Annotated in this window: 54 protein-coding genes and 4 pseudogenes (2 of these 58 only partly in view); 28 read left to right on the top strand and 30 right to left on the bottom strand. The window is 69.5% G+C overall.

What is annotated here, in order from left to right:
• A protein-coding gene (locus ACIBHX_RS13605; RefSeq protein WP_397067256.1) for a sensor histidine kinase crosses the window boundary here: on the bottom strand, positions 1 to 968 show its 5' portion. 292 nt of this gene lie to the left of the window's left edge; only the first 968 of its 1,260 coding nucleotides appear in the window; the start codon lies at positions 966 to 968; its stop codon lies beyond the left edge, outside the window.
• A 188-nt stretch (positions 969 to 1,156) separates the two neighbouring features.
• On the opposite strand from ACIBHX_RS13605, the gene ACIBHX_RS13600 reads away from it, so the two are divergent.
• The 5 genes from ACIBHX_RS13600 (at position 1,157) to ACIBHX_RS13580 (ending at position 5,460) form a co-directional block, all read left to right on the top strand.
• Entirely contained in the window at positions 1,157 to 1,588 is a 432-nt protein-coding gene (locus ACIBHX_RS13600; RefSeq protein WP_397067254.1) for a hypothetical protein, read from the top strand.
• A 55-nt stretch (positions 1,589 to 1,643) separates the two neighbouring features.
• Positions 1,644 to 2,237 (top strand): TetR/AcrR family transcriptional regulator, encoded by a 594-nt coding sequence (locus ACIBHX_RS13595; RefSeq protein ID WP_397067252.1) that lies wholly within the window; start codon positions 1,644 to 1,646, stop codon positions 2,235 to 2,237.
• Between the two features lie 67 nt (positions 2,238 to 2,304).
• Positions 2,305 to 3,492 (top strand): SRPBCC family protein, encoded by a 1,188-nt coding sequence (locus ACIBHX_RS13590; RefSeq protein ID WP_397067250.1) that lies wholly within the window; start codon positions 2,305 to 2,307, stop codon positions 3,490 to 3,492.
• Between the two features lie 26 nt (positions 3,493 to 3,518).
• Positions 3,519 to 4,271, top strand: a complete 753-nt coding sequence (locus ACIBHX_RS13585; RefSeq protein WP_397067248.1) for a 3-keto-5-aminohexanoate cleavage protein — start codon at positions 3,519 to 3,521, stop codon at positions 4,269 to 4,271.
• Between the two features lie 277 nt (positions 4,272 to 4,548).
• Positions 4,549 to 5,460 carry a hypothetical protein gene (locus ACIBHX_RS13580; protein WP_397067246.1) on the top strand — a complete coding sequence of 304 codons (912 nt, stop codon included), beginning with the start codon at positions 4,549 to 4,551 and terminating at the stop codon, positions 5,458 to 5,460.
• Between the two features lie 97 nt (positions 5,461 to 5,557).
• On the opposite strand, the gene ACIBHX_RS13575 is transcribed toward ACIBHX_RS13580, so the two are convergent.
• A complete protein-coding gene (locus tag ACIBHX_RS13575) occupies positions 5,558 to 6,799 on the bottom strand; it encodes an MFS transporter (RefSeq protein WP_397067245.1) in 1,242 nt (413 codons plus the stop codon).
• Between the two features lie 86 nt (positions 6,800 to 6,885).
• On the opposite strand from ACIBHX_RS13575, the gene ACIBHX_RS13570 reads away from it, so the two are divergent.
• Entirely contained in the window at positions 6,886 to 7,338 is a 453-nt protein-coding gene (locus ACIBHX_RS13570; protein WP_397067244.1) for a winged helix-turn-helix transcriptional regulator, read from the top strand.
• 34 nt (positions 7,339 to 7,372) lie between these two features.
• Here the strand turns inward: ACIBHX_RS13570 and ACIBHX_RS13565 are convergent, their stop codons facing one another.
• Positions 7,373 to 7,810 (bottom strand): MerR family transcriptional regulator, encoded by a 438-nt coding sequence (locus tag ACIBHX_RS13565; protein ID WP_397067242.1) that lies wholly within the window; start codon positions 7,808 to 7,810, stop codon positions 7,373 to 7,375.
• A gap of 71 nt (positions 7,811 to 7,881) precedes the next feature.
• Between ACIBHX_RS13565 and ACIBHX_RS13560 the strand changes: the two genes are divergently transcribed.
• Both ACIBHX_RS13560 and ACIBHX_RS13555 read left to right on the top strand, forming a co-directional pair.
• Positions 7,882 to 8,502, top strand: a complete 621-nt coding sequence (locus ACIBHX_RS13560; RefSeq protein WP_397067241.1) for a class I SAM-dependent methyltransferase — start codon at positions 7,882 to 7,884, stop codon at positions 8,500 to 8,502.
• Between the two features lie 907 nt (positions 8,503 to 9,409).
• Complete coding sequence (locus tag ACIBHX_RS13555; protein ID WP_397067239.1) at positions 9,410 to 9,625, top strand: hypothetical protein; 216 nt, start codon at positions 9,410 to 9,412, stop codon at positions 9,623 to 9,625.
• A 45-nt stretch (positions 9,626 to 9,670) separates the two neighbouring features.
• Here the strand turns inward: ACIBHX_RS13555 and ACIBHX_RS13550 are convergent, their stop codons facing one another.
• Positions 9,671 to 10,183 (bottom strand): GNAT family N-acetyltransferase, encoded by a 513-nt coding sequence (locus tag ACIBHX_RS13550; RefSeq protein ID WP_397067238.1) that lies wholly within the window; start codon positions 10,181 to 10,183, stop codon positions 9,671 to 9,673.
• Between the two features lie 314 nt (positions 10,184 to 10,497).
• Here ACIBHX_RS13550 and ACIBHX_RS13545 point away from each other — a divergent pair.
• Positions 10,498 to 11,040: pseudogene (locus ACIBHX_RS13545) on the top strand (Tn3 family transposase); the annotation flags it as partial.
• A 21-nt stretch (positions 11,041 to 11,061) separates the two neighbouring features.
• Here ACIBHX_RS13545 and ACIBHX_RS13540 read toward each other — a convergent pair.
• From ACIBHX_RS13540 to ACIBHX_RS13525, 4 genes are all read right to left on the bottom strand, one after another.
• The gene (locus ACIBHX_RS13540) at positions 11,062 to 11,868 is read right to left on the bottom strand and encodes a helix-turn-helix domain-containing protein (RefSeq protein WP_397067236.1); all 807 of its coding nucleotides are present in this window, start codon (positions 11,866 to 11,868) and stop codon (positions 11,062 to 11,064) included.
• 169 nt (positions 11,869 to 12,037) lie between these two features.
• Entirely contained in the window at positions 12,038 to 13,951 is a 1,914-nt protein-coding gene (locus tag ACIBHX_RS13535) for a Tn3 family transposase (protein ID WP_397067235.1), read from the bottom strand.
• Between the two features lie 82 nt (positions 13,952 to 14,033).
• The gene (locus ACIBHX_RS13530) at positions 14,034 to 15,062 is read right to left on the bottom strand and encodes a DUF4158 domain-containing protein (protein ID WP_397067234.1); all 1,029 of its coding nucleotides are present in this window, start codon (positions 15,060 to 15,062) and stop codon (positions 14,034 to 14,036) included.
• Positions 15,063 to 15,253: 191 nt separating this feature from the next.
• Positions 15,254 to 15,991, bottom strand: coding sequence for a helix-turn-helix domain-containing protein (locus ACIBHX_RS13525; protein WP_397067233.1), 738 nt, complete (start codon positions 15,989 to 15,991; stop codon positions 15,254 to 15,256).
• Positions 15,992 to 16,347: 356 nt separating this feature from the next.
• Between ACIBHX_RS13525 and ACIBHX_RS13520 the strand changes: the two genes are divergently transcribed.
• Positions 16,348 to 17,589, top strand: coding sequence for a serine hydrolase domain-containing protein (locus tag ACIBHX_RS13520; protein WP_397067231.1), 1,242 nt, complete (start codon positions 16,348 to 16,350; stop codon positions 17,587 to 17,589).
• 204 nt (positions 17,590 to 17,793) lie between these two features.
• Here the strand turns inward: ACIBHX_RS13520 and ACIBHX_RS13515 are convergent, their stop codons facing one another.
• Complete coding sequence (locus ACIBHX_RS13515; protein WP_397067229.1) at positions 17,794 to 18,411, bottom strand: TetR/AcrR family transcriptional regulator; 618 nt, start codon at positions 18,409 to 18,411, stop codon at positions 17,794 to 17,796.
• A 162-nt stretch (positions 18,412 to 18,573) separates the two neighbouring features.
• On the opposite strand from ACIBHX_RS13515, the gene ACIBHX_RS13510 reads away from it, so the two are divergent.
• Positions 18,574 to 19,533, top strand: a complete 960-nt coding sequence (locus ACIBHX_RS13510) for an alpha/beta hydrolase family protein (protein WP_397067227.1) — start codon at positions 18,574 to 18,576, stop codon at positions 19,531 to 19,533.
• A 12-nt stretch (positions 19,534 to 19,545) separates the two neighbouring features.
• Here the strand turns inward: ACIBHX_RS13510 and ACIBHX_RS13505 are convergent, their stop codons facing one another.
• Positions 19,546 to 19,752: a Tn3 family transposase gene (locus tag ACIBHX_RS13505; RefSeq protein ID WP_397067816.1), complete on the bottom strand. Its 207-nt coding sequence runs from the start codon at positions 19,750 to 19,752 to the stop codon at positions 19,546 to 19,548.
• A gap of 122 nt (positions 19,753 to 19,874) precedes the next feature.
• On the opposite strand from ACIBHX_RS13505, the gene ACIBHX_RS13500 reads away from it, so the two are divergent.
• From ACIBHX_RS13500 to ACIBHX_RS13490, 3 genes are all read left to right on the top strand, one after another.
• Positions 19,875 to 20,105, top strand: a complete 231-nt coding sequence (locus tag ACIBHX_RS13500; protein WP_397067226.1) for a DUF6289 family protein — start codon at positions 19,875 to 19,877, stop codon at positions 20,103 to 20,105.
• 400 nt (positions 20,106 to 20,505) lie between these two features.
• Complete coding sequence (locus ACIBHX_RS13495; RefSeq protein ID WP_397067224.1) at positions 20,506 to 20,892, top strand: YciI family protein; 387 nt, start codon at positions 20,506 to 20,508, stop codon at positions 20,890 to 20,892.
• Positions 20,892 to 22,118, top strand: a complete 1,227-nt coding sequence (locus ACIBHX_RS13490; protein WP_397067222.1) for an RNA polymerase sigma factor — start codon at positions 20,892 to 20,894, stop codon at positions 22,116 to 22,118. Before ACIBHX_RS13495 ends, ACIBHX_RS13490 begins: the two co-directional genes overlap by 1 nt.
• A 92-nt stretch (positions 22,119 to 22,210) precedes the next feature.
• On the opposite strand, the pseudogene ACIBHX_RS13485 reads toward ACIBHX_RS13490, so the two are convergent.
• Positions 22,211 to 22,561: pseudogene (locus ACIBHX_RS13485) on the bottom strand (SDR family NAD(P)-dependent oxidoreductase); the annotation flags it as partial.
• A 118-nt stretch (positions 22,562 to 22,679) separates the two neighbouring features.
• On the opposite strand from ACIBHX_RS13485, the gene ACIBHX_RS13480 reads away from it, so the two are divergent.
• The 4 genes and pseudogenes from ACIBHX_RS13480 (at position 22,680) to ACIBHX_RS13465 (ending at position 26,597) form a co-directional block, all read left to right on the top strand.
• Positions 22,680 to 23,447: a DUF4158 domain-containing protein gene (locus ACIBHX_RS13480; RefSeq protein WP_397067221.1), complete on the top strand. Its 768-nt coding sequence runs from the start codon at positions 22,680 to 22,682 to the stop codon at positions 23,445 to 23,447.
• 12 nt (positions 23,448 to 23,459) lie between these two features.
• Positions 23,460 to 23,912, top strand: coding sequence for a hypothetical protein (locus tag ACIBHX_RS13475; RefSeq protein WP_397067219.1), 453 nt, complete (start codon positions 23,460 to 23,462; stop codon positions 23,910 to 23,912).
• Between the two features lie 17 nt (positions 23,913 to 23,929).
• Positions 23,930 to 25,785, top strand: a pseudogene (locus tag ACIBHX_RS13470) (transposase).
• 242 nt (positions 25,786 to 26,027) lie between these two features.
• Positions 26,028 to 26,597 carry a nucleotidyltransferase domain-containing protein gene (locus tag ACIBHX_RS13465; protein ID WP_397067217.1) on the top strand — a complete coding sequence of 190 codons (570 nt, stop codon included), beginning with the start codon at positions 26,028 to 26,030 and terminating at the stop codon, positions 26,595 to 26,597.
• Between the two features lie 609 nt (positions 26,598 to 27,206).
• On the opposite strand, the gene ACIBHX_RS13460 is transcribed toward ACIBHX_RS13465, so the two are convergent.
• Both ACIBHX_RS13460 and ACIBHX_RS13455 read right to left on the bottom strand, forming a co-directional pair.
• Entirely contained in the window at positions 27,207 to 27,833 is a 627-nt protein-coding gene (locus tag ACIBHX_RS13460) for a hypothetical protein (protein WP_397067216.1), read from the bottom strand.
• 53 nt (positions 27,834 to 27,886) lie between these two features.
• Complete coding sequence (locus ACIBHX_RS13455) at positions 27,887 to 29,449, bottom strand: FAD-dependent oxidoreductase (RefSeq protein ID WP_397067215.1); 1,563 nt, start codon at positions 29,447 to 29,449, stop codon at positions 27,887 to 27,889.
• Between the two features lie 132 nt (positions 29,450 to 29,581).
• On the opposite strand from ACIBHX_RS13455, the gene ACIBHX_RS13450 reads away from it, so the two are divergent.
• Positions 29,582 to 30,085, top strand: coding sequence for a MarR family winged helix-turn-helix transcriptional regulator (locus tag ACIBHX_RS13450; protein WP_397067214.1), 504 nt, complete (start codon positions 29,582 to 29,584; stop codon positions 30,083 to 30,085).
• Positions 30,086 to 30,759: 674 nt separating this feature from the next.
• On the opposite strand, the gene ACIBHX_RS13445 is transcribed toward ACIBHX_RS13450, so the two are convergent.
• Complete coding sequence (locus ACIBHX_RS13445; protein WP_397067213.1) at positions 30,760 to 31,317, bottom strand: TetR/AcrR family transcriptional regulator; 558 nt, start codon at positions 31,315 to 31,317, stop codon at positions 30,760 to 30,762.
• Positions 31,318 to 31,557: 240 nt separating this feature from the next.
• Between ACIBHX_RS13445 and ACIBHX_RS13440 the strand changes: the two genes are divergently transcribed.
• A complete protein-coding gene (locus ACIBHX_RS13440) occupies positions 31,558 to 32,739 on the top strand; it encodes a 4-hydroxybenzoate 3-monooxygenase (RefSeq protein ID WP_397067212.1) in 1,182 nt (393 codons plus the stop codon).
• Between the two features lie 213 nt (positions 32,740 to 32,952).
• Here ACIBHX_RS13440 and ACIBHX_RS13435 read toward each other — a convergent pair whose 3' ends face one another.
• Both ACIBHX_RS13435 and ACIBHX_RS13430 read right to left on the bottom strand, forming a co-directional pair.
• Positions 32,953 to 33,231, bottom strand: a complete 279-nt coding sequence (locus tag ACIBHX_RS13435; RefSeq protein WP_397067815.1) for a hypothetical protein — start codon at positions 33,229 to 33,231, stop codon at positions 32,953 to 32,955.
• 207 nt (positions 33,232 to 33,438) lie between these two features.
• Positions 33,439 to 33,760: pseudogene (locus tag ACIBHX_RS13430) on the bottom strand (FAD-dependent monooxygenase); the annotation flags it as partial.
• Positions 33,761 to 34,144: 384 nt separating this feature from the next.
• Between ACIBHX_RS13430 and ACIBHX_RS13425 the strand changes: the two are divergent.
• Positions 34,145 to 34,849, top strand: a complete 705-nt coding sequence (locus ACIBHX_RS13425; protein WP_397067210.1) for a dihydrofolate reductase family protein — start codon at positions 34,145 to 34,147, stop codon at positions 34,847 to 34,849.
• 452 nt (positions 34,850 to 35,301) lie between these two features.
• Positions 35,302 to 35,955, top strand: coding sequence for an RICIN domain-containing protein (locus ACIBHX_RS13420; protein WP_397067208.1), 654 nt, complete (start codon positions 35,302 to 35,304; stop codon positions 35,953 to 35,955).
• Positions 35,956 to 36,290: 335 nt separating this feature from the next.
• Here the strand turns inward: ACIBHX_RS13420 and ACIBHX_RS13415 are convergent, their stop codons facing one another.
• Positions 36,291 to 37,145, bottom strand: coding sequence for a LysR family transcriptional regulator (locus tag ACIBHX_RS13415; RefSeq protein WP_397067206.1), 855 nt, complete (start codon positions 37,143 to 37,145; stop codon positions 36,291 to 36,293).
• Between the two features lie 71 nt (positions 37,146 to 37,216).
• Here ACIBHX_RS13415 and ACIBHX_RS13410 point away from each other — a divergent pair, with 71 nt between their 5' ends.
• Together ACIBHX_RS13410 and ACIBHX_RS13405 are read left to right on the top strand one after the other, a co-directional pair.
• The gene (locus ACIBHX_RS13410; RefSeq protein WP_397067204.1) at positions 37,217 to 37,936 is read left to right on the top strand and encodes a hypothetical protein; all 720 of its coding nucleotides are present in this window, start codon (positions 37,217 to 37,219) and stop codon (positions 37,934 to 37,936) included.
• Positions 37,937 to 37,988: 52 nt separating this feature from the next.
• Positions 37,989 to 39,464: an MFS transporter gene (locus tag ACIBHX_RS13405; protein ID WP_397067203.1), complete on the top strand. Its 1,476-nt coding sequence runs from the start codon at positions 37,989 to 37,991 to the stop codon at positions 39,462 to 39,464.
• Here ACIBHX_RS13405 and ACIBHX_RS13400 read toward each other — a convergent pair.
• The 3 genes from ACIBHX_RS13400 to ACIBHX_RS13390 all read right to left on the bottom strand — a co-directional run bounded on the left by ACIBHX_RS13400 (position 39,436) and on the right by ACIBHX_RS13390 (position 42,188).
• Positions 39,436 to 40,515: a sensor histidine kinase gene (locus ACIBHX_RS13400; RefSeq protein ID WP_397067201.1), complete on the bottom strand. Its 1,080-nt coding sequence runs from the start codon at positions 40,513 to 40,515 to the stop codon at positions 39,436 to 39,438. The two genes, ACIBHX_RS13405 and ACIBHX_RS13400, sit on opposite strands and share 29 nt — an antisense overlap.
• A 194-nt stretch (positions 40,516 to 40,709) precedes the next feature.
• Positions 40,710 to 41,129 carry an SRPBCC family protein gene (locus ACIBHX_RS13395; protein ID WP_397067199.1) on the bottom strand — a complete coding sequence of 140 codons (420 nt, stop codon included), beginning with the start codon at positions 41,127 to 41,129 and terminating at the stop codon, positions 40,710 to 40,712.
• Positions 41,130 to 42,188 carry a winged helix DNA-binding domain-containing protein gene (locus ACIBHX_RS13390; RefSeq protein WP_397067197.1) on the bottom strand — a complete coding sequence of 353 codons (1,059 nt, stop codon included), beginning with the start codon at positions 42,186 to 42,188 and terminating at the stop codon, positions 41,130 to 41,132.
• Between the two features lie 24 nt (positions 42,189 to 42,212).
• Here ACIBHX_RS13390 and ACIBHX_RS13385 point away from each other — a divergent pair, with 24 nt between their 5' ends.
• The 3 genes from ACIBHX_RS13385 to ACIBHX_RS13375 are packed head-to-tail and all read left to right on the top strand — an operon-like array spanning position 42,213 to position 44,540.
• On the top strand, positions 42,213 to 42,548 hold the full coding sequence (locus ACIBHX_RS13385; protein ID WP_397067196.1) for a YciI family protein: 336 nt from the start codon (positions 42,213 to 42,215) through the stop codon (positions 42,546 to 42,548).
• On the top strand, positions 42,545 to 43,726 hold the full coding sequence (locus ACIBHX_RS13380; RefSeq protein ID WP_397067194.1) for an RNA polymerase sigma factor: 1,182 nt from the start codon (positions 42,545 to 42,547) through the stop codon (positions 43,724 to 43,726). The genes ACIBHX_RS13385 and ACIBHX_RS13380 overlap by 4 nt, the downstream gene beginning before the upstream one ends.
• A 40-nt stretch (positions 43,727 to 43,766) precedes the next feature.
• Positions 43,767 to 44,540 carry an alpha/beta fold hydrolase gene (locus ACIBHX_RS13375; protein WP_397067192.1) on the top strand — a complete coding sequence of 258 codons (774 nt, stop codon included), beginning with the start codon at positions 43,767 to 43,769 and terminating at the stop codon, positions 44,538 to 44,540.
• Here ACIBHX_RS13375 and ACIBHX_RS13370 read toward each other — a convergent pair.
• From ACIBHX_RS13370 to ACIBHX_RS13330, 9 genes are all read right to left on the bottom strand, one after another.
• Positions 44,537 to 44,923, bottom strand: coding sequence for a hypothetical protein (locus tag ACIBHX_RS13370; protein ID WP_397067191.1), 387 nt, complete (start codon positions 44,921 to 44,923; stop codon positions 44,537 to 44,539). The two genes, ACIBHX_RS13375 and ACIBHX_RS13370, sit on opposite strands and share 4 nt — an antisense overlap.
• Before the next feature lie 2 nt (positions 44,924 to 44,925).
• On the bottom strand, positions 44,926 to 45,441 hold the full coding sequence (locus ACIBHX_RS13365; protein ID WP_397067189.1) for a dihydrofolate reductase family protein: 516 nt from the start codon (positions 45,439 to 45,441) through the stop codon (positions 44,926 to 44,928).
• Positions 45,442 to 45,496: 55 nt separating this feature from the next.
• Positions 45,497 to 46,141: a response regulator gene (locus tag ACIBHX_RS13360; RefSeq protein WP_397067187.1), complete on the bottom strand. Its 645-nt coding sequence runs from the start codon at positions 46,139 to 46,141 to the stop codon at positions 45,497 to 45,499.
• Entirely contained in the window at positions 46,138 to 47,220 is a 1,083-nt protein-coding gene (locus ACIBHX_RS13355) for a sensor histidine kinase (RefSeq protein ID WP_397067185.1), read from the bottom strand. Before ACIBHX_RS13355 ends, ACIBHX_RS13360 begins: the two co-directional genes overlap by 4 nt.
• A gap of 11 nt (positions 47,221 to 47,231) precedes the next feature.
• Positions 47,232 to 47,840: a DedA family protein gene (locus ACIBHX_RS13350; protein ID WP_397067184.1), complete on the bottom strand. Its 609-nt coding sequence runs from the start codon at positions 47,838 to 47,840 to the stop codon at positions 47,232 to 47,234.
• An 80-nt stretch (positions 47,841 to 47,920) separates the two neighbouring features.
• On the bottom strand, positions 47,921 to 49,012 hold the full coding sequence (locus tag ACIBHX_RS13345) for an SWIM zinc finger family protein (protein WP_397067182.1): 1,092 nt from the start codon (positions 49,010 to 49,012) through the stop codon (positions 47,921 to 47,923).
• The gene (locus tag ACIBHX_RS13340) at positions 49,009 to 51,654 is read right to left on the bottom strand and encodes a DEAD/DEAH box helicase (protein ID WP_397067180.1); all 2,646 of its coding nucleotides are present in this window, start codon (positions 51,652 to 51,654) and stop codon (positions 49,009 to 49,011) included. The genes ACIBHX_RS13345 and ACIBHX_RS13340 overlap by 4 nt, the downstream gene beginning before the upstream one ends.
• A gap of 33 nt (positions 51,655 to 51,687) precedes the next feature.
• Positions 51,688 to 52,530, bottom strand: coding sequence for an alpha/beta fold hydrolase (locus tag ACIBHX_RS13335; protein WP_397067179.1), 843 nt, complete (start codon positions 52,528 to 52,530; stop codon positions 51,688 to 51,690).
• 40 nt (positions 52,531 to 52,570) lie between these two features.
• Positions 52,571 to 53,650, bottom strand: coding sequence for a winged helix-turn-helix transcriptional regulator (locus ACIBHX_RS13330; protein WP_397067177.1), 1,080 nt, complete (start codon positions 53,648 to 53,650; stop codon positions 52,571 to 52,573).
• A 55-nt stretch (positions 53,651 to 53,705) separates the two neighbouring features.
• On the opposite strand from ACIBHX_RS13330, the gene ACIBHX_RS13325 reads away from it, so the two are divergent.
• The gene (locus tag ACIBHX_RS13325) at positions 53,706 to 54,869 is read left to right on the top strand and encodes a thiolase family protein (RefSeq protein ID WP_397067175.1); all 1,164 of its coding nucleotides are present in this window, start codon (positions 53,706 to 53,708) and stop codon (positions 54,867 to 54,869) included.
• On the opposite strand, the gene ACIBHX_RS13320 is transcribed toward ACIBHX_RS13325, so the two are convergent.
• A protein-coding gene (locus ACIBHX_RS13320; RefSeq protein ID WP_397067174.1) for a sensor histidine kinase crosses the window boundary here: on the bottom strand, positions 54,847 to 55,492 show its 3' portion. 500 nt of this gene lie beyond the right edge of the window; the window shows 646 of its 1,146 coding nt (coding positions 501-1,146); its start codon lies beyond the right edge, outside the window; its stop codon occupies positions 54,847 to 54,849. The two genes, ACIBHX_RS13325 and ACIBHX_RS13320, sit on opposite strands and share 23 nt — an antisense overlap.

Here is a 55,492-nt window from a genome sequence, read left to right as displayed (position 1 = left end):
AGCTGGACGTCGGCGCTGACATCCGCTTCGAGCGGGCTGTCCATGGCGAGAGCGCGAACGGCATCGACGAGCCCTCGCTCGTTCAGCACCGGCGGACTGATGCCTCTGACCAGGTCGCGCAGCTCGGTCAGCGACGTGGCGGCGCCGACCCGCGCGTCCCGCATCAGCGCCTTGGCCTGGGCCGGGTTGGTTTCCATGAGCTTCTCCGCGGTCGCCAGCGAGAGCCCCAGCGCGACCAGGCGTGCCTGCGCTCCGTCGTGCAGGTCCCGCTCGATCCGGCGGATCTCGGCGGCCTGCGCGACCGTGGTATCCGCACGCTGGGCCGTCAGCTCATCCACCCGCTCCGCCAGCGCCATCGCGGATGACGCGCCCAGGAAGCGGACGGCTACCGGCTCGACGGACCGCCAGCAATACGGGGCGCTGGCGATCGCCACCACCAGGCCGAGCACTCCGGCAAGGCGCCCGGGCAGCGCTGACTGGCTGAACTCGAGGACCGCCGCCGCAACTCCGGCCGGCGGGATCGCGCAGATCACTCCCGCGGTGATCGGTGCGATCGCCGTGAACCGCAGGTCACGCCAGATGGCGGGATCGCGCCACCGGGTTCGCAACCGCTGGTCCATGAGGGCGTCCCGACGGCTGCGCTCGTAGGAGTAGCCGTTCCACCAGTACCCGGTCGCCATCTGTGTCACCGGCGGGGCCTGCCGATATCCGGCGGGGATGACGGTGCCCGTCCACTTCGCGACGAGGGCGCGGACCATCCAGCACACCGGGCGGGTCAGGGCGAACGTGCCGATACACGCCCACACCAACGGCGCTATCCCCGCCCACGGGTTTCCTCCCCACCACCAGATCCACAGCCCCGCCGCGGCGGCCCACACGGCCGGGACCAGCATGCTGACGACCAGCACAACGCACGCTCGCACGAACCCCACGCAGGCACTCGCCACCCACGACACCAGCTGTCGCATGGTCCTTCCTTCTCTCCTCGACCCGTCGTCCGGCGTTCCCACTGTGCACCGCACGGAGCCCGATACCTCCCGGATCGGCTCCGAAGTGGGTCCAGCCCCACCCACCCGTACGGCCAGGCCCATACCGCACCCCTCAGGCGCTCCCTAACGTCGACACCACGCCAGACGACCCAAGGGGAGAAACACCTATGAAAACCACCAAGTCCGGGGCCGCTCACACCGACCACCCCGGCACGCAACGAGCCTTCGCCAGGGCAAAGACCCTAGTCGCGGCTTACGGGGCGCTCAGCGCCGGGGTCCTCATCACGGTCGTCATCCTCGCCGTCACCGACCACACGGTGACCCCGTTCATGTGGGGCCGATCAGGCGGAGTGCTCGCGAGCGCCGCGGTGACCTACTGGCTGACCGTGCTCGCCTCACGGGGAGCACGTTGGGCCTACCTGCGCGTGCGCATCATCTCGATCATCATGCCGTTCGCGATCATCGCCATCGACGTGATCCCCGGCACCCTTCCCGTGTGGTTCATCATGTTGCAGGCCGCCTGCGCCCTCGCCATCGCCGCAGCCGCTTTCGTCGCCAACGGATCCCAGCTGCGCGCCGCCTTCCCCAAATCCCGCTGACCACCTCCAGGGCGGCCGCTCGCATGACCCTCTCGCCGTCACTAAGGTTGTGGATGTGAGTGCGAGGTCCGTGCGCGCGGTGAACGCCGATGAGAAGGTTGACCGGCAGGCGCGGATCCTGGAGGCGGCGCTTCGGCTCCTGTCCCTGCAGGGCATCTCCGGGGTCAGCATGCGGGCCGTCGCGCGCGAGGCCGGGGTCTCGCTGGGGCTGGTGAACTACTACTACGAGGACAAGACCAGCCTGATCCGCGCGGCCCTGCACCGCATCGAGGAGCAGGACATCGCGATCGTCGAGCCGGACCTCACCCTGGAACCGGAGGAACGGCTGCGCGCGGCGCTCAAGCGGGTGGCCGACCCGAAGTTCCTGACGACGGAGTACCTGTCCCTGCGGCTCCAGCTCTGGGCGCTGGCCCAGGCCCACGAGGACTTCGAGCGCATCAACACGGGGGCCCAGAAACGCTACCGCGCCGGGCTCGCCGCCCTCATCAGCGCGGCCCGCCCCGGGCTGTCGAGCGACGAGTGCGGTGAGCGGGCCGCCGACATCGACGTCGTCCAGAACGGCTTGTGGCTCACCGCCCTGCTGGGGCTCGACCACGCCTCGATCAGCAGGAGCGTCGCCCGCTGCGAGGAGATCGCGCTCGCAGACTGACCGACGACTTTGAACGAACGTCCAGAAAAGTATTGAACGATCGTTCAAACCTTCGTACGCTCTCCTCATGGCACCAGTCACGGCGGCCGACGTGCGCCGCGTCGGCGCCGGGTTCCACGAGCACCCCCAACGATCGATGTCGCTGCGGTCGGAGGCGTACACCGACCCCCAGTGGCTCGAGGTCGACCTCCGGGCGATCTTCGCCCGCACCTGGCAGTGGATCTGCCACGTGGAGAAGCTCGAGTCGCCGGGCAGCTACGTGTCGGCCACCGTGGCCGGCATGCCGATCGCGATCGTCCGAGATCGCGGCGGAGCGCTGCGCGCCTTCTACAACGTCTGCAAGCACCGCGCCCATGTGCTGCTCACGGGCTCCGGCACCACACGCAACATCGTCTGCCCCTACCACGCGTGGACCTACGGCCTGGACGGGCAGCTGAAGGCGGCCCGCCGCGCCGACAGGATGGCGACCTTCGACAAGAGCGAGATCTGTCTGGACCAGGTGCAGGTGGAGGAGTTCGGCGGGTTCGTCTACGTGAACCTGGACCCGGGCGCCACCCCCCTGGGCGAGCAGGCCGGCGATCTGGCGGCCGACATCGCCAGATGGGCCCCCGACGTCGCCCGGCTGACCCACGCCAAGAGGCTGACGTACGACGTCACCACCAACTGGAAGAACGTCATCGACAACTTCCTGGAGTGCTACCACTGCCACATCGCCCACAAGGAGTTCGTCGACCTCGTCGACATGGACACCTACGAGGTGAAGACCCACGGCATCTGGTCGAGCCACTTCGCCGAGGCCGGCAAGCACGAGAACGCCGCGTACGACGTCTCGGGCGCGTCGGTCACGCAGCACGCGGTGTGGTGGCTGTGGCCCAACACCTGCCTGCTGCGCTATCCTGGTCGCGGCAACTTCATGGTCTTCCAGGTCGTTCCGGCCGGTCCCGACCGGACCCTGGAGACCTGGGACTTCTACTTCGAGACGGCCGAGCTCCAGGACGCCGAGGTGCAGTCGGTGCGGTACGTCGACGAGGTGCTGCAGCAGCAGGACATCGCGCTGGTGGAGAGCGTCCAGCGTGGCATGAGCACCCCTGCCTTCGACCAGGGCCGCATCGTCTACGACCCGTCCGGCTCAGGACTGTCCGAGCACGGCGTGCATCACTTCCACGGCCTCGTCCTGGACGCCTACCGGTCGTGGGTGGAAGGCGCCGCCGCCGAACGCGATCACGGGGACGCCATCCCCACTCTCACCGCCTGAACGTCTCGACCGGCGGAGGCCTCGGCATGACCCGCGAGGAGCGGCTCCGGGCCGCCGTCGCGGCCTCTCCGGAAATGGCCTCACTGAACGTCGGCTCGATGAACTTCGGGATCTTCCCGATGCTGCAGAAGTACTCGCAGTGGAAGCACGACTGGGAGCCGGCCTTCCTGGAGATGACGCGCGACTTCATCTTCAAGAACACCTTCGCCGACCTGGAGTACGTCGTGAAGGAACTCGGACACGGCCACGGGACCAGGTTCGAGTTCGAGTGCTACGGCCTCGGCCACCTCTACAACCTGGCCTGGCTCATCGACCAGGGCTGGCTCGAGCCGCCCTTCTTCGTGCAGATGGTCTTCGGTGTGCTCGGCGGTGTCGGTGCCGACCTCGACAACCTCCAGCACATGCACACGGTGGCGGACAGGCTGTTCGGCGACAGCTACGAGTGGTCGGTGCCGGCCGCCGGACGCCACCAGATGCCGTTCGCGACGCAGGCCGCCATGCTCGGCGGCAACCTGCGGGTGGGCATGGAGGACAGCCTGTTCATCGGGCCTGGCGAGCTCACGACGTCGAACGCCGGCCAGGTACGCAAGATCCGCGCCATCGTGGAGGCGCTCGGGCATGAGGTCGCCACCCCGGCACAGGCCCGGGAGCGGCTCGGCCTCAAGGGAGCCGACCATGTCACCCAGCTGTACGCCGAGATCGAACCCGCCCTCGCCGAGGGCGCCGTGGTGGCGTCGTCGGCCTCCGGCCTGACCCTCACCAAGCTGCAGGCCGGTTGAGACCGTCCGGACCGGTTCGTCCTCGGTCAACCGCTCTGGTGTCGGACTCATCCCCGAACGCCCGGACCGAAACCCGTACTCCAGCGAGGCCTGCGTCACCCGCTGTGGCCTGCGAAAACGTGCGAACCTGAGCGGAGGGCCCCGCCCGCAAGAGGGGTCTGTGTCGCCCAGGTCCTGGCGGTTACCGCCCCGACCCATTCCCTCTACTTAGTGCGCAAATCTTTACAAGCTCGGTCAAAGGGTTGTTGGCGTTATCCGGTCATGAGTCAATCCGATCGTGACCGCTGCAGGGACAGAGGACTCGGCCGCCACCCAGAACTTCCGGCAGGCCAGAGCTCTTGGAGCGCTCCAAGTACACGTCGAGCAACTGGAGCAGCAGCTCGCGTTGCGCGGCCGGGAGATCGACGCGCTCCAGGTGGAGGCCGCCCGCAGGGCCAAGCCCTGGTGGCGCGAGCCCGCCACGATCATCGCGCTGGTCGCCCTCGCGGTGTCGGCCGTGTTCTCGGTGCTGTCGCGCCTGGACCTGTCTCAGGCCGACGACCAGGCCAAGCGGGAGAAGCTCACCACGCTGGTGCAGCGGCTCACCGCGATCCAGCGCGAGATGCTGGCCACCGTACGCGACAGCGCCAAGGCCACAGGCACCGAATCCGTCGACTACTACGCCAACATGGCGAGCAGCCTGAACACCGACCGGGTCATGCTCGCGCGCCAGGCCGCCGACCTGGCCGAGACGATCCCCCGCCTGGTCACCTCCGTGGAGTTCTACGCCGTGGCCCAGGAGCTGTGGCAGTCGGGCGAGACCACCAGGGCGCTGCGGATGACCGCGCACGCCGAGGAGAACGCCAGGAACGTCCAGGAGTACACCGCGGCCGTCAGGCAGCGCGCCCTGATCCTCTTCGGCCTCCAGCAGTATCCCGAAGGGCGTGCCCAGATGCAGCGCGCCCTGGACGTCTTCACCGCCAGGCCCGACTTCAACCGGGAGAACGCGCCGGTCCAGCACACCGGCATCCTCATCGACACCCAGCTCAAATGGGGCCAGCTCGAGCTCCAGGTCGCTGGCTGCGAGGAGGTCGCCCACCTCGACGCCGCGGAAAAGCTCATCCAGACCTGGCGGCTGCCGCCCACCGCCCCCTTCGCCAAACAGCTCAGCACGCTACGCAAGCTGGTCCCGGCTAACTGCGCCTCCTAGGCCACAGCCGCCGGGCCGGCGTAGCTGAGGTTGTACGTGCGGGCCTGCTCCGCCGTGAAGATGCGGTCGCGTTCGTCGGGTACGTCCACTTGAGTCGCTACGTGCCGGACTTGGAAGGTGACCGATCGCTACCTGTGCGGCTCGCCGGAGCTGTAGGAGTCCCGGGCCGATGTCGCGCCCGCGGTAGGGCGGCGAAACGTCGGGTTGAGGTGGCGACGAGGAGTCCGAGCGCGGCGTAGGCCGCGCCGAGCAGGCTGGCGGCCGACCAGCCCGCGGCGCTGTAGGCCCAGGTGGTGGTGATCGCACCGAGCGCGGAGCCGAGGGAGTAGAAGGCCATGTAGGCGCCGATGACGCTGCTGTTCTGGTCGGGGCGGGCGGTGGTGAGCAGGTGCTGGCTGCTGACGTGAACGGCTTGCACAGCGAAGTCCAGGACGATGACGCCGATGATCAACAGCCACAGCGATGACCCCGCTTGAGCGATCAGCAGCCACGAGGCTGTGAGCAGGGCCAGCGACCAGCCGGTGACCGAGGGGGCCAGGCCCCGATCGGCCCATCGGCCGGCCCGGGCCGCGCCCAGCGTCCCGGTGAGACCGGCGAGTCCGAACAATCCGATCTCGGTAGTGCCGAAGTGCCACGGCGCGTCGCCGAGCGGGAGCGCCAGTCCGCTCCACAGCGTGCCGAAGGAGGCGAACAGGAAGAACGCGACCAGTCCCCGGCTGAGGAAGAGCCGGTCGCCGACGACCAAACGACCCAGCGATGACAGCAGCTGGCCGTACCGGACTCTGGGGCGGCGGATGTCGGCCTCGAGAGTGAATCGGGCGGCGAGCGCGAGCATCGCGCAAATCCCGGCGATGACGAGGTAGACCATACGCCAGTCGGTCAGCTCGCCCAGTGCGCCCGCGACCACCCGCACTGCGAGGATCCCGATGACCACGCCCGAGGTGACCGCTCCGATGTTACGGCCGCGCTCGCCGGCCGGTGAGACGGCGGCGACGTAGGCCACCGTGATCTGGACGACCACGGCGAACAGTCCGGCCAGGGCCAGACCCGTGATCGCGATGCCACCGCTGGGTGCGGCGGCGGCCACCCCCGCACCGACTGCGGTGAGCAGCAAGTGCACGGTGATGAGTCTGCGGCGGTCGAACAGGTCACCGAGCGGGACCAGCAGCACCAGACCCGCGAGATAGCCGATCTGACCGGCGGCGACCAGCCACCCCAGCGCTCCTCGCCTCAGCCCGAGGTCCTCGCCCGCGGCCTCGAGGACCGGCTGGATGCCGTAGATGGTCGACACCGCCACTGCACACACCAGCGCGAGCACGGCCCGCTGCCTCCTGGTCATACCACCCTCCGATAAGTTTCAAAATGCAACTCATTCGAAGCTAGGGCATACTGGTTGCAGATTGCAACTCATCACGGAGGGGGCCAGTGGACGTCACACTCGCTGCAGGAAGCGCTTGGACCGACCCGGCCTGCCCGGTCGCACGGACCGTCGACCTGATAGGCGACCGGTGGAGCCTGCTGATCATCCGCGACGCGATGGACGGGGCGACGAGCTTCACCGAGTTTCATCAGCGGCTGGGGATCGCCCGCAACATCCTCACCGACCGGCTCCGCAAACTCGTCGAGCACGGCATCCTTGACAAGAACGCCGCCACCGACGGCAGGCGACACACGTACCGGCTCACCGAAGCCGGGCAGGACCTCTTCACGGCCGTCGTCGCCCTGCGCCAATGGGGCGAGCGCCACGCCTTCGCCCCAGACGAGCCGCACTCCATTCTCGTCGACGACCAAGGACGGGAGCTTCCCGAACTCCACCCGCTCGGCCAAGACGGCGCGCCGCTCTCCGCCGAGGCGTCGCACGTCCGGAAAACGGCCTGAGCCGGCAGTAAGGCTGCCTAACTCGACGGCAAGGTCAGTGCGAATGAGCCTCTTCGTGAGCCTCTTCGAGTGAACGTCCCGCCAGGAGCGCCGCGATCCCGCTGGCGAAGTTGGAGCACTCGAAGATGTCCTTGTGCGGGCAGGCCAAGCCATGGGCGACGGCGGTGCGTGCCACCTGAGCCTGGGCAATCCGTTGATCCAGCTCGGTGAGCTTGCGTTGGCACAGCTCCCGCCAACCGTCGCCGGCCGGCGAACGAGACGCGATGAACGCTTTGACCTCCCGCAACGTGAAACCGACATCTCGCAGCAACACCACCACACCGACCAGCCCGACCGCCGATGGCGGATAACGCCGTTGGCCTGAGACCCGGGCCGGCACCGGTAGCAGGCCGAGCTCCTCCCAGTAGCGCAGAGCGGAGGTGGCGACACCGGTGCGGCTCGCCAGCTCGCCGATCGTCAACAGCTCACTCATTTGACTTCAAGCGTACTTGAAGCCGTTGACTGGCGATCATGCAGACAGCAGGCAAATCTCTCAAGCAACGCGTGATCAGATACTTGGTGCGCCAGGCCCATCACCCCCGGGGCATCGTCGGGTGGGCGAACGGCTGGATGTTCGCTCATCGCCCCTCCAACCGGAAGCGCAACATCTGGGCGGTGTCGTTGCTGGACGTGCAGCCCACCGACCGGGTGCTCGAGATCGGCTTCGGTCCTGGCATCGCCATCGCCGAGTTCGCCGGCCGCGCCACCCGGGGCCACGTCTTCGGCATCGACCACTCGCATGCCATGGTCCGGCGGGCCGCCCGTCGCAACGCCGCCGCCGTCCGCGCCCACCGCGTACACCTCACGCACGCCTCCGTGGAGCGGTTGCCGAGCTTCGGCGATCCGCTCGATGCCATCCTCGCCGTCAACTCCGTGGGGTTCTGGCTCGACCCGGTGGAGCGGCTTCGCGAGCTGCGCCGCCTGCTCCGCCCCGCAGGACGCATTGCGCTCGTCAGCCAGCCCCGCTGCCCCGGTGCCACCCGGGACACCACGGCCCAAGCCGCCCAAGAGCTCCAGAACATGCTCACCCAGGCCGGCTTCACCCATCTCCGGGTCGAGACCCTCGAGCTCGACCCGCCCGTTGCCTGTGTGCTTGCCAACAATCCGACCGGCATCCCCTCATGACCGCAAATATCACACCGACCAGCTCCCCCGCCGACATCCGATTCCGGACTCGTCCTGCGGGAGTGGACCGCTGACGACCTGCCTGTGATGGTCGAGCTGTTCGACGACCCTCCCGCTACGCTCACCGTTCGACCTGACCGCCGCACACGCCTACCTGGACAAGGCGCATCAAGACCTCGCCATCGCCATCGACGGGTATAGGGGTGAGCAGGAGCTTGCCGATGGTGGCGCTGGGCGTGACCGCGCTCCCCCGGCTTGCCCTGGGCGCGATTTCGGCCTTGGGGAACATCGGTACAGCCGTTGGCGCCGAGATTGAGGTGCACCGTCGGCTTCGCACACGACGTTCGCGTCGTACTCATCGACGCCGGACTGCTCCGTGGTCATCGCTAGCTCTGGATCCCGTACGGCGAAAAAGACGGTCAGTCCGAACTGGAGGGCGCCGCGCTGCCGCCTCCGGGTGGCAGGGCCGGCCAGGTCGCCGTCCACGGTAGGCGCAGCTTGGGGCCTGGGCCGGCTTGTCGCTGAACGCCTCCTGCATGACGACATGACCCAGTCGATGGTGCGGAACTCGGCGTGTCGGCCCTGCGCTCGTATAGCTGCGACGAAGTGGCGAGTAGCTCTCTGTAACTGATCGCGCGGCGTCCTGGTGCCCGAGATCGCGACGAAGTGAGCCAAAGCACGATAGGCGTCACAAAGGCAGGATTGTTGCACCAAGATCCCCGGCGCGTGCTGATGGCGGTCACCGTTGGAGTCCATCGCAGGCCAGAACTCCGACGGCAACCGCAGATGGTGACAACAAGCTGCAAACTCGACGTCGGTGACAACAACGCTGCCTCGTTGGTGTCAACTGTCCTGCTTCGTTTCGCGTTCAGCCGCAGTTCGGCGGGCCGCGACGGTGACACGTATCGTGCGTCGGTACACGAAGCTCTTCATCAAGACCGGCAAGAACACCGGGAGGAACCCGTCGGTCGCCTCGCTCCACCGGGCACTCGCCGACGCCGAGGAGGCCGCCGCGCTCGACGCGGTGGACGACGGCCTGGTCATCGACTGCGCGCGGGCGAGCCTTGTTATTGGTGGCCAGTTGCGATTCCCCGCTGGCGGCCAGTTGGTGGGGGCTATCTGACCGCGATTCGTCACTCTGCGTTGATGGCGGGAGGGCGTCTGCCTGTCACGGCTGGGGCTTGGGAGCGAGCTGCTTGACCAGGAAGATGGCGGGGTCTTCGACCGGGTGCTCGACGCCCGTGTCGTCGGTGTAGAAGTAGCGATCCAGATAGCGGACGGTGGGCCGGTATCCCAAGCGGGCGTAGAGTGCTGCGGCTCGCGGATTCCCGCGATCGTCGACTCCGAGTCCGATGAGGTGCGCGCCTCGTTCGGAGGCAAGCCGTTCGGCGTGGAGGATCAGGGCGCTGCCTATCCCGCGGGAGTGCAGCGCATCGACGACGTGCAAACCGTTGATCTCCGGGCAGCCCGCCACGACGGCCCTCACTTCCGACGCCGCGCAGCCGTCCCAACGGACCTCGCAGATTCCGGCCGGCAGGTCGTCCGGCCAGGCCACCAGGAACGTGCTCGTTCCCGTGACCTGTCGGGCGAAACGCTGAGCGTGGTAGGAGACGGCGCTGGAGGATGGCAGGCGTTCCTCCAGCGCATCCAGATCTTCTTGTCGGCAGGCCGTGATGTGCATGGGCATCACATCATGATGCTGTCCGCCCGGACGCTGCGGCGAGGCGTTTGCCGGTCGGTTCGGTCGGAGCCGTCCAGGCCGGCTCTGCCGTGTCGGCGGGAGTTCCGGTATCACGGCCGAGAAAGATTCAGTTTTCGCAGGCAACAGCGTCACGAAGGGTGACCTTGTAACTGGCCATACGTGGGGAATGCGGACTGGCCGCTGTCACCTTGTGCCGCTTGGCGACTCGCGCAGCACACGTCCGAAGTAGCCGTCGGCATCCTTCGGTTCCATCTCCCACAACGGGCGGCCGAACCACGCCCGCACCTGTTCGGATGCCCGACGTCACCCCGGATCGTGGCATCCGCCAGACCGGCCGACGCACGCGCCAGGACGAACCCGGCGAGCACGTCGGTCTCGAACCGGTCCAGTTCCTCCGCCGTGGCGGGCGCGCGACGCTCGCGCAGGTCCCGCACCGCTGCCAGCGCCAACCCGAGCCCCCTCGCCTTCACCTGGACCGCGGATCGGTCGGACGAGATGAGAACGCTTCAGGAATTCCGAAGTTACGTCAGACGGGCCTACACCACACGAGCGAGGAAGAAGGCCCTGACCACAGGCACGAGAGCTCAGTAACCCTCACGGGAACTCACGGGATATCCCACACGCTCGCGCACAGCGGCTTACGAGCACATCGACGCGCTGTTCGGCGAGGCGAGGCGCAACGTCATCGACTGGCTCCTGATCGAGCCCACTTCCGGCACCTGATGCGGGTGATCGTCTCGATGCGCGAGGGCATCATCTCCTCCGTCCCGCTGCTGCGTCGGCTGTCCGGCTCGCGTCGCAACGCCACCTACACGGCGTTCCGCGAGATCGGCAAGGTCATCCGCACGGCCGGTCTGTCAGGCGAGGCCGCGCAGCGCTTGGTCCTCTGTGCTGCCGGGCTGGGGGAAGTACACGTACAGGACGTGGCCCTCGGGGCCGGCGAGCCCGAAGGTCTCGAAGCTGAGGCGGAGGATGCCGACCCCGTCGACATGCAGCCGTTTCTCGCCCATCACCCGCTCGTAGACGTCGTGTGAGTCCCACAGAGCACGGAACGTCTCGCTGCGCTCGCGCATGTGCGCCACGAAGCCGTCGAGTTCCGCGCGGCGCGTGGCGGCGGTGGCGCGCAGACCTGCGACGGCCTGCAGGCTGATCGCTTCCCAGTCGGGATAGATCGTTCGCGCACGCGGATCGAGAAACGTGAACTCGATCAGGTTGTGCCCCGTGCTCCAGGCAGGGTTCACCCGGGCGGCGAGCGCGGTCCCGGCCAGTACGTCGCGCCCGGGGCCGACGACGAACGCGGGCAGGTCGGCCCATCGCTCCAGCAGGTGCAGTACCCCGGGCCGCACAGGAGGGGCCGGTGCGGTGTCGTTGTCCGCCGGTGCCAGCGGCGGCATCGCCAGGGACCACAAGTAGGCCCGCTCGGTGTCGTCCAGACGCAGCACACGGGCGAGAGCTGCAAGGATCTCGCGGGAGGGATGCCGGTCGCGGCCCTGCTCGATCCGGGCGTAGTAGGACGGGCTGAGCCCGGCGAGCAGGGCCAGTTCCTCACGGCGCAGCCCTTTGACCCGCCGTCTCGTGTTGTCGACGACACCGGCGGAGGCGGCGTCGATCTTCTCCCGGCGACTGCGCAGAAAGGAACCGAGCCGTTCGTCGTCATGTGTCATGCAGATCGACTTTACCGCCGCCCACGTGCGCGACGGCTTTCGTCCCGCCCGCGAAGGTGACCCTTTCAGAGACTGCCTCAAGGGGGTGTGGCACGTCGTCAGCCGTGCGGGCTGTGCCCCGGCACCGGTGGTCCGGACCCCCGTTCGCCCTTTCGATCGGGGCCGTGTGTCAGCCCGGCGTCGGCGCCGTCTCCTGCGATGCGCGCGGATGGGGCACCGCGGCCGGCGGTTCGTCGGCGAGGTCCAGGCGGGTGTTCATGTCGAGCTCGAACCTCCCGTACGGGTTCACATGGGTCCAAAACAGGGGCGATAGGCCCCGCCGGTCGGCGTCGTCCAGGGTGTCCGCCCACTTCGGCTCGGACAGGACCCGCTGAATCAGCAGGGTATTTACATGGACCAATGCGGCCTGGATGAGGTGGAGCGCGAGCATGGAGACTTCCTGGCTCTCCTTGTCGGAGCCGGTGAGGTCGCCGTCCTTGCCGTAGAACAGGTCCTGGTTCGCGGAGTTCCAGTTCTCCACGACCTGCAACCCCTCGTGGATCTCCTGCCTCAGTTCGACGTCGGCGAGGTAGTCGCACACGAACGAGGTACGCACCGCGCGGCCCAACTCCTCGATCGCCCGATAGGTGGGGTGCTTGGGCCCGCCCCGGGTGAAGCGCCGCAACACCTGTTCGGCCTCCGCCGTGCCCAACCGCAGCGCGGTGGTGTACTTCACGATCTGGTCGTACTGCTGCCGGATGAGGTCCCAGTCGATCGTGCGGGTGGACAGCACCGGGGCCAGCGTGGGCCACCTCTCGTCCTCGCCGGCAGCCGGCCGGTACAGCTTCGCCGACCCGATGTTCTTGAGCCTGGGCAGCAACCTGAAGTCCAGCATGTGGGCGAAGGCGAACCCGACGATCGAGGCGCCGTGGGTGTCGGTGTACTGCCGATCGACCACCATGTCCGTGCAGTGCCGCAACACACCCTCGATCATCGCCGCGACCTCGGACGCCGAACACGACTTGAGCTGCGAGTACACGCACACCGACTTGCGCTCCACGTGCCAGTAGATCATTACCCCGGGTCCGCGGTACCGCTGGTGCCACTCGGTCATCAGGTTCGAGGACCAGGACCCGAACTTGCGGCTGTCGGACGCGCACGCGGTCCCCGTGCCCCACCACGACTCGTCCCGCGCGGCGAACGTGGCGTTGACCAGCTTCACCAGCCCCGCGCGCAGGTTGGCCCGGTTGACGAACAGGTGCCGCACCCGCCGCAGCGTCGACTCCGACTCGCCGTGCTTGCCGGTCACCGCGACCCGCTTGATGCCCATGTTCGTCCCGAGCCCGAACAGCACCAGCAGCAACCGCCGGCGCAACACCGGCCAGGGCAGGTTCTCCCGGGTGGCCACCGAGGTGAACTCGGACAGGAACTCGGTGTCGAACTCGGCGTGTTTGAGGATGTCCAGGAGATCGATCGTCCCCCAACGACGCTCGATCTCGGTCTTGATCGCGGTCAGGTGCTCGGGCTCCTCCTGCTTCGGCCGAGGCGAGACCTTGATCCACGGCTCGCCGTGCCGCCGCACGATCGCCACCCCACCGGTGGTGTCCTCGACCAGCGCCTTCTCGAACCTGTCCAGGCAGTCCCGTAGTTGCGTTTGAAGGGCCTCGACGAACGCGTCCGGGTCCTGGGGGTGTCGGATCGCGTCGTAGTGCACGTCGCGGTTGTCCTCGAAGTCGGCCGGCAGGTCGTCCTCCGGGTTGCGCCACCGGTTCGCCCCCGCGACCCAGATCTCCCGGCGCCGCAACGCGTCCCGCAGCGCGACCACCACGCACAACTCGTAGGGGACCCGCTCCACCCGGCCCTTGTCGTCCACCACCGCGGCCCGCCACTGGTCCGGCACCACGCCCTCCAGCGGGACCGACTCCGCCGCCTCGAAGAACGCCCCCTCCTTCAACGGCTGGTCCAGATACCGCTGGAGCAGGTCGATCGCGTCCATCACCGGCCGATACGCGGTGTTGTTGCACTTCAGGTCCAGCGACTTCAGCAACGGCTTGAGCATCCGCCGCCAGTGCGCCGAGTAGGCCGAACGCAACACCGTGCGCACCCGCGCCTTGTACCGGCCTCGTTCGCCGCCGCCTCCGCGGCCAACGCCTTCAGCGTCCGCTCCCCGCCGACCACGGGGTAGATCACCCGCTTGACCGTCCCGGCCGGCTGCGCGAGGGCCGCCTCCGCCACCCGCAGCAGCATCGCCTCCTTGCCCGCACCTTCTTCGCCTCGCCGGCCAACTCCTTGTCGACCCTGCGCTCCGCGCGGGTGTTGATCTTCTGCACGAGCTGGATGAACAACTCCACCAACGCGTCGGCGATCTCCGTCTGCCGCACGTGGCACAGCGCGGCCAACAATGTCAGGCGCATCGCCGGCTTCATCCGCGCCAGGTTCGCCGGGTACTCCTTGGCCGCCCGCGCCCGCCAAGCGTCGACCAGCTTCTCCGACACGTCCGCGAACAGATCCGCCGGCAACTCCAGCCGCCGCACCCGCGCGAGCTTGTCCACCTCCGCGAGCAGACTCTCCAACCCCGGGGCGCCCGGGTCGGTCTTCAACTCCGCGAAAAACGCCCGACCACCACCCGCCACCGCCACCGGGTCCGGGCCGCCGGCCGCCTCGTCCGCGATCAACTCCTCCAGGCGCTCGCGCGTCGTGGCCGACAGTCGATCACACGTCGTGCGGCAGAACCGCCTGTCGAACTCGGTGACCGCCCTGCCGACCAACCGCGCGACCTGCCTCGGCGCGGGCGGCTCGATGTGCTCGTGGCGACAGCGCGCCACCACCGCGGCCGCCAGGCGCTCGCGCGACAGCTCAACCGGGCACAGCTCCGCCGCCAGCCACTCGGCCAACCCCACCTGATCGGCCCGGGTGTTCGCCCGAAACCCGTAGATCTTCCGAATCTCCGTGCGGTGGGCCTTGATCCGGTCGCCCTGCCAGTCGTACGAGCCCCATGCACCGGCCTCCACCTTCACCTGCTGGGCCACATACGTTACCGCGGCGTCCGGGACCTCCCGCGCCGTCTCCGGAAACCGGGCCTCCACCTCGAAATACTTCAGCATCAGGGCGAACCCCAGCCGATTCGCCCCGGACTTGTTGCGCAACCGCTTCATGTCGTCTTCGAGCAGCGTCCAGACCTCGATCAGGTCCTCGGGCTCCCACTCCTGCAACACCCCGGTCTCCTCCCAATCGGCACGATCTCGACCAAGGTGACGCAGGGACACCAATTCGATGACAAGAAACCGAAAGAACAGGACAAGAGCGACCCGGATCGGCTACGGAGAGCTACTCGCCACTTCGTCGCAGCTATACGAGCGCAGGGCCGTGTCGGTAAGACTGGTGCAGCCAGGTACAAGCGTTTGACTTAGACCAGGTCAGCTGGGTGTCTCGCGTTCCGGTCGGCCTGGTTCTGCTGCCACTGCTCCATGACCTGCCGGAGGGGCGCGTTCACGAGGAGCAGGAACTCGGCAGCGACGCCGAAGCGGGCGCCGGCCGGGGTCGCGGCCCCGAGGATCTCCGCCGCACGCTGCGATGCGGCGATCAGGGCGTCGTTCATTTGCAGAGCCGCAAGGGTGGACCGGACCCAGAGCTCGTCGTCGACGACATAGCGTTCGCGGCGCCCGCCGGGAACTCGTTCCCGCTTGAGTAGTCCCTGCGGTTCGAGGAAGGCGACGGTCTGCGAGATCGACGCGGGACTGACGCGAAGCCGCTGGACCAGATCAGCGGCGGTGAGGGTACCGGAGTCATCGACATACAGGCAGGCCAGCATCCTGGCCGCCATCCGGGGCATCCCCTGCTGCTCGAGGAGCGTGGCGAAGGATTCCGTGAGGTTCTGGACCGCCTGGGGGTCACGCCCATGGCTGCTGTCGCCGACCGGCGGCGCCGGAGACTTGGCCTGCCTGTGCCGGCGCGCACGCTGCTTGGTGGCCTCCTGCGCCCGCTGCGCCCCGTAATCGTCGGGTCCGCCGTTGCGGGTGACCTCCCGCATGATGGTCGAGGCGGGCCGCCCGAGACGCCGGCCGATCTCTGTGAATCCGAGCCCCGCGGCCAGTCCCGCAGCGATCTGCCGGCGGTCCTCATTGGTGAGTCTGTCTCCGGGCATCGGTGCTCGTCCCCCATCTGCCGGCGTGCGCTGGGCCTCGGCGCCCGCACTCCCGCCGCACAGTATGCATTCACTCGAACTCCATTGCAATACAAACCTTGATCACCCATTGCATTCAGTGCCACGTTCATTGCAATATCGACCATTCGTTGCGTCTGAGCAGGCATAGCAAGCCTTCTCTTCATGTTGACCGATCAATGAATGCAATGTACTGTCGCAGACGTTCAGCGATGCATGAACGCCCTGTCGCGGTACGCGAGGTGCACCCCCGACCCTCGTGCGTCGCCCACGAAAAGCCCATGAGCGCCACGCCGGGACGGGTCTCGCAAGATCAAACACTGTAGGTAAGGAAATTCATGATGGGACAAGGCAACAGCGGCTTCTCCAAGGCCGGACTGAACAGACTGCGCGAGGTGCTGGCAGGGCATGTCGAGTCCGGGAAGATCCCCGGACTCGTCGCCCTGGTCAGCCGGGGTGACGAGACGCACGTCGAAGCGATGGGAACGATGCTCCATGACGGTGGCGCGCCGATGCGCCGGGACACGATCTTCCGGATGGCCTCGACGACCAAGCCGGTCGCAGCCGCGGCGACAATGGTGCTGCTGGATGAGTGCCGGCTGCGGCTGGACGACCCGGTAGATCGGTGGCTGCCCGAGCTCGCTGACCGGCAGGTGCTCAAGCGGCCCGACGGCCCGCTGGACGACACCGTGCCGGCGCGGCGGCCGATCACCGTGCGGGACCTGCTCACTAACACGTTGGGGCTCGGGCTGGATATGACGGCGCGGACCGCTCCGATGATGAGCGCGTTCTTCGAGCAGGGGGTTTACGGCCAGGAGGACGGATGGATGTTGCCGGCACCGGACCCGGATGAGTGGATGCGCCGCCTGGGCACGCTCCCGCTGATGTATCAGCCCGGCGAGCGGTGGCTGTACAACGTCGGTGACGACGTGCTCGGTGTGCTGGTGGCCAGGGTCACCGGCCAGTCGTTCGAGGAGTTCCTGCGTGAGCGCATCTTCGATCCGCTGGGTATGAAGGACACCGGTTTCCACGTGCCCGCCGACAAGATCGACCGGCTGCCGCCCCTGTACGCCCCCGATTGGCAGACCGGAGAGTTCCTCGTGGAGGACGAGGTCGAAGGGGGACACCACAGCAAGCCTCCGGCGTTCCAGTCAGGCGGCGGCGGACTCGACTCAACCGTCGACGACTATCACGCCTACTTCCGGATGCTGCTCAACCACGGGATGCACGGGACCCAGCGGATCCTGTCCCGGCCCGCCGTTGAGCTGATGACCACCAACCGCCTCACGCCCGAGCAGACAGCCGCCCTCCAGGCCTGGGCCCGCAGTGTCGTCCATCTGTCGCACGGCCAAGGACAGCACGGCGGCTGGGGCTTCGGGATGACGGTGCGCACCTACCGCGGCGACTACGCTCCCATCGGCCAGTTCGGCTGGGACGGCGGCACCGGCACCACCACCTACGCCGACCCGGACAACCAGCTCGTCGGCATCCTGCTCACCCAGACCGGGATGTCCACCCCGGATTCGGCGCGGGCCATCCACGACTTCTGGACCACCCTCTACCAGGCCATCGACGACTGACCCGCCTACCTGGTCGAGGCCGGTCCGGCAGAAAACCTCGACCAGGCTCCAGCCTTCGACGCCTCCATGTTCTTCTTGCTCGCGCAATGGGCCGTTTGTGAGAGCAGCGTTTGCCGGGATGAGGCTCGTCAGGGATGACGTGGGCTACCCGGTGTTTGCGTCATGAGGTGCCGGTCACCATGTCCGCGTAAGGACGGGAGGGGGTTATTGGGTGTCGTCGTCACCGTCATGTGTGTGCGGTTGCCGCAGTCCCTGGAGGAGCAGTTCGATCAGCCGGCGGGGGTCGTAGCGGGGGTCGCCGTCCTGTCCGATGCAGAGGTTGCCGATGCCGCGCATCAGCTCGTACGACTGTATGCCGGGCCTGATGTCGCCGGTGTCGCCCGCGGCGTCGAGCAGTTCGGCACAGACGGGCATCAGGCGATCGAGGAAGTGGGTGTGCAGCGCGGCGAAGCGGTCACTGTCGGACTGCAAGGCGTCGGCGAGTCCGTGCTTGGTGACCAGGAAGTCGACGAAGAGGTCGACCCACTGGCGCAGCGCCTCGAACGGGGAGGCGGCGTCGGCCAGCAGTTTCGGACCGGCCTCGGCGCACGCCTCGATCTGGTGGCGGTAGACGGCGGTGACGAGTTCCGCCCGGGTCGGGAAGTGGCGGTAGAGCGTCCCCAGCCCGACGCCCGCCCGGGCCGCGATCTCCCGGATCGGTGCGTCGATCCCCGAGGTCACGAACACCTCCGCGGCGGCGTCGAGCAGCGTCTGCTGGTTGCGCACCGCGTCTGCTCGCTTGCTGCGGGCGGACGCCCCTTTGGACTGGCCTGCAGTGGGCACCGCGCTCTCCTTCCAACCGGCCGTTTGACGAAACGGATCGCTGATCCGTATCTTAAGTGGAACAACGATCCGCTTTCAGCGTAGCTGAATGCGGGCACTCCGCCATACCTGCCGCCGGTCGCACGCGACCGGCGGCTGAGGCCATCGAAGGGCGTGCTCATCATGACTGAACCTGCTTACACAGCCGACACCCCCCGTACACCCGCTCCGGTCCTCTCCGTCAGCCCGGTGGTGCTACCGGCTCCCGGCCGCGCAGTGGACCTGCAGGTGCGCATCTCCACCCCGGTGACCGGGAGCGAGCTGCCGGTCATCCTCCTCTCGCACGGTCTCGGCTTCTCCAACAACCTCTCCTCGCTGAACGGCTACGCCCCGCTCGCGAACTTCTGGGCGGCACACGGCTTCGTCGTGATCCAGCCGACCCATCTGGACTCCAGGACGCTGAGCCTGGATCCCGACGCCCCCGGGGCTGCCGCGCACTGGCGCACCCGGGCCGAGGACATGACGCGCATCCTCGACCAGCTCGACGCGATCGAGGCCGCCGTCCCGCAGCTCGCCGGCCGCCTCGACCCCAGTCGGGTCGCCGTCGCCGGGCACTCGATGGGCGGGCACACCGCGAGCCTGCTGCTGGGCGCCCGGCTCACCGATCCCCACGACGGAACGGAAGTGAACCTGGCCGATCCCCGGATCAAGGCGGGCGTACTGCTCGCCGCGCCCGGCCGGGGCGGTGACGCCCTCACCGAGTTCACCGTCGAGAACTACTCCTTCTTCCTGACCACGGACTTCTCCAGGATGACGACGCCTACGCTCGTGGTCGCCGGCGACAAGGACGACTCCGCCTTCCTGACGGTCCGGGGCCCGGACTGGCACGCCGACCCGTACGTCCTCGCCCCGGGCCCCAAGTCCCTGCTCACCCTGTTCGACGCGGAGCACGGGCTCGGCGGGGTCTCCGGATACGACGTCGCCGAGACCACGGACGAGAACCCCGAGCGGGTCGCCTCAGTCGCACGGCTCACCTGGGCCTACCTGCGCAGCGAGCTCTACCCCGGGGACTCCGCCTGGCAGACGGCGCGTGACGCGCTGGCGACCGGCACCGACCCGCTCGGACGGGTCGAATCCAAGTAGTCGAAGTACCGGTCAGCGCCCGCACGAGATGGCCGCGAAGCTGTAGCGGCCCAGCACGTTGAGGTTGCGGTGCTTGAGCGGCGACAGCCGGGCGACGTCCTCGTCCCGGATCTCGTGGCCCTCGGCTCGGAGCTGCGCGACAGCGGCGTCGAGGTACCGCGTCGTCCATCTACCGGCGGGTCGCCCCGCGCACGTTCGGACATCTTGATGCGCCGCAATGAAGATCAGCCTCTGACAGTCGTTTTGACCCTTCGGGTACCGGCATTGACCCTATTGATCCGTTCGCTTCGGCAATCGATCATCGGGGGCAGTAGCGCTTTCTCGCCTCTGGGAGGATCTTCATGATTCGCCGCGCATCGCTAGCCGTCCTGCTCGCCGTCGGCGCCCTCACCGTCATCAGCTCGCCCGCGCACGCCCGTGCCTGCATGATCGACTACCACTGCGAAACGTACTACTACAGCGATTCCGACCACACCACGCTGGTGGGGATCAAGTACGAGAACTGCGTCGGGGACGAGACGTGGGTGGGCAGGCGCGGGTCGTATCCGGAGTTCCACGAGACCCCCTGCTGAGCGTCTGCACCTGATCGCGCTCGGTGGAACTGCGCGAGCGCGGCCGCCTCGAACCCCCTGGTGTCCGCCGGGGGGTTCCACTTTCAAGGTCGTTTGAGGCGGCTTACCAGCCGGTGGCTTGCGGGACCATCGGCTGTTGACAGCCGTATCCGGAGGAGGCCCAGAGACGATGACCCTGCTGTGACCTGGGAATTCGCGGCTCTGGACACGGCACTGTACTGAGGCTCTGTCGGGTCCGCGCATGTTACCGGCTGGTATTGGCTGTTCCATTGTTCCCCGAGGCTGGGATCGGCTGCGGCGCGGCGAGAGATTTCTCCGAGGCCGTGTCGATCTGCGGGCCGCTCGTTCGACGATGTGGATGCGAGGTCGAGAGGCGGCCCCGCCGGATGAGGAGAACGCGATGCCGAAGTACATGCTGATCATGCGGGGCACCGACGAGTCGAACGCGGCCATGATGGCCAACATCGACGAGATGATGGCCACGAGCCGCCAGTTCATCGAGGAGATGGTCAAGGCCGGCGTTCTCCTCGCGGCCGAAGGGCTGGACGATCCGGGCCGGGGCGTCGTGGTCGACTTCAGCGGTGAGGCCCCGGTGGTCACTGATGGGCCGTACGGAGAGACCAAGGAACTGTTCGGTGGCTACTTCCTGCTCGATGTCGCCTCGAGACAGGAGGCGGTCGAGTGGGCCAAGCGGGTCCCGGCGGTCCGCGGGTCCAAGATCGAGGTCCGGCGGGTGGCCGAGGCCGACGAGGTCCCGCAGGGCAGCGAGAGCAACGGCCAGATCTGATGGGTACGGCCGATGTCGAGGCCGTCTGGCGGATCGAGTCGGCGCGGATCGTCGCCGCGCTGACCCGGTTCACCGGCGATTTCGGGCTGGCCGAGGACGCGGCCCAGGAGGCGGTGGCTGAGGCGCTGGTGTCGTGGCCGCTCGCCTCTCCGGCCAATCCGGCCGGCTGGCTGATGGCCACGGCCCGGCGGCGGGCGATCGACGCGATCCGCCGCCGGACCGCCCTCCAGGACCGATACGCCCTGCTGGCGGCCGACCCCGCGGTCGACTCGGCGGTCGACGAAGAAATCGATCCCGACAAGATCGACGACGACGTGCTGGCGCTGATGTTCGTCAGCTGCCACCCGGTGCTCTCCCCCGAGGCCCGGGTGGCGCTGACCCTGCGCGTGGTCGGCGGCCTGTCCAGCGAGGAGATCGCCCGCGCGTTCCTCGTACCCGTGCCGACCGTGCAGGCCCGCATCACCCGAGGCAAGAAGACGATCGCGGCGGCCGGGGTGCCGTTCGAGCTGCCACCGGCCGCCGAGCGCCGGGAGCGGCTGGGCGGCGTGCTCAGCGTCCTCTACGTGATCTTCACCGAGGGGTCGACGGCCACGTCGGGCGACCGGCTGCTGCGCCCCGACGTCGCGTACGAGGCGATCCGGCTGGCCCGCACGCTGGCCGCGCTGCAGCCGGACGAGCCCGAGGTGCACGGCCTGCTCGCGTTGTGCGAGCTGACGGCCGCGCGCTTCCCGGCCCGGACCGGCCCGGACGGCACGCCGATCCTGCTCGAGGACCAGGACCGGCGGCGGTGGGACTTCTCGGCGATCCGCCGTGGGCTGGCCGCGCTGGCCAAGGCATCGACCCGCGGCCTCGGTCCCTACGGCCTGCAGGCCGCGATCGCCGCCGCCCACGCGTCGGCGCCCTCGGTCGAGGCGACCGACTGGGACCGGATCGTGCTGCTCTACGAGGCGCTCGGCCGGGTCGCGCCCTCGCCGGTGGTCGAGCTCAACCGGGCCGTCGCCGTGGCCATGGCCTCGGGTCCGGCGCAAGCCCTGGCCATCGTGGACGAGCTGATCGCCTCGGACCGGCTCCCCGGTTCGCATCTGCTCCCGACCGTACGCGGTGAGCTGCTGGCCCGGCTCGGCCGGCGACCGGAAGCGCGCGCCGAGCTGGAGCTGGCCGCCCGGCTGTGCGCCAACCAGCGCGAACGCTCAGTGCTGCTGCGCAAGGCGGCCGCGCTGGACTGACTTCCCCAGCGCGGCCGACCCGGATGCCGACGACCGCGACGATCGCGTCGGCCACGTCGGCGAATCCCGAACGCGGACGGCATAGAGCCCGACGACGCCCACGCGAACTGCCCGGTCAGCGAGCTGACCTGCACGATCCGGTCATGCGAGGCGCAGGGCGGGCAGGGTGGCCCGCAGCACGGCCAGGTTGGCCAACACGTTGTGTCGATGACGGCCCGCTCCTCGGCCGCCGGGGTCTGCTCGACCGAGCCGAACAGCCCGTACCCGGCGTTGTTGACCAGCACGTCGAGCCCGCCGGCGACGTCGACAGCCGCGCGCAGCACCTCCTCGGCCTCGGGCGCGGTGATGTCCAGCGCGAGCGGAGTTGGGGTCCAGCCAAGGTGAACCCAAAAGCCGCCACGCGATGATCTTGGTGTGCTGATCCCCTGCGGTCCCTTTAGCACCGGCGAACTGCTTGTGTCCGGGGTTCCGGGTTTCTGATCTTCTCAGGCCTTGGGCTGGGGATGATCACGCGGGCGAGGCGTGAGGCGCCTTGGAAGCTGGGCGTCGAGTGGGGTGGGCATGGCCTCGATCGAGAGGACCGCGTATCCGCGGTTCAAGCGGCTGATCACCGCGCGTGAGCTTCATGTGTTCTTCACTCCGAGCGAGGAGGAGCGGGTCTGGGCCGAGGAGGTCACGGATTCCGACGAGCACCAGCTCGCGCTGTTGATCGCGTTGAAGTCGTATCAGCGGATGGGGTGTTTCCCGAAGGCGTACGACGTGCCGGACCAGGTGGTGGAGTTCGTGCGCCGGGCAGTGGAGCTGGCGGAGAGTACATTGCCGGTGTACGCGTCGGGCCGGACGGCCGAGCGGTACCGGTCGTGGGTGCGTGAGCGGTGCCAGGTGCGTTACGACGGCCCGGCGGCCCGCGCTCTGGCCGAGGAGACGATGCGCGTCGAGGCGGCGTCGAAGAACAATCCGGCGGACCTGATCAACATCGCGCTGGAGAAGCTGGTCGAGGCCGGGCTGGAGATCCCGCGGTTCTCGACGCTGGACGCGATGGCGTCCGCGGTGCGTGGGCAGGTCAACGAGGAGATCCTGGCGGGGATCCGGGGCCGGATAACCGGAGAAGAGCGCCGCCGGCTGCTGGGGCTGCCCGATGTGACCGGGCTGGACGGCAAGACGCTGTTCAACGCGCTCAAGCAGAACCCGCGCCGGGCGACCTGGTCGCACTTCAAGCGGCTCAAGGGCCATCTGGAGTGGGTGGACGGGCTCGGCGATCCGGGGAAGTGGCTTGAGGGCGTCGCATCGTCGAAGGCCGCGGACTTCGCGGGCGAGGCGGAGGCCTAGGACGCCGGGACCTTGAAGGACTACACCGAGGGCAAGCGGGTGGCGTTGATCGCATGTCTGGCGGCCAAGGCGCGGATGCGGGCCCGGGACGATGTGGCCACGATGTTCTGCAAACGGATGGCGGCGAAGGCGAAGAAGGCCCGCGAGGAGTTGGCAGAGATCCATCGCCAGCAGCAGGAGATCGTGGAGGCGCTGATCGGCAACTACCGCACCCTGCTCCAGCAGGTCGATACGGAAGGGCCCGCGCAGCGGGCTCGGTCGAGGGCGGCGGCGTTGACGAAGGACGCCCTGGACGCGCTGGAGGGCTTGGAGGAGGACGCGGGCCCGGCCGAGGTCGCCGAGCGGCTGGGCGGGAAGGTGTCGGCGGTGGAGGGGTCGGCGGGTTCGAGGCCCAGTACGCGCAGATCGAGAAGGTGTCCGCCCATCACGGCGACAACTGGGAGGTGCTGCTGCACGGGCATCTGAAGGCCGACCGGCCGGTGATGTTCGACCTGACCGATGTCATCGAGCTGAAGGGCACCAGCGAGGACACCGGCGTCCTGGACGCCCTGCTGCACGCCAAGACGCACCGCACCCCGGCTCGCGACTACATCCCCGACCGCGGGGCGGACGGTCGGAGGGTCGATGTCTCCTTCGCGACGCAGAACTGGCAGAAGGTCATCCGGGATCGCCGCAGGCCCGGCTACTTCGTGCGCCGTCACTTCGAGGCGATGGTCTTCTACTACCTCGCCGATGAACTGCGCACCGGGGATGTGGCGGTGATCGGGTCGGAGGAGTACGCCGACTGGTCCGAGCAGCTGCTGTCCTGGGAGCAGGTGGAGGCGAAGCTACCGGAGTACCTGGTGGAGGTCGGTTTCTGCGCGCCCGGCGAGAGCGTGCCGTTCGACGGCCGGGCGCTGGTGGCCCTGTTGCGTGGGCGGTTGGCCGGGGTGGCGGCGGAGGCGGACGGGGGGTATCCCGACAACGACGAGCTGTTCATCGACCCGGACAGCGGGGTGCCCAAGCTCAAGGCGCGGCGGGCGAAGGGGCCCCGCAAGGGCGCCGAGCGGCTGGAGCAGGCGATCAAGGCGCGGATGCCGGAGCGGTCGCTGCTGGGCATCGTGGCCCGCACCGCCTACTGGATCGAGTGGTGGCACCGGTTCGGGCCGGCCTCCGGCAACGACCCGAAGCTGAAGGATCCCTTCGGCCGCTACGTGATCACCACGTTCGTCAAGGGCACCAACATGACGTTCGCCGAGGCTGCCCGGCACATCGCCGGGGTCAGCGCGCACGAGCTGTCGGTGGCGGCCCGCCGGCACACGACCACCGCCAAGCTGAACGAGGCGCTCACGGACGTGGTGAACGCGCACGCCAAGCTGGACATGTCCCGCGCGTGGCGCAACGGCACCACTGCGGCGGCCGACGGCACCCACATGGACACCTACCTGGACAACCTCCTCGCCGAGACCTCGGTGCGGTACGGGGCCGTGGGCGGCATCGCCTATCACTGTTCACGCACTTCGTGCCGTGCGGGGTGTGGGAGGCGGTCTACATCATCGAGGGCCTGCTGAAGAACGCAAGCGAGGTCCAGCCGGGCACGATCCACGCAGACACCCAGGGCCAGAGCTATCCGGTGTTCGCGCTCGCGCACCTGCTGGGAATCGATCTCATGCCCAGGATCCGGAACTGGAAGGACTGCCTGTTCTTCCGCCCGTCGCGCAACGCCGTCTACGAGCACATTGACGCCCTGTTCGGCGAGGCGGGACGCAACGTGATCGACTGGGATCTGATCGAGACCCACTTCAAGGACCTGATGCGGGTCACGGTCTCGGTCCGCGAGGGCACGATCTCCTCGACGCTGCTGCTCAAGCGGCTGCGCTCCGGCTCTCACAAGAACGCCACCTACACCGCCTTCCGCGAGGTCGGGCGGGTGATCCGGACCGTCCAGCTGCTGCGGTATCTCTCGGACGGGCCGCTTCGGGGCCGGGTGACGGCTGCGACCAACAAGGTGGAGGCGTTTAACGGCTTCAGCGACTGGGTGCGGTTCGGGCAGCGCGGCACGGTGGCGCACACCGACCCCGTCGAGCAGGAGAAGGACGTGAAGTTCACCTCGCTGCTGGCCAACCTGCTGATCTTCCACAACACCCTGGACATCGCGGACGTGGTGCGGCAGCTGCAAGCCGAGGGCTGGGAGATCGACCCGCTGGACCTGGCCGAGATCTCGCCGTACCTGACCGAGCACGTCAACAGGTTCGGGGTCTACTCCACTCACGAGCTGGGGATTGCCCCGGAGGATTACGACACCCGCCTCGACGTCGACTTCAGCACGCTGGAGGACGAACGGGTCCCGGCCGCTTGAACCGTCTTCTCGGCCTGGCGCAGGAGCGATCAGGAGGGCACGGGGGCGCACCCGACACGTTGGGCCGTTCGTTGTACCCGGTGGACCGACTCCATCTGAACCTGTCGATCCGCGCGACGCTGCCCGGCCCGCGCACCCCGCAGAGTGCAGCCACGGCAGACCCCGCGTGCCCTTGCCCGAAGCGGCGCAAGTGTGCCCCTTCGGGCGGTGGGCAGAGTGGTCGGGTCTCGTAGGGTGAATTGATGAGCACTGATGCAGCGAGCGATTATTCGATGTCAGCCAAGGATGTAGTCGCGCTTGTGAAGCGGCTCGACGCCCACGGCGTGGATGCGTGTGTTGGGGGCGGGTGGGGCGTGGATGCGCTGCTCGGGAAGCAGACACGGGAACATTCCGACCTTGACGTATGGGCGCCGGCAGCACATCTTGAGCAGTTGTTCGTCGCGTTCGCGGAGGCTCGTGTCGACCGGATCTTCCCGTGGCCTGGTGACAGGCCGTGGAACTTCGTCTTGCATGACGGTGTTCGGCTGCGGGTCGACTTGCACCTCTACGAGCAGCTCGCGGACGGATCACTGCACTACGGATCCGTGGTGGATGGCGGTCCCTTTCCGGCTGAAGCACTCGCCGGACGTGGTTCGATTGCCGGGACTTCGGTGCGGTGCGAGTCGGCCGAGTGGGCGGTGCGCTGGCATACCGGCTATCCGGCTCGTGATGTCGACCGCCACGACGTGCCCTTGCTGTGCCAGCGGTTTGGGATCCCCCTGCCTGAGGGCTTCGCGCCGCTTGAGGAGCGTTCCCCAAGCGGCACGGCGTAGACGCAGGCGCGCGGGCCAGAGGCCGCGGGCCTGCCCTGCCGAGAAGAGAGAAGGCTTCGTACATGAGGCGGTACATCCTCACCGGTACGCCGGGCGCCGGTAAGACGTCGATCCTGCGGGGTCTGGCCGACCTCGGTTACACGGGGGCGGCCGGAATACGCCAGAAAGGGGCCGTTGGCTGCTGTAGTCGCAGCTCAGCGGGTTCGGCGGTAGGCGGAGCTACAGCCAGAGTTTCGAGTGGAGGTCAGCGTGCGGTGCGACGAGATGATCTACTTCTCCCGCCCCCGGCTCGGGGCATTCTTTCCACCTCGCTCTTCTTCGCGATTGCCCTCGGCGAACGTGGAGGTGGACCTTCCATGCCGTAGCGTTCACCCGGAAGGTGCGTCCGTTCTGTGCGATGTTGTGATCTCAGCAATCCGATCATCGCAGGGTCGGAGGCACCTTCTTCACTTATCGATCTTCATGACGAACTCCCGGCTGAATAGCCCAGGCTGACGGAACTCAGGTGGGTGTGGTGCAGGCACCGGGACATCCTCCCTGGTGGCCGGCGGTCACCTCAGGTCAGGTGTCCGGGCTACGGGGCCAAGCTCAGCGCCTGTTTGGTGCTTTTCAGGTGTCTGGCGTGTCCAACGATGTGGGTGTCTGTTGTGCACCGCGCCAGCGCCAGGTGATGATCATGGCTGCGATGGTCGCCGATACGGGCAGGTTTATGCCGAGGTCGTCGGGCCATGGCCACTGATGCGCGCCGAACCATAGGGACGCGCCGAGGTTGACGAGCCAGCCGGCGAGGCCACCGAGCAGGGCCGTTGTGACGGCGATCCGGGCGATTGCCACGAGTCGGGGGCCCGACTTCAGCCACGGGTGGCGGAGGCCGCGTCGCTGCAACCAGGCGCCGGTCAGTGTAGCCACGACGGCGGAACTGATGCCGATCGACGTGAAGGACGAGACCAGGAGACTCGCCTGCCCGCTGATCAGCCCTCCGACCCCGGCGAGCAGTGTTGGCGCCACATAGGCCACCAAAACCTCACGCCAGAGCGTGAATCGCGCTTTTCCGGGAGGTAATTCGTGTGGTGTCTTTCGCATAGCGACCTTACCTCGTCTGATGCATCGCAGGAAATGGCGGTTAGCCACGAAAACATGCGGCCCAGGTGGTGCGGGAATTTCGGAAATTTGAATCTGTGCAATGATCGGGATTTGTGGTGCGGCGGTACGCGGGATTGCGGCGGTGCGGTTCATACTGGTCGGCCAAGAAGGGCCCGACCGTGGCTTTTGGCGGCGCGGATCAGCGATCATTCGACGGTCGGGATGTTGTGGTGTAACGCCTGTTCCTCATCGTGATCGTGTATCACCCGGCCAGGGTTCGGCCTTGTCGTACGGGTGGAACGCTCCAGCCGTTCCGTGGAGATCTCGGAGAGCCGGTTCGATCCTGTCCACGCATGCAGGGCTGTGCGCCAGCCGTCGTCGGTGCCTGCCCAGGCGATGTAGCCGTCGGGGCGGATCAGCGCAGCGGGACCGTCGTCGTGGCGCTCGGCCTGGACGAGTTCGGTTTGGGCTGGCGGGGTGCCGGGCGGGCGGAGGAGCAGGAACCCGGATGACCGCAGCTGTCCGACGGTCGTGCCGTCGGACAGCATGATCGTCGTGGCGCGGGTACCAACCAAGGGGTGCTGGCCGCGGGTTCGCGGGTAGCGCAGGGCGGTACCGGACAGACCACCGACCATGAAGCGGGTGACCATGGGCAGGCTGAGCAACCAGGTGCCTACACGGTCGCGGATCGCGCGGGAAACGCGTCCGCCGAGTGTGATGCTGCGCATCATCGCGCCGCTGGTTCGCAGCGCTCGGCGACCAACGGGGTGACGTTCCTGGTGATAGGTGTCGAGTATCTGCTCGGGCGCGCCGCCGAGGACGGCGTCAAGCTTCCATGCCAGGTTGATCGCGTCCTGGATCCCGGTGTTCATCCCCTGACCGCCGACGGGCGAGTGGACGTGGGCGGCGTCGCCGGCGAAGAAGGTCCGGCCGTGACGGTACTGCTCGATCTGGCGCTCGTCGCAGTGAAACCGCGATGCCCAGCCGATTTCCTGTACCCCGACCGCACGTCCCATCGCACGGTCGAGCACCTCACGCACATCGGCCGCATCGATCCCGGCGGTTTCCGGCACCTGACGGCGGCGGTCCCAGGTCATCGAGCGGTACCAGCCGTTGCCGTACGGGGCAAGAAAGCCGAACGCGTCCCGGGCGCACGCTCCCACGGTCAGTTGTCCTCCGGTCGGCGGCCGCGTCGGCCGCACGTCGGCCAGGACGACCGAGGACAGCACCGTTTCGCCGGGGAACGCCACGCCGAGTAGGCCGCGCGTGGTGCTGTGCGCGCCGTCGGCCGCGATCACCCAGGTGGCCCGCACCTGCGAGGTGTCCCTGGTGCTCGTCGCCCGCACGACCAGGGTGACGCCGTCCTCGTCCTCCGACAGGCCCACGAGTTCGACTCCGCGGCGCACGTCGACGCCGTGTTCGCGGTCGTAGTCCGCCAGCAGGCGGTCCACGTTGGTCTGCGGAGTCACCAGGGTGAAGGGGTAGGGCGAGTCGTCCCGGTCGAGCCGCAGGGCCGCACCCGGCCACAAGGCGACGCGAGTCGCGCGTTCGCCGAGTTCGAGTAGCTGCTCGGTGATGCTCCGACCACCGACGGTTCGACTCGCCAGCAGCTCCAGGGTGCGCGGTTGGATGGTGAACGCTCGGCTGGCCGGGTTGGGCGACTGCCGGCGTTCCAGCACCACCACATGGCGGCCCGCACGGGCCAGATCACCCGCGGCGGTCATCCCGGTGGGGCCGCCGCCGATCACCGCGACGTCGTAACGGTCCACGGTAGGCATCTCGCTACCTCATTTCTCTGGCTGGGCCCGGTTGCGGGTGGCCGCGAAGCCTGATTGAGTTGCCCATGCAACTCAGAAGCTACGCTGACTTGCACACGAAAGTCAACGAGGAAGGAGGCGATCGTGAGCCTGGCCGAAACCGGTGGCAGCCCGGCAGAACCGCTCGATGAGGAACACCTACAGGACTGGATCGCGCTGGTGAAGGTTCTGCTGGTGCTGCCCGGCGCGTTGGAAGCACAGCTCCTTCGTGACTCCGACCTGACGCTGCTCGGCTACATGATCTTGGCGCGGCTGGCCGACACCCCCGATGAGACTTTGCAGATGAGCCAGATCGCCACGATGGCGAACGGATCTCTGCCCCGGACCTCGCAGGCGGTCGGACGACTGGAGGATCGGGGATGGGTACGCCGGACCGTCATCAGCGGGCGCGGCCAAGGCCGGCGTTTCACGGTCGCCTCTCTGACCGAGGCCGGTCGCGCGCAGCTGGCGGGGGCGACGCCGGAACACACCGCCCTGGTTCGTCGTCTGGTCCTTGAGCCTGCAGGTGATCAGTTCGGTGTGGTCGGGTCGGTTGCGCAGCGCATCGTCGAAGCGCTGGGACTACCTGTGCGGCCAACCGCTAATTGATGGGCCGATCCGCTTGATGTCGATACCAACCGTGTCGCTCGGACAACACCGGATCCACATTCTGGGTTCCGCGCACGACGACACCCAGGCCCACCGCTGCGGGCCCGAGCCGCTTCTCAACGCGTCGACGGCGCTTGCGCGTCCTGGACGGCCGGTGCACCTGGAGCCATGTGCCGCCAAGCCTCCGGCGGACCGCTCCGCGTCGGGAGCCGTCGAGAGCCTCGAGGTGATCTGCCAGCGCTCGGGGATCACGGTGACGGTCCCGGCCGCTCGGTCGATTTTCGAGGTGCTCGAGGACGCCGGAGTCAGCGTGCTGGGTTCGTGTTTGGAGGAAGCGGGTCGCCGGCTTCTTCACAGGTGTCGTTTAAGGCATCGGCGATCTGCTGAAGGGACTGTGGGATCTCGGCGTCGCCCTCAGCTCGTGCATGTTCCACCTCGGCCCCCAATGCAACGACTTCATCAGCGGCCTATGGGACGGCCTCCACCAGCTCTTCACCGACCCGGGAGCCTTCTTCAACAACCTCTCAAGTGGGCGAGGACCCGTGGAGGGAGCTGGCGTAGACCTGTCAGGGCGCCCATGTTGATGCGCGTAGGACCCGTAGGGCGGGAACATCCAGGTGAGACGGAGTCCGTCGTGGAGAGGGGCGGGGCGACCGATCGAGCGACGGGCCGTGTTAGCTCGGAACCTTGAGACCGTCCAGCACGATGCGCAGGGCCCGTTCGATGGCCTCGTCTCCGCCAGGGGTTGTTACGTGGGCAAGGGCCCGCAGGAGCAGGGACACGTCGTCCACGGTGACGTCCGCTCGGGCCGCTCCGGCCTTCTGGGCGCGTTCAAGAGCGCGTCCGACCGCGCCTAGGAAGGTGTCGGCCGCCGAGATCACATGCGGGGACAGGCCCTGCCCGTCGTCGCTGTGGGGCGGCAGCAGGTCCATGAGCGCCATCTTCGCGGCACCGACGGACACCAGGGTGCGGAGCAAGGTGGTGAACGCCTCCGCGGGATCGCTGATGCTGTCGGCTAGATCACGCGCCTGGCCGGTGAGCCCGTCGAGATAGCGAGCGGCCGTGGCCTCGACCAGGTCCTGCTTGGTGGGGAAGTTCCGGAAGACGGTGGCGATGCTGACCTGCGCCCGACGGGCGATCTCTTCCGTGGAAGCCGCCGCGCCCTTCTCGCCGAAGACCTCCTCGGCCGCGAGCAGGACGCTCTCTCGGTTGGCGGCACCGTCTCGGCGCATGACGACTCTCCTTGCTATCCGTAGTGCATGCTACGTATGATGCGTAGTGGCGACTTCGCTTAAGGGTATGGGAATTCCCTCTCGCCAGCCAATGCCCCGACAGACGCCTGCTGGGCCGCGGCCGACTTCACGTGGGCGGCGTCACCCCCCTCGGCGCACGCACGCGCTCATGCCCCCCATTGCGGGTTGGCGCGCGTACCGAGTGCCCTTTCAGCGCCTGGACAGTCAAGGAGTTCATCAATGTCCGTACTGGACGAGAACACAACGGTCGTGATCGTGGGATCGGGAGTCGCCGGTCTCGCTCTGGGTAACTTTCTGCTGCACAGCGGGGTCGGCTGCGTCATCCTGGAACGCCGCAGTCGTGAATATGTGGAACAGCGGCAACGGGCGGGTGTCATCGACACCCGCGCAGCCCGGACGTTCCGCGAGTGGGGCCTGGAGGAGCGGGTCCTGGGCGGCGTGCCCTTCGAGCCGGTCATGAACTTCCGGATCGAAGGTCAGACGCGCCCCTACCGGTTCCTGGGTGACGACAACGGGGACGGGCGCTTTTGTCCGCAGCAGGTCCTGGTGCGCAACCTCATCGACACCTTCGTGAGCGACGGCGGAGACCTGCGCTTCGAGGCCGAGAACGTCGCGCTGGAGAACATCCGCGGTGAGCGGCCCCTCGTGCGCTACCGGGACGCAACCGGCGCCACAAGGACGCTCACCTGCGACCTTGTGGCCGGCTGCGACGGAGACCACGGGGTGAGCCGGGCGGCCATTCCCGACGGCCATCTCACGCGCTACACCCGCGAGTACGGCTACGCGTGGCTGACCGTGCTGGCGGAGGTCCCGGCCAACCATCAGTCGATGATGGCGATCCATTCCCGTGGATTTGCCGGCCAGTTCGCGCGCGGCCCGCAGGCGAGCCGTTTCTACCTGCAGTGCCCGCTCGACGACACCACGCAGCAGTGGTCCGACGAGCGGATTTGGGATGAGATCGAGGCCCGTTTCGGTGAACCGGTGGCTACCAGGGGGCCGATCTCCAGCAAGCAGCTGGTCCCGCTGCGCAGCGTGGTCTACGACCCGATGAGTTACGGACACCTCTACCTGCTGGGCGATGCCGCCCACATCGTGCCGCCCATGAGCGCCAAGGGCATGAATCTCGCCCTGCATGACGCCGACGTTCTGGCCAAGGCCGTGGTGCGCCAGGTCAAGGACAACGACGCAAGCCTGCTCACGGACTATTCCGCGACGTGCATGCGACACGTGTGGAACTACCAGGCATTCGCGGCGTGGTTCACCGACCTGATGCACGACAGCGGTGACGCCTCCTACCGAGGCGACTTCCAGCACCAGATCGCCCGCGCAGAGTTCGAGCGCCTGTATGCGTCGACCACAGCGAACCGGCTGTTCAGCGAGTTCCTCACTGGCTTGAACTAGCCACCCGCCCGGCTCGGTCAGGCCCACCTCTACGACGAACCCAAACGGTGATCAACGGGTGCCACCGGAATACGGCTGAAAAGGGCCGCGTCCACCGAAAACCGCAGGTCAGACGAAACGGCCGAGCGCCGGGATTTCGGCTGTGGATGACCGTGCCCAGCGTGGGGCCGGATTGCCTCCCACAGCTGGCCCACCTGGATTATTCAGGGATGTTCACGGCGAAGACGACCGCGCGGGTGCACCCGCCCACCGCGCCAGGGCGTCGGCGAGGCCGGAGACGTCGTCGGCGGAACCAGCCCAGCCGACATAGCCGTCGGGCCGTACCAGCACGGCTTCCGCACCGAGCTCGGCCTCCACGTGCGCCCGGCCGATCCTGGCCGACCACGGCTCGGCGGCCTCGGCGAACGCGGCCTCGTCGGCGGTCGTCAGCAGCAGCAGGCCGCGGCCGTCACGCAGCAGCCGCGCCACGCGGTCGGGCCCGGACGGCGTCACCAGGTCGAGGTCGGGGACGCGGCACCCCAGCAGGTGGTGGCGACGGCCGGGCAGGTCGTAGCGGATGTCCAGCCCTGAGATTATTCCGGCGACGATCCGGTTGCCCTCCGGTACCCGTACGAGCTCCTCGACGATGTCGCGCAGGGCCAGGTTCTCCTCGTCGTGGACGAGCAGGACGGCTTGGGCGCGGGTGCTGGCGAGGACGCGTGCGGCGACCGGATGCCGTTCGGAGTGGTAGGTGTCGAGCAGTCCATCGTGCGCCCACCCGCCGATCTCCCCCGCGAGCTTCCACCCCAGGTTGAACGCGTCCTGCAGACCGAGGTTGAGTCCCTGCCCGCCCGCGGGCGAGTGGATGTGCGGCGTCTCCGGCGAGCAGGATCCGCCCGTGACGGTACCGCTCGACCTGACGCGAGGCGTCGGTGAACCGGGAGGCCCATCGGACGCCCGTGAGCCGAACCCCCGGACCGAACTCGTTGTGCAGGGCCCGCTGCACCTCCTCCTCGGTGATCGACGATTCGCGCCACGTCACGCTTTTCGCCGATTCACCGCCCCCACGCAGCGGACTCACGGGTCAGTTTGTACACGGGCAATAAGTGATCTCCACCGCGCCCTACACCATGCATGCCAACGGCGTCGCCACGCTGCTCGACTACTTGTTTGCAGAACCGTGAGCCACTCGTGCATGCCCAGCGCTGTACGGAGTGTCCGGAACTGTACGGGATGCTGGCTACGCGTCTCGGCAGCCGCGCAAAATCAGCTTGTCAAGACCACGCGACACGGCATCACTGGACGCTGCCCGGCCTCCCGGCGACGTTCGTCGCCATGCCGCTGCCGAGCACCGGCCGGTGGCCACTGACAGGCCTGACGGGGATCCACCGATGGCAAGCCGCAAGCTGATCGCTGGAGGCGACGCATGAGTGACACAGAGCCGCAGACCGCAGGCGGAAAGGTGCTCTGGCACTTCCTGATGTCGCTGGACGGTTTCGTGGCGGGGCTGAACCACTCCATGGACTGGATGGCCGGGTTCTCAGTCCGCCCTGACCTGCGAAGCGAGTACATCGAGACCACAGACGCCGTGCTGGGACGCCGAGACGGCTGGAACGTCATAAATGACAACCGTCCGTACGGCGGCGCCTGGCACGGAATGTCGCTGGACGGTTTCGCGGCGGGGCCGAATCACGCCATGGACTGGATGACCGGGTTCTCCGTCCGCCCTGACCTGCAGAGCGAGTACATCGAGACCACAGACGCCGTGCTGGGACGCCGAGACGGCTGGGACCTCATATGTGACAGCCGTCTGTACGGCGGCGCCTGGCACGGACCGATCTTCGTGCTCACCCACCACTCCGAGGACGCCATGCCGGCCGACGGTGTCACGTTCCTGAACTGCGACCCGGCCGAGGCCGTGCGGATCGGGCTGGAGGCGGCCGGCGGCAAGAACCTCGAAGTGTTCTCGCCGACCATCGGTCGCCAGCTTCTCGAACGGGGACTGATCGACGAGATCGACCTGCACATCGCACCGATCCTGCTCGGCGAGGGCATCCGGCTGTACAGCCCCGGCGGCAAGCCGATCCGCCTCACAGCGGCAAGCTGCTGGCCGTGCAGGACCAGAGCCTGATCGACGGCGCCCAGGTGACCCAGAGGACCGACAAACGGGACCCCGGACCACCTCTGGCGCCTTCTATGAGCACAGCCTGGAGAACTGCGTGAACAGCCGCCGACGGCGAAGCGGCTCTGCACGCCGACCGCCACGACACCATGCATCAGGCCGCTGGCCGAGCCGCGCTTGGACGGCTCGCCCCAGGCGACAACCGGCATTCTCGGCAGCACACCGACAACCCAGGCAGCGGCCAGACTGCCAAACAGGAGCGGGTAGCCGCGGGCGAGGCCCGCCATGTGCGGCAAAACCCCCGGAGCAGGTATACGGACTCGTACACGAATCAGGACTCGCCCAGCCGCCTCGGGCAGCCTGCCCGTGCCGCGCCCCATACAGAGCGTCACGCGAGAGTTGCTCAGTGACGGGGCGGCACCACCCTACAGACCCAGATCCCCGAGAGGTTGATGTTGCGCATGAAGAGCAGTTGGGCGCCGATGAGGCGCCTGCTCACCCGGTTCCTCGCTGTCGGCGTTCTCACGGCCCTCACCCCGATCACCAGCGCCGTCAGCGCCCACGCGGCCAGCTCAACGATCTCCACAGTGGGGTTCGCCTTCTACAACGAGGCCACCGGCCGGTGCGCGGACCTGCCCAACTACGGCTCCAACCCGATCAACACCCCCGTCACCCAGTACAGTGTTATCCCCGGGAACTGCACTGTGGGATCCGGTGACAACCAGACCTGGGATCTCCGCCACACGCGCGACGTGAACGACCTCCCCCTCTGGGAATTCGTCAACCTCGCGAGCGACCTGTGCATGGACGTGCCGAACTTCGGCGACAACCCAGCAGGGACCCGGGTGTCCATCTTCAAATGCGCCCAGGACCACCCAGAACTCGACAACCAGGAGTTCTACCTGACCAGGGTCACCCAGTTTGGTTACTTGATCGTCAACTGGAAAAGCCACCTGTGCCTCGACGTGTCCGGCTGGGCCAGCGACGGCAGTGACCGGGCGAACAACCTGCCCTTGACCCTGTACAACTGCGCGGTGCCCCCAAGCGACCCCCACTACTATGGCGGCTCCGTCCCCGGCTACGACGACCACCTTTGGCAGCTCAGCGGGGGCTGACGCCGGCCACAGACACAGGAACACACCGCGACCGGTCGGTCTGCGCAATGGAGGTCGGCCGGGCCGCGCAAGCACGTTCACAGTCGGGAAAAGAACGTGCCCAGCAGAAGTGGCGGCCCACGACTGTTACCCAGACGGATTCCGGCTCACCGGGCGCGAGAGAGGGCCCTCGCCTACGAGCACATCGACTTTGCAACATCAGCCGCCGAAGGCCTTGGGGCGGACCGTAAGGCCAGACCCGACGGAAGTAGGTTGCGCGGCTACGGTCTCGCATCGCGAGATCTACGTCGTGGTCAAGGAGTATGCCGCGGACCAGCCGGCAAGCGGTGAGGGGCTCAGGTCGTCAGGGTGGCCACCAGCCGGGATGCCGGGCCCGGGGGGAGGCCGCCGTGGAGGACCTCGACGCGGTGTACCAGGCGGGGCGCCACCAGCGGCACCCCGCGGGCCAGCGAGGCCGGCAGGAGCGTCAGGCCGAGGCCGGCGGCGACCAGGTTGAGCACGGTGTGCACGTCCTGGCCCGCGTAGTCCATCGCCACCCTGAAGCCCTCCCCCATCAGGTCGCGCAGCCGCTCCACCGGGCACAGCGCGGTCTGCAGCCACCCGGCGTCCACCAGGTCGTGCAGCCGCAACCCCGAACGGCCCGCCAGCGGATGGTCGGCGGGCAGCGCCACCACCAGGTCCTCCTCGCCCACCCCGATCGCGGTCAGCGGCCCCACCTCCGGCAGCCGCAGCGGATCGTTGGGCGCGGCGATGCCGTCGACCAACCCCACCTCCGCCTCCCCCGCCGCCACCAGGGTCCCCACCTCCGGCAGCCCCGCCGTGCTCACGCTCACCCGCAGCCGCGGCTGCTCCTCGAGCGCCCGCGCCAGCCGTACGGCAAGCCGGGACGTGAGCGCCAGGGGCGTGGCCACGAGCGTGAGACGGTGAGCCGGAGTGCCGGCGGTGCGGCGCACGTCGGCGCGGGCGGCGCTGATGCGCAGCAGCAGCGGCTCGGCATGCTCGAGCAGCCGCTCGCCCGCCTCGGTCGGCGCCACCGGACGCCGCCCGAGCAGCGGCATGCCCAGGTCGGCCTCCAGCGCGGCCACCTGCTGGGAGATCGCCGACTGGGTGTAGCCCAGTTCCTCGGCCGCGGCGGAGAACGAGCCCAGCCTGGCCACGGTCACGAACGTGCGGAGCAGATGCGGATCCATCAGTAACGCTTATACCAGGTACAGACATCATCGTTGGCGCTTAACCAGGGTGCCGGGCCACGATGGTGGGCATGAGAATCGCCCTGGTCGGAGACCGTTCCCCCAGTGTCCGCTCGCACGTGCGCATCCCCGGACTGCTGGAGGCGCTGCGCGAACGCGACGGCATCGCCCTCGACCCGTACTGGATCCCCACCACCGACACCGACGGCCTGGAGCGCTTCGACGGCATCTGGATGGTGCCCGGCAGCCCCTACGCCAGCGAGGACGGCGCGGTGCACGCGGCGCGCACCGCCCGCGAGCACGGCATCCCGTTCCTGGGCACCTGCGGCGGCTTCCAGCACATGCTGCTGGAGTACGCCAGGAACGTGTGCGGCCTGGACGTGGCCCACGCCGAGAACCAGCCCGACGACCTGCGCGAGTTCCTGCTCACGCCGCTGGCCTGCTCGCTGGCCGGCCACGAGGGCGCCGTCGACCTCGAGCCGGGCACGCGCATCGAGCAGATCATGGGCAGGCGGACCACCATCGAGGCCTACATCTGCTCCTACGGCCTCAACGAGGACTACAAGCAGCTGCTGCGGCGCCACGGCCTGGTCTTCAGCGGGCACGCGGCCGACGAGGGCGCCGTCCGGGTCGCCGAACTGCCCGGCCACCCCTTCTTCCTGGCCACGATGTTCCAGCCCGAACTGTGGGGCGACGGCACCCGCCCCCACCCGGTCATCTCGGCCTTCGCCGCCGCCATCGCCCGCCACGCTGTACGGCCGGCCGTACCCGCGAACAGCGCGGCGCGCTGAAAGCCGAAGGCTGGTTGACTTCGAGCGTGCTCTAATTCCTAGCGTCGCGGTCATGAGTTCTTCAATGCCGCAGAAGGCCGCGGCCCCCGACCCCGGCCGGCGCCGCCGGTTCCTGGTACTCGCGATCTGCTGCGCCAGCGTGATCGTCGTGGTGATGGACATCTCCATCGTCAACGTCGCGCTGCCGGCGATCCGCCGCGACCTGCATGCCTCGGTGTCCGGCCTGCAGTGGACCGTCGACGCGTACACCCTGGTGCTGGCCGGTTTCCTGGTGCTGGCCGGGTCCACCGCCGACCGGGTCGGCCGCCGGCGCGTGTTCCAGGTCGGTCTGGCCGCCTTCGGGCTCGGCTCGCTGCTGTGCGGCCTGGCGCCGAGCATCGGCTGGCTGATCGCGGCGCGTGCGCTGCAGGCCGTCGGCGGCACGATGCTCAACCCGGTGGCGATGGCGATCGTGGCCACCACGTTCCCCGACCCGTCCGAGCGGGCCAGGGCGATCGGCGTGTTCGGCTCGATGTCCGGCCTTTCGCTGGCGCTGGGCCCGATCCTCGGCGGCGCCCTGGTCGACGGCTTCGGCTGGCACTCCATCTTCTGGGTGAACGTGCCGATCGTGGCCGCCGCGATCGGGTGCACCGCGCTGTTCGTGCCCGAGTCCCGCGCGGCCCGGGCGCGCCGGTTCGACCCGGTGGGCCAGACCCTGGTGATCGTGGTGCTGGGCAGCGTCGTCTACGCGATCATCGAGTCCCGGTCCCTGGGCTGGACCTCGCCGGTCATCCTCGGTCTGCTCGCCGTCGCCGTGCTCGGCGTGATTGGCGTCCTCGGTTACGAATCGCGGCGTGCCGACCCGCTGCTGGAGCTGCGCCTGTTCCGCAGCGTGCCGTTCAGCTCGGCGATCCTGATGGCGCTGTTCGGCTTGTGCGGGTTCGGTGCTTTCCTGTTCGTGACCACGCAGTACCTGCAGGACGTGCGCGGCATGTCCGCGCTGACGGCGGGGCTGTGTCTGCTGCCGGTCGGTCTGCTGATCGTGGTGCTCTCCCCGTTCACCGGCCGGCTGGTCGGCGGGCGCGGTCCCCGGCTGCCGCTGGTGGTCTCCGGGACCGCGCTGGCGCTGGGCGGCGGCGCGTCGCTCTGGCTCGGACCGGTCACTCCGCTGCCGGCCGTACTCGCGATCTATCTGCTGTTCGGCGTGTTTCTGGCCACCGTCAACCCGCCGATCACCAACACGGCGGTCTCCGGCATGCCCCGCTCGATGGCCGGGGTGGCCACCTCGCTGGTCTCCGCCGGCCGGCAGACCGGCACCACGTTGGGCGTCGCGATCTCCGGCACGCTCGTGGCCCGCGGCGGGACTGCTTTCACCGACGAGGCACACGGCGTGTGGTGGATGCTGCTCGGGCTCGGCGTCGGCGTCCTGGTCCTGGGGCTCCTCAGCACCGGCCACTGGGCCTCGCGCACCGCCACCCGAGCGGCGGGTCTGTTCGAAAGCCTGGACACCGCGCCAGACCTCAGTCGGTACTCGGGAGCGAGGCGCTGAGCTCGAAGCCCCCGCTCGGCAGCGGTCCGGCGGAGACGTGGCCGCCCGCCTGCGCGAGCCGCTCCGACAGCCCGCGCAACCCGCTCCCCCCGGACGCTGCGGGCGCCGCCGTAAGACCGTTGTCGCGGATCGTCACCGAAGATCCGGCCAGGGAGATCTCCGCCGAGCTGGCCCCCGAGTGCCGGATGATGTTGGTGACCCCCTCGCGCACCACCCACCCCAGCAACGCCTCGGCCTGCGCTGCCAGGGGCGCGCCCGTGCGGCGCACCACCACCGACACCCCGGCCGCGGCGAGCGCGCCCCGGGCCCGGTCCAGCTCGACGGCCAGCCCGCCGGATCTGTACCCGGTGACAGCCTCGCGTACCTCGGTGAGCGCCTGGCGTCCCACCGCCTCGATGTCGGCGGCCTGCGCCGCCGCCTGATCGGGGTCGCGGCCGGCCAGGCGGCGCACGGCCTCGGCCTTTACCACGATGACCGACAGGGTGTGCCCGAGCAGGTCGTGGAGGTCGCGGGAGAAGCGCAGCCGCTCCTCCGCCACGGCCGCCTCGGCCAGCCGCTGCCGGGTCTGGCGTACCTCGGCGATGACGGCGTGCAGGTTGAGCACCAATGCCAGTACGGCGCCCACGCTGAAGGCCGCCCAGGCGAAGGCCATGACGCCCTCGATGCCGACGCCTTGCCACCAGGTCACCGCCGCCGTCAGCAGGCCGAGCACCGGCAGGCTGATCCGCAGCGGCGGCCCGGTCAGCACGATCCCGCCGACGGCCCCCAGCAGGATGAACCAGTAGTGCCAGCCGTCGCCGTAGTACACGCCCAGCGGCACGACCACCACGGCCATGCCCGCCAGGAACAGACGGCCCCGCTCCGGGTGGGGACTGAAGCGGCTCAACACGGCCATCACGTACAGGGTGCAGGCCAGCGTAAGGCCCGTCCACGACAGCCAGGCGGGCTGGAAGGTGCCGTCCAAGGTGTCCCAGAGCACCCCGGTGATCCCCATGACGATCAGCAGGATGAGCGCCCTGGGCTGGGGCGGTTCGTAGGTCTGTTCCGACATCGGCGCCCAGGCTAGGCGCTGCGCCCGGCGCGGCGGTAGCCGTACACCGCGTAGCAGCAGAACACCGCCAGCCAGCCGAGCAGGATCGCGCGGAGTGCCGCCGAAGATCACCTGCCACTGTGGCTGGGCGCGGCGCCGCTGGTGGCTGGCCGGCGTCCGGGCTCATCAGGCCGAATCGGGAAATACCCGGTTGGCTACGACAAGAGTTCTGCCAGGGTGCGCAGCGACCGGCGGGCCAGGGGGCGCGCGACGGCGCGCGCCAGCGGCCACAGGGCGTGCCCGAGCGGGCCGAGCGGCGGTTCGAGCCGCTCGGCCCAGATGATGCGGCTCCCCGCCGGGTGCGGCAGGACGCGGATCACGCCCAGGCCGCGCACCAGCCGGCCGGTGTGCTCGACCACGAGCACGTGCGGCGGCTCCCACCGAGTGATCGTCATCGTGTCGAGGAACCCGAACGGCCGCAGCCCCGTGTAGGCCTCGACCCGCCCGGGCGCCACCTGGCGGGCGTCGGTCATGAACATCCACTCGCGATGCCGCGGCCAGTCGGTGACCAGCGCGAACACCCGTTCCGGCGGCGCGGCCACGATCTGCTGCGCGGCGGTGTAGACGTAGCCCATCTAGATCCCCTCGATGTGCGGCTCGCGGCCGGGTTCCGCGAAGGCCAGCAGCGCAGTGGCCTCGGCCTCGATCTCGGCCGCCTGCGAAGCGGTGACGGACTCGAACAGCTCCACGGTGAGGCGCTGCTTGTCGCGCTTCCACGTGCCGCGCACGAACCCGTCGACCAGGATCGTGCCCAGGACCTGCCCGTTGATGGTAATGACGCGCTTGCGGTGCTCGTCGGTGATGATCCGGGTGCGGTCGGCGTGGCTGAGCAGCAGGTTGTCGAACGGCGCCAGCAGCCGCACCGGTGCGGGCACGTCCGCGCCCGGCCTGGGCGCCTCCGGCAGGTCGTACAGCCCGCCGTCCAGCTCGACCAGCCGCGGCCGCAGCCGCTCGACGACCTCGCGCAGCCCGGTCAGCCCCGACCAGGTCTGCACGTCGGCCACCGTGGCGGGCCCGAACGCGCGCAGGTAGCGGATCACCAGCTCCTCGATCGACGGTTCGGGATGCAGCTCGCGCCCCAGCCACGATTCGGCGGTGGCGTAGGCGGTCTGCCCCGACCTGCCCCAGACGCCGCGCGGCGTCACCTGCACCAGCGCGGCCAGGCTCCGCATCACCTGCGCCAGGTCGGCCGCCGCGACTCCGGGGAACCGCTCGGCCAGCACCGCGCCCAGCCTGGCCGTGGTCATCGGCACGCCGTCCAGCGCCTTCCTGCCTGCCGCCAGGATCTCCTGCCGGTCCACGCCGTCCAGCCGCGGGCCGTACGCGGCTTCCAGGTAGCGGGTCAGTGCAGGCTGGGTCAGCGGCCGCAGCACCAGGCAGTCGGCGGCGCTGACCAGGTGCACGGTGCCGCGCATCAGCACGATGCGCACCACCTCGCGTTCCAGCAGCAGCCGCGACAGCTCTCCGGTGGAGAAGCCCGCCAGGCGCGACCACAGCCCGAAGTACGGCGGCATCGGCGCCTGCGCCTGCAGCCCCACCAGATGTTCGACGGCCTGTACGGCCGGCATGCGATGCCGCTCCAGCAGCAGCTGGCGCGACAGCGTGGCACGGTTGAGCGCCATCAGATCGATCACGCCTCCCAACAGTAGGCTCAGATCGTGAAATACGTCCTGATGATCCGCTACGACTCCGAAGCTCCGCAGGAGGTACGGCGGGCCCAGAACGAGGCGGGATGCGGCGGCTGGGTGGAGGAGATGACCGCCCGCGGCGTGCTGGAGCAGTGCGTGGGCCTGGACCCCAGCGGTGAGGCCACCATGGTCCGGGTACGCGACGAGGTCCTGATCGCCGACGGACCGTTCGCCGAGACCAAGGACCAGATCGGCGGCATCAACCTGATCGAGGCAGCCAACCTGGAGGAGGCGGTGCGGATCGCCGCCGCCCACCCCTCGGCCCGCTACGGCATGATCGAGATCAGGCCCGTGTATTCGCCATGACCGCCGATATCGAGGCCGCCTACCGCGCCGAACGGGCGCAGATCGTCGCCACGCTCATCCGGATGACCGGCGACTGGGACCTGGCCGAGGAGTGCGCCCAGGACGCCTTCGCCGCCGCGCTGGAACGCTGGCCGCGTGAGGGCGTGCCGCCCAGGCCGGGCGCCTGGCTGACCACGACCGCCCGCAACAGGGCGACCGACCGGCTGCGCCGCCGGGCGGTGGGCGCGGCCAAGCTGCGTGAGCTGGCCGAGCCCGCCGAACAGCCCTACGTCGACGACTTCCCCGACGACCGGCTGCGGCTGATGTTCACATGCTGCCATCCGGCGCTGTCGTTCGAGGCACGCATCGCGCTGACGCTGCGCGCGGTGGCCGGGCTGAGCACCGAGGAGATCGCCCGCGCCTTCCTGGTGCCCGAGCCGACCATGTCGCAGCGCCTGGTCCGGGCCAAACGCAAGATCCTCCAGGCCCGCATCCCGTTCCGGGTGCCGCCGCCGCACCTGCTGCCCGAGCGGCTGCGTTCGATGCTGGGCGTGCTGTACCTGCTGTTCAACTCCGGCTACACCACCCATCGGCTCTGCGACGAGGCGATCGGGCTGGCCAGGCTGCTGGTGCGGCTGCTGCCCGGCGAGCCGGAGGCGGGCGGGCTGCTGGCGCTGATGCTGCTGCACGACGCGCGCCGCGCCACCCGCCTGGACGCCGACGGCGTGCTGGTCACGCTGGAGGACCAGGACCGCTCCCGCTGGAACGCCGCCCAGATCGCCGAGGGACTGGCCATCCTGCACGACAGCCTGACCCGCGGCGAGCCGGGCCCGTACCTGGTTCAGGCCGCCATCGCCGCCTGCCACGCCGAGGCGGCGGGCCCCGCCGACACCGACTGGCCCCAGATCGCGCTGCTGTACGGCAGGCTGTCGCACCTGATGCCGTCCCCGGTGGTCGAGCTCAACCGGGCGGTGGCCGTGGCCATGGCCGACGGCCCCGAGGCGGGACTGGAACTGGTGGACCGGCTGTCGGATGAGCTGCGGGGCTACTACCTGCTGCCAGCCACGCGGGCGGACCTGCTGCGGCGGCTGGGACGGCTGCCGGAAGCGGCCGCGGCCTACCGGCAGGCGCTCGAGCTCGCGGCCGCCGACGCCGACCGCCGTTACCTGGCCAGAAGGCTGGCAGAAGTTTCCGCATGAGGGGTGTCGGTCTGGCACCCGCCCATTCGTAGGGGGAGACATGAACACTCTTACCTCGAAAGACGGCGTCACCATCGCCTACGACAGGACCGGCTCAGGACCGGCCGTCATCGTGATCTCGGGCGCGTTCTGCGACCACCACCACGGTGCCGGCCTGGCCGAGTACCTGGCCGACCGCTTCACCGTCTACACCTACGACCGGCGCGGGCGCGGCCAGAGCTCCGACAGCCCGGACACCGGCCTGGCGCCGGCCGAGCACGAGATCGACGACCTGGACGCGCTCATCGCCGAGGCGGGCGGCTCGGCGATGGTCTTCACCCACTCCTCCGGCGCCCACGTCGCGCTCAAGGCGCTGGGCCGCGGCTCGGCGATCACCCGCCTGGTGATGTACGACCCGCCGCTCACCCCCGACCACCAGGGCAGGACCGAGCCGCCCGAGCTCAAGCAACGGTTGGAGGAGATGATCGCCGACGGGCGGAGGGGTGAGGCGGTGGAGACCTTCCAGCGCGAATGGATCGGCCTGCCGGTCGAGCTGATCGAGCAGGTACGGCACGCGCCCTTCCGCGCCGGGCTGGAAGCGATCGCCGGGACACTGCCGTACGAGGTGGCCATCGTCGGCACCCACACCGACCTGAGCGCGGTGCACGTGCCCGCGCTCGTGCTGCTGGGCGGCGACAACGCCCCCGTGCTGCACGACGCCGCGCGGGTGGTGGTCGACGGCGTGGCGGGGGCCCGGCTGCAGCTGCTCGAGGGTCAGAACCATGATCTGGTGCCCGAGGTGACCGGGCCTGCGGTGGCCGCGTTCCTCGGCTAGAGCTGGAAGGTCTCGCCGGTCTTCAGCGGGCGGAAGCGCAGCGCCGACCACACCTCGTCGATGGCGACCTGGCCGTTGGGACGCAGGCCGTACTCCAGCACGATCGGCCACAGCGTGTCGCGGTTGATGTCGGACCTGCCGCCCTTGGGGTAGGCCACCCACACCACCGCCGGCCCGGTGAGCTGGTCGCGATGCTTGTCGAGGATCGCGCGGGCAGCGGCGGCGTCGTCGGCGAAGACGACGCCGACCGCCGCCGTGCCCGGCTCGCCGGTGTAGGTAGCGCCGTCGGGCAGCGGGCCGAGGCGGTCGCGGTGTGCCTCGTCCGACAGCCACGCCGTGGTGCCCGGCTTGATCAGCAGCTTCTCGGCGGTGGTCTTGCCCATCGTCAGGCCCTTCCGTAGGTCAGGTAGAGGACGCCCGTGCTGAAGGTCCTGGAATCGATCAGCCGCAGCGGGACCTGGCCGTAGCCGTCGAACAGCTTCTTGCCCTCGCCGACCACGATCGGGTGTACCAGCAGGCGCAGCTCGTCCAGCAGGCCCTCGCTCAGCAGCGACCTGATCAGCGTGGCGCTGCCGGTGATCGACAGCGTCTGGTCGCTGTCCTTGCGCAGGTCGTCCAGGCCGATCACGGTGGAGTTCTGCCAGGAGGCCTCCCTCAGTGTCGTGGACACGACGCACTTCTTGGCGCCGTTCATCTTGGCGGCCAACTCGTCGTGCTGGTTCGGCCAGAACCCGGCGAACTCGTCGTAGGTGCGGCGGCCGAGCAGCATCGCGTCCGCTTCGGCCATCTGGTCGGCCACCACCTGGCCCATCTCATCGTTGTAGTAGGGGAAGTGCCACTTCTCCGGCGCTTCCACCACGCCGTCCAGGGACACGAACAGACCGGCGACGATCTTCGTCATGGCGCACGCTCCTTCGATTGCCGTGCCCTCAATCTCTCACCGACAAATTTATTTGTCAAGACTCGAGGAACCTCAGCACCGCCAGCACCCTGCGGCTGTAACCGGCGGTGTGCGACAGGCGCAGCTTGTCGAACAGCGCGTTGACGTGCTTTTCCACCGCGCTCTGCGACACGTGCAGCTCCTGGGCGATCGAGGCGTTGGTCAGCCCCTGCGCCATCCGCTCCAGCACGTCACGCTCGCGCGGCGTGAGCGTGGCCAGCGGGTCGACCTGGCTGGTGCGGGCCAGCAACTGCCGCACCACCTCCGGATCGAAGGCAGCCCCGCCCGCGCCCACCCGCTCCAGCGCGTCCAGGAAGTCGCCCACCTGCGCCACCCGGTCCTTCAGCAGGTAGCCGACGCCCGCCACGTCGCCGCTCATCAGCTCGGTGGCGTACTTCTTCTCCACGTACTGCGACAGCACCAGCACGTTGACCCGCGGCCAGCGTCGCCGGATCTCCAGCGCGGCCCGCAGTCCCTCGTCGGTGTGCGTGGGCGGCATCCGCACGTCGACCACCACCACGTCCGGCTGGTCGGCGGCCACCGCGTGCACCAGCGCGTCCGCCTCTCCCACGGCGGCGGCCACCTCGTGGCCCTCCTCCTGCAGCAGCCGTACCAGCCCCTCGCGTAGCAGCGTGGAGTCCTCGGCCAGCATCACCCTCACTGAGCCGCCACCTCGTGCTCCGTCTCGGGCAGCCGGGCGGTGACCGTGGTGGGGCCGCCCGCGGGGCTGTCCACCTCGAAGCGGCCGTCCAGCGCGGCCACCCGGCGGGCCAGGCCCGACAGGCCGCCGCCGGTGGGCACCGCGCCTCCCGTACCGTCGTCCCGCACGCGTACGATGATCATGCTGTCCTCTCGATAGACGTCGACGGTGATACGGGCGGCGCCGGAGTGCTTGGCGGCGTTGGTGACGGCCTCGCTGACGACGAAGTAGGCCACCGTCTCCACCGCCATCGGCAGCCGCTCGCACGGCACCGCCCTGACGTGCACGGGGACGCTCGCGCGCTCGGCCACCCCGGCCAGCGCCTCGCCGAGCCCGAGGGCGTCCAGCGCGCTCGGATACACCCGCCAGGCCACCTCCCGCAGCTCGGCCAGCGCCTGCTGGGCCTGCTCGTGCGCCTGCTCGAGCAGCTCGGGACGGCCCCTTCTGGCCCTGCCCACCAGCATCGACATGGCCACCAGGCGTTGCTGCAGCCCGTCGTGCAGGTCGCGCTCGATGCGGCGGCGCTCGGCGTCGACCGCCGTCACGATCCCCGCCCTGCTCTCGGCCAGCTCGGCGATGCGGCGCCGCAGCGCCTCGGTGGGATCGGGCCCCAGCAGCCGCCTGGCCAGGCGCCGCTCCAGCGCGTAGACCCCCGCCACCCCCGACAAGTCGAGGAACAGCAGCACGAGGCCCGCCAGCCCGAGGTAGAGCACGATCGGGGCCGTGGGGGCCATCCCGTCGAAGGTCTCCCCCGCGCTCCACATCCAGACGATCCGCACCCCGGTCACCACGCCGACCGCGAGCAGGCCGACCACCAGCCCGCCCAGGATCCCGACCGGCACCCGCAGTGCCAGGTAGCGCAGCTCTCGCCCGCGCGGCTCCAGCTCGCGAGCCGGGATGCCCAGTCGCCGCGCCTCGAGCGAGGCCAGCCGTACGGCTGTCGCCCGCACGCCGGCCTGCCCCAGGAACGGCAGCGTCACCAGCAGGAAGGCCAGCTCGGCCAGTGCCGTCAGCGCGCCGAGCACCACCGCGCAGAGCACCCGAGCCCCCCTCATCGGTGGCGGCCACGGTGACGTTCGGACAGCCGGACGCCGATGAAGACCGCCACGGCCAGAACCACCACACCGATCACCACGTTCGTCCCCGCCCCCACGTATGTCTCCACCAATGTCCAGTTCTCGCCAAGAAAGTATCCAGCCAGCACGAATGCCGTGTTCCACAGGGCGCTGCCCGCGGTGGTGAGCAGCAGGAACGTCGGCAGCGGCATCCGCTCCACCCCGGCGGGCACTGAGATCAGGCTGCGGAAGATGGGAATCATCCGCCCGAAGAACACCGTTTTGCGGCCGTGCCGCAGGAACCAGGCCTCCGTCTTCTCGATGTCGGAGGCCTTGACCAGCGGCAGGCGGGCCGCGATCGCCAGCACCCGCTCGCGCCCCAGCACCGCGCCCACCCAGTACAGCGCCAGCGCGCCCACCACCGAGCCGAGCGTGGTCCACACCAGCGCCTGCACCAGGTCCATCCGGCCGCGAGCGGCGGTGAAGCCTGACAGCGGCAGGATCACCTCGCTCGGCAGCGGCGGGAACAGGTTCTCCAGCGCGATCGCCAGGGCGGCGCCCGGAGCGCCCAGCTTGTCCATGAGTTCGACTACCCAGTCCGTCATGACCATGAGGCTAGGAAGAGCCGCCATGGTCCCGGAATGAGGCGCATCCCCCACTCACCCTGCGGAAAACCACAGGGTGGCTACGGGACTCCCGGTCTGAAGGCCCACGGGTCGCGCTCCGGCGGGCCAGACGGCCACCACTCGCCCTCGCGCTCGGTGAACGGATACCACCTGCCGTCACGCCCGAAGCGCAGCTGCAGCGCGCCGATCGTCCACCGGTTGCGCCACTCCTGCACCTGCGGCGCCTCGCCCTCCCAGGCCGCGACCAGCCCCGCCCGCGCCCTGGCCAGCTCCTGCCGCGGCGGCGTCCACGCCGACTCGAGCGCCTCCAGCCCACCGGCGCCGCCATGGCGCCACGCCTGTACGGCCGCCCCGAGACCCACCTCGAGGCCGTGCGCGGCGGCCAGCCGTACCCGGTCCTGATACTCGGTCAGTACGGCGAGCCGCCCGTGCACCAGCAGCTCCCGCGCCTGATCGGCGGCGTCGGCGGCCAGCACGGCCAGCGCGCCCACCTGCACCCCGTCGGCCGGTTCCAGGTCCAGCGGCTGGAAGGCGAACTCCAGCGGCGGCGGCTCAGGCAGCGGTGGCACGCCCAGCGCGCGGGCCTCCTCGACAGGGACGCCCTCGACGGGAGCATCGCGCGTCTGCAGCGCCTCGATCAGGTCGCGGCGGCCGCGCCCGCGCAGCAGCAACAGCACGAACGGGTCGGCGTCCAGCAGCCACGAAGCCTGGTAGCACAGCGCGGCGGCGTGCTTGCACGGATGCCCCCAGTCAGGGCACGAGCAGTCGGGCTCCAGGTCGCCGACCGCGGGCAGCAGCGGCACCCCGGCGTCGGCCAGTGCCTGCGGCACCTCGCCCTCCAGCAGCGCGGCCAGGTGGCCGGCCTGGGAGGCGATCTGGTCCAGGAAGCGGTCCCATTCGGCGTCGGTGAGCTGCTCGACGGTCACCACGGTGTCGTACTCGTTCTCGGTGACGGCGGCCAGCCGGCCCGGGCTGACGGTGATGGGGCCGACCTGGCCGGTCTTGGCGTAGGCGCGGCCCTTGCGCAGCAGGCCCTGGTCGAGCGAGGTGTCCTCGAGGGCCTTGAGCCACGAGCGGCCCCACCAGGTGGTGGCGAAGCGGGCGCCGGCCTGCTGGGCGGGGAAGGCGGCGAATCCCTTGGCGTCGGTCATCTCAGCTCCACCAGCGCGGCCAGCTCGGCATCGGTCAGTTCGGTGAGGGCGGCCTCGCCGCCGGCCAGCACGGCCTCGGCCAGGCCGCGCTTGGCGGCCAGCATCTCGGCGATGCGGTCCTCGACGGTCCCCTCGGTGATCAGGCGGTGTACCTGGACGGGTCTGGTCTGGCCGATGCGGTAAGCGCGGTCGGTGGCCTGCTCCTCCACGGCCGGGTTCCACCAGCGGTCGAAGTGGATGACGTGGTCGGCCCTGGTCAGGTTGAGGCCGGTGCCCGCCGCCTTGAGCGACAGCAGGAACACCGGCACCCGGCCGTCCTGGAAACGGGCCACCATCTCCTCGCGCCTGGCCACCGGGGTGCCGCCGTGCAGCAGCTGGGTGCCCACGCCCCGGCCCGCCAGGTGTTTGTCCAGGAGCCTGGCCATGGTCACGTACTGGGTGAAGACCAGCACGGCGCCGTCCTCAGCGAGGATGGTGTCGACCAGCTCGTCGAGCAGTTCCAGCTTGCCCGACCGGCCGGCCAGGCGGGGCTCGGCCTCGTGCAGGTACTGGGCGGGATGGTTGCAGATCTGCTTGAGCCCGGTCAGCAGCTTGACGATCAGGCCGCGCCTGGCCATGCCGCGCGCGTCACGGATCTGCCGCATGATCTCGCGGATGACCGCCTCGTACAGGGTGGCCTGCTCGGTGGTGAGCGCCACCGGCCGGTCGGTCTCGATCTTGGGTGGCAGCTCGGGCGCGATGCCCGGGTCGGACTTGCGGCGGCGCAGCAGGAATGGGCCCACCAGCCGGGCCAGCCGTTCGGCCGCCTGACCGTCGCCGGACTCGACCGGCCTGGCCCAGCGCGAGCGGAAGCGCGGCAGCGACCCTAGCAGGCCCGGCGTGGTCCAGTCGAGGATCGCCCACAGCTCCGACAGGTTGTTCTCCACCGGCGTGCCGGTCAGCGCGACGCGGGCGGCGGCCGGGATCTCGCGCAGCGCCTTGGCGGTGCCCGAGGCCGGGTTCTTGACGTGCTGGGCCTCGTCGGCCACCAGCATCCCCCAGGGGTGGCCGCCCAGCCGCTCCGCGTCCAGCCGCATCGTGCCGTAGGTGGTGAGCACGAAACCCTCTTCCGGCAGATCCCGCTTTGTGCCGTGATATCGCGTGAAAGGCACCCCCGGGGCGAATTTCGCGATCTCTCGCTCCCAGTTGCCCATCAGCGAGGCGGGGCAGATCACCAGCGTGGGGCCGGTGCCGCCACGGTGCAGGTGCAGGGCGATCAGCGTGATGGTCTTGCCCAGTCCCATGTCGTCGGCCAGGCAGGCGCCCAGGCCGAGCGAGGTCATCCTGACCAGCCAGCGCAGCCCCTGCAGCTGGTAGTCGCGCAGCGTGGCGGCCAGCGCCGGCGGCTGGTCGATCTGCTCGGGCTCGCCCAGCCGGTCGCGCAGATCCTGCAGCCACGCGCTGGGTGAGACCTCGACCTGCTCGCCCTCGACCTCGACACTGCCGGTCAGCGCCGCGCCGAGCGCCTCGAGCCCGGTCAGCGGCTTGAGGTCGCGCTGGCGCGCCTTGCGGGCCAGGTCCGGGTCGACGAGTACCCACTCGTCGCGCAGCCGCACCACCGGCCGGTGTGCCTCGGCCAGCCGGTCCATCTCGGCCGCCGACAGCTCCTGCCCGCCCAGCGCCAGCTGCCAGTTGAAGCTGGTCACCTGCTGCCCGCCCAGGAAGGACGGCAGATCGGAGGGCCGCTCGTCGCGCTGGCCCAGCACCGCCCGCGCGCTCAGCCCGCGCACCAGCGAACGCGGCCAGTGCACCTCCAGGCCGACGCCCGACAGCAGCTCCGCCACGTCCTCGTCCGCCAGCACCAGCTCATCCGGCACCGCGCTCTCCAGCAGCACCTCCAGCCGCGGCCAGGCCCGCGCGGCCCGCCGCAGCTCGACCATCGCGTCGATCTTGGCGCGGGCGCCCAGCCCGGCGTCGCGCCCTGCCCACAGCTCGGCCGCGTCCACTACCAGGGCCGGGTCGGCCAGGCTGTGCAGCTGGACCACGGCGCGGAACTCCTCGTGCGCCGCGCCGTCGCTCTCCACCCGCAGCGACAGCCGTACGCCAGAATCCAGGCCGGCCGAGACCTGCTGCGCCCAGCCGCGCAGGCGCGGCACCTTGACCGGCCGCATCGAGGCGAAGGCCGTGGTGCCGGTCGCGCGCACCGCGCCCGGCGAGCGCGGCATCGCGTCGGCCACCGCGTCCAGGAAGGCCCGCAGCAGCTTCTCCGCATCCGGCAGCCGCCCGTTGTCCAGGGGTACGGCTCGCGCCGCGGCGGGCATCGCCTCGGCCAGCTCCCTGATGCGGGCCAGGTCTGCCGCCTCGAACGGGCCCGCCCGCCAGGCGTCGTGGTCACCGGCCGACACCCCGGGCAGGATGCGGCCGCGCGCCACCAGTTGCAGCGCCAGCAGGGCCGCGCCGCCCCAGAAGCGCGCGGCCGGGTGCGCGTCGGCGGCGGCGCGGGCCCTGGCCAGCTCCGCCACCGCCTCGGCGACCGGGATGCGGACGGCGCCGGCCGGCCCGTCGTGCAGGTGCACGGTCTCGCCGCCTCCCGGATCCAGCACGATCATCGTGCCTGACCTGGGGGGATCGCCTGGTTCGAAGATGACCGCGTGCTCCTTCACAGCCGTACAGTGTACGGTAGTAAACGCGGGCTTTTACCCGATCCCGTTCGCGGTGAACTCACGGATCAGGCCGGACAGGCGGGCGGGCTGGTCCAGCGGGATGAGCGTGTAGCTGTCGTCGACCTCGACAAGCTTGGCCTGCGGGAGCAGTTCGGCCAGGCGGCGGCCGTGCGCGGGCGGCATGACGCGGTCCTGGCTCGCCCACACGATCAGGGCGGGGCGGTCGAAGCCGGGCAGCCACTCGGCCGAGCCGGTCAGGAAGTCCTTGTCCGCGGCGGCGGCGCGCAGCAGCCGGACCGTGTCGCGGCGGATCTCGGGCTGCCGCAGCACGGGCCGCGCCCACCGGGCGGTGGCGGCGTCACCGCGCCTGGTCAGCCAGCCGAACGCGATCGGCAGCCGCCGCACCGGGCGCAGCCGCATCTGCTGCATGAACACGCCGAACAGCGCGGGCGGCAGCTTGCCGGTCAGCACCAGCGTCTTGCCGGTCAGCCCCGGCGGGAAGTTGTCGAAGGCGTCGCACGAGACCAGCGCCACGCGCGCCACGCGCTCGGACTGGCCCCGCATCACGAGCTGGACCAGGGCGCCACCGGTGTCGTTGCCGGCCAGGGTCACCTCGCGCAGGTCGAGTTCGTCCAGGAACTCCTCCACCAGGGCGGCCAGCCCGGCAGGCGACAGGTCCGCGTCCGGGCGCACCGGTCGCCGGTGGGCGCCCATGGGCAGTGTGGGGGCGATGCACCGGTGGTCGGCCGTGAGGTCGGCGATCACGTCCTGCCAGAGTGTGGAGTCCATCATCAGGCCGTGCAGCAGCACGATCACCGGACCCTCGCCGGTGTCCTCGTACTCGATCGTCCCGGCGGACAGCTCGATCGTCTTCACCTCAGAAGTGAACCACGTGGTTCGCGTTCTGTCCACGCGTTCAGGCGGTGGCGGCCTCCTCGCGTTCCAGCGCGCGGACGAGAGTCTGGAAGCCCGCCTCGACGGACTGCTCGTCGCCGCTGGTGTTCAGCTCGACCAGGAGGCCGCGCAGGGTGGCCAGGACGAGCTGGGAGACCTCCAGCTTGCGGTGCTCGGGCCAGCCGGGCGGGCAGAAGGACAGCAGCGTGGGCAGGTACTGGCGGGAGGCCTCGCGGCCGAGCTCGCCGTAGCGGCCGGGGTCGTACATCGCCAGGCCGATCGCCTGGTCGAGCACCCGCAGGCCCGACTCGGGACGCTCGAGCACGCGCCACACCTCGCGGATCCTGTCGGCCAGCGTGCTCCCGGACGCGGCGGCCAGCGCGTTGCCGATGCGCCGCTCGCGCAGCCGGACGATGGCCTGCCTGAGCAGGTCGTCGACGCCGTCGAAGTGGTACAGGAGCACCTTGTGGGTGGCTCCGGCGGCGCGGGCGGCCCGCCGCAGCGAGAAGTCGACCAGCCCGTTGGCGGCCAGGTCGTCGGTGACGCGCTCGAGCAGCTCGCGCCGCCTGGCCTCGCCCCGCGCCGACCCCGCCGACCGCCGATACGTCGCACTGACCTCTTCCGCTCCCGCCGCGGGGCTCTCCGTGACCTCGCGCAGTCCGGAGTCCCACGCGTCCGGCTGCTGGTCGTGCGGGTGGACGACGCGCAGGGAGCCCTCGGCGACGGTGTGGCCGCAGGAGCGGCAGACGACCGCCGGGTCCATGATCGAGCCGCAGGAGTGCTCGAAGACCACCGGCGGCCGGTCGACCAGATGCCGGTCACCCCACTGCCGCAGCACGTGCAGGACGTCGCGCAGCTCCTGGCCCGCCGGCGTCGGGTGATACTCGAAGCGCCGCCCGCTGTAGGGCACCTTCTCCAGCAACCCCGCCTCCACCAGGTGCTTGAGCCGGGCGGCGAGCACGTCCCTGGGCGCGCCGATGTTGCGCGCCATGTCATCGAACCTGCGCACGCCGAAGAACACCTCGCGCAGCACCAGCAGCGAGTACTTCTCCCCCACCACGGCCAGCGTGTCCGCGATCGAGCAGAGACGTGGAGTCGTCATGATCTCACCCTAGTGCTAGAGTACGTCCATATTTCAAACTTACTGGAGGGTAGCAATGCGGGACGCCGTCATCGTCGAAGCCGTGCGCACTCCCATCGGCAAGGGCAAGCCCACCGGCGCCCTGCACGGAGTCCACCCCGTCGACCTGCTCGCGCACACCCTGCGGCAGCTGATCGAGCGCTCCGGAGTCGCGCCCGAGCTGGTCGACGACGTCATCGGCGGCTGCGTCGACCAGGTCGCCGAGCAGGCCATGAACACCACCCGCTACGCCTGGCTGGCGGCCGGGTTCCCCGACTCGGTGCCCGCCGTCACCGTCGACCGGCAGTGCGGCTCGTCGCAGCAGGCGATCCACTTCGCCGCGCAGGGCGTCATCTCCGGTGCCTACGACCTGGTCGTGGCCTGCGGGGTGGAGTCGATGAGCCGGGTGCCGATGTGGTCCAACGTCCCGGCGGGAGCCGACCCGTTCGGCCCTGGCATGGCCGCGCGCTTCCCCGACGGGCTGGTGCCGCAGGGCATCAGCGCCGAGCTGATCGCGGCCAAGTGGTCGCTGTCGCGCGAGCAGATGGACGCCTTCTCGGCCGGCTCGCACGCCAAGGCGGCCGCGGCCGACTTCTCCGCCGAGCTCGCTCCGATCGCGGGCCTCACCGTGGACGAGTCGATCCGGCCCACGACCACGGTGGAGGTCCTGTCGGGCCTGCGGCCCGCCTTCCAGGATCCCGGTTACGGCGAGCGGTTCCCCCAGATCGACTGGTCGGTCACGGCGGGCAACACCAGCCCGACCAACGACGGGGCGGCAGCCGTCCTCGTCACCACCCGCGAGGTGGCGGCCAGGCTGGGGCTGCGGCCGCTGGCCCGGCTGCACTCCTTCGCCGTGACCGGGTCCGACCCGCTGCTCATGCTGACCGGGGTCATCCCGGCCACCGAGAAGGTCCTGCGGCGGGCGGGGCTGGACCTGGGCGACATCGACCTGTTCGAGGTCAACGAGGCCTTCGCCAGCGTGGTGCTGGCCTGGCTGCAGGAGACGGGCGCCGACCCGGCCAAGGTGAACGTCAAGGGCGGCGCCATCGCGCTGGGCCACCCGCTGGGCGCCAGCGGGGCGCGCATCATGACCACCCTGGTCAACGCGCTGCGCGAGCGCGGCGCCCGCTACGGCCTGCAGACCATGTGCGAGGCCGGCGGCCTGGCCAACGCCACCGTCATCGAGAACCTGGCAGGGTAACGGTCACCGTGAGGCCGCCGCCGTCGCGCGGATGGGCGTCGGCCTCACCGCCGTGCGCGCGGGCCACCGAGCGCACGATCGACAGCCCGAGCCCGGCGCCGGCGGCGGTCACCAGCCGATCGCCGCCGAGCCGCCTGAACGGCTCGAACAGCGCCTGCACCTCGTACGGCGGCACGACGGGCCCGCTGTTGCGCACCTCGACCTCGGCCCGCCCGTCCTGCCGGGTGCGGCTGGACACCTGCACCCAGCCGCCCTCGACGTTGTGGCGGATGCCGTTCTCGACCAGGTTGTGCACCATCCGCTCGAGCAGCAGCGCGTTGCCCTCCGCCGGCGCCTCCCGCGCCGACTCGCTCACCTTGATGCCCGCCTTTTCGGCCTCGAGCTCCAGCTGCCCGGTCACGTGGCTCACCACGTCGGCCAGGTCGACGGGCACCCGGTCGGTGAGCGAGGTCTCCGAGCTGGCCAGCAGCAACAGCCCGCCGATCAGCCGCTCATGCCGCGAGTTGATCTCCAGCAGACTCTCGCCCAGCTGCTTGACGTCGTCGGAGGCGCTCCTGCGGTGCATCGCCAGCTCCACCAGCGCCCGGCCGAGGGTGAGCGGCGTGCGCAGCTCGTGCGAGGCG

This window comes from Nonomuraea sp. NPDC050536, assembly GCF_044457685.1.
GTDB lineage: Bacteria > Actinomycetota > Actinomycetes > Streptosporangiales > Streptosporangiaceae > Nonomuraea.
Note: the sequence above shows the minus strand (reverse complement) of the source record. Positions and strands in the feature narration are given on the sequence as shown.

Excerpts from the sequence above, each read along its gene's own strand:
- ACIBHX_RS13575 (WP_397067245.1), bottom strand. The coding sequence starts at position 6,799 with ATGACCAGGAGGCAGCGGGCCGTGCTCGCGCTGGTGTGTGCAGTGGCG.
- ACIBHX_RS13415 (WP_397067206.1), bottom strand. The coding sequence starts at position 37,145 with ATGGATCCGCATCTGCTCCGCACGTTCGTGACCGTGGCCAGGCTGGGC.
- ACIBHX_RS13495 (WP_397067224.1), top strand. The coding sequence starts at position 20,506 with ATGCCGAAGTACATGCTGATCATGCGGGGCACCGACGAGTCGAACGCG.
- ACIBHX_RS13345 (WP_397067182.1), bottom strand. The coding sequence starts at position 49,012 with ATGACCGACGCCAAGGGATTCGCCGCCTTCCCCGCCCAGCAGGCCGGC.
- ACIBHX_RS13585 (WP_397067248.1), top strand. The coding sequence starts at position 3,519 with ATGACCCGCGAGGAGCGGCTCCGGGCCGCCGTCGCGGCCTCTCCGGAA.
- ACIBHX_RS13405 (WP_397067203.1), top strand. The coding sequence starts at position 37,989 with ATGAGTTCTTCAATGCCGCAGAAGGCCGCGGCCCCCGACCCCGGCCGG.
- ACIBHX_RS13400 (WP_397067201.1), bottom strand. The coding sequence starts at position 40,515 with ATGTCGGAACAGACCTACGAACCGCCCCAGCCCAGGGCGCTCATCCTG.
- ACIBHX_RS13365 (WP_397067189.1), bottom strand. The coding sequence starts at position 45,441 with ATGACGAAGATCGTCGCCGGTCTGTTCGTGTCCCTGGACGGCGTGGTG.
- ACIBHX_RS13410 (WP_397067204.1), top strand. The coding sequence starts at position 37,217 with ATGAGAATCGCCCTGGTCGGAGACCGTTCCCCCAGTGTCCGCTCGCAC.
- ACIBHX_RS13375 (WP_397067192.1), top strand. The coding sequence starts at position 43,767 with ATGAACACTCTTACCTCGAAAGACGGCGTCACCATCGCCTACGACAGG.
- ACIBHX_RS13380 (WP_397067194.1), top strand. The coding sequence starts at position 42,545 with ATGACCGCCGATATCGAGGCCGCCTACCGCGCCGAACGGGCGCAGATC.
- ACIBHX_RS13465 (WP_397067217.1), top strand. The coding sequence starts at position 26,028 with ATGAGCACTGATGCAGCGAGCGATTATTCGATGTCAGCCAAGGATGTA.
- ACIBHX_RS13350 (WP_397067184.1), bottom strand. The coding sequence starts at position 47,840 with ATGACGGACTGGGTAGTCGAACTCATGGACAAGCTGGGCGCTCCGGGC.
- ACIBHX_RS13395 (WP_397067199.1), bottom strand. The coding sequence starts at position 41,129 with ATGGGCTACGTCTACACCGCCGCGCAGCAGATCGTGGCCGCGCCGCCG.
- ACIBHX_RS13520 (WP_397067231.1), top strand. The coding sequence starts at position 16,348 with ATGATGGGACAAGGCAACAGCGGCTTCTCCAAGGCCGGACTGAACAGA.
- ACIBHX_RS13600 (WP_397067254.1), top strand. The coding sequence starts at position 1,157 with ATGAAAACCACCAAGTCCGGGGCCGCTCACACCGACCACCCCGGCACG.
- ACIBHX_RS13460 (WP_397067216.1), bottom strand. The coding sequence starts at position 27,833 with ATGAACCGCACCGCCGCAATCCCGCGTACCGCCGCACCACAAATCCCG.
- ACIBHX_RS13565 (WP_397067242.1), bottom strand. The coding sequence starts at position 7,810 with ATGAGTGAGCTGTTGACGATCGGCGAGCTGGCGAGCCGCACCGGTGTC.
- ACIBHX_RS13490 (WP_397067222.1), top strand. The coding sequence starts at position 20,892 with ATGGGTACGGCCGATGTCGAGGCCGTCTGGCGGATCGAGTCGGCGCGG.
- ACIBHX_RS13440 (WP_397067212.1), top strand. The coding sequence starts at position 31,558 with ATGTCCGTACTGGACGAGAACACAACGGTCGTGATCGTGGGATCGGGA.
- ACIBHX_RS13325 (WP_397067175.1), top strand. The coding sequence starts at position 53,706 with ATGCGGGACGCCGTCATCGTCGAAGCCGTGCGCACTCCCATCGGCAAG.
- ACIBHX_RS13550 (WP_397067238.1), bottom strand. The coding sequence starts at position 10,183 with ATGCACATCACGGCCTGCCGACAAGAAGATCTGGATGCGCTGGAGGAA.
- ACIBHX_RS13525 (WP_397067233.1), bottom strand. The coding sequence starts at position 15,991 with ATGCCCGGAGACAGACTCACCAATGAGGACCGCCGGCAGATCGCTGCG.
- ACIBHX_RS13425 (WP_397067210.1), top strand. The coding sequence starts at position 34,145 with ATGAGTGACACAGAGCCGCAGACCGCAGGCGGAAAGGTGCTCTGGCAC.
- ACIBHX_RS13330 (WP_397067177.1), bottom strand. The coding sequence starts at position 53,650 with ATGACGACTCCACGTCTCTGCTCGATCGCGGACACGCTGGCCGTGGTG.
- ACIBHX_RS13480 (WP_397067221.1), top strand. The coding sequence starts at position 22,680 with ATGGCCTCGATCGAGAGGACCGCGTATCCGCGGTTCAAGCGGCTGATC.
- ACIBHX_RS13370 (WP_397067191.1), bottom strand. The coding sequence starts at position 44,923 with ATGGGCAAGACCACCGCCGAGAAGCTGCTGATCAAGCCGGGCACCACG.
- ACIBHX_RS13420 (WP_397067208.1), top strand. The coding sequence starts at position 35,302 with ATGAAGAGCAGTTGGGCGCCGATGAGGCGCCTGCTCACCCGGTTCCTC.
- ACIBHX_RS13590 (WP_397067250.1), top strand. The coding sequence starts at position 2,305 with ATGGCACCAGTCACGGCGGCCGACGTGCGCCGCGTCGGCGCCGGGTTC.
- ACIBHX_RS13445 (WP_397067213.1), bottom strand. The coding sequence starts at position 31,317 with ATGCGCCGAGACGGTGCCGCCAACCGAGAGAGCGTCCTGCTCGCGGCC.
- ACIBHX_RS13500 (WP_397067226.1), top strand. The coding sequence starts at position 19,875 with ATGATTCGCCGCGCATCGCTAGCCGTCCTGCTCGCCGTCGGCGCCCTC.
- ACIBHX_RS13540 (WP_397067236.1), bottom strand. The coding sequence starts at position 11,868 with ATGACACATGACGACGAACGGCTCGGTTCCTTTCTGCGCAGTCGCCGG.
- ACIBHX_RS13510 (WP_397067227.1), top strand. The coding sequence starts at position 18,574 with ATGACTGAACCTGCTTACACAGCCGACACCCCCCGTACACCCGCTCCG.